This window comes from Paenibacillus sp. FSL H3-0302 (assembly GCF_037982245.1).
Taxonomy (GTDB): Bacteria; Bacillota; Bacilli; order Paenibacillales; family Paenibacillaceae; genus Paenibacillus_AQ; species Paenibacillus_AQ odorifer.
Genome location: NZ_CP150284.1, coordinates 6,515,276 through 6,572,946 on the forward strand (window position 1 = coordinate 6,515,276; position 57,671 = coordinate 6,572,946).

At 45.5% G+C, this 57,671-nt stretch carries 44 protein-coding genes and 3 pseudogenes (2 of these 47 running past the window's edge); 12 read left to right on the forward strand and 35 right to left on the reverse strand.

Features of this window, described 5'->3' with window-relative positions:
- Nucleotides 1-172 carry the end of a phospholipase D family protein gene (locus tag MHH50_RS29015; protein WP_081386183.1) on the forward strand. 1,364 nt of this gene lie to the left of the window's left edge, so 172 of the gene's 1,536 nt are visible here — the last part of the coding sequence; its start codon lies beyond the left edge, outside the window; it ends in the stop codon at nucleotides 170-172.
- 51 nt (nucleotides 173-223) lie between these two features.
- Here MHH50_RS29015 and cls read toward each other — a convergent pair whose 3' ends face one another.
- Nucleotides 224-1,732, reverse strand: a complete 1,509-nt coding sequence (gene cls / locus MHH50_RS29020; protein ID WP_076123942.1) for a cardiolipin synthase — start codon at nucleotides 1,730-1,732, stop codon at nucleotides 224-226.
- Between the two features lie 226 nt (nucleotides 1,733-1,958).
- On the opposite strand from cls, the gene MHH50_RS29025 reads away from it, so the two are divergent.
- The 3 genes from MHH50_RS29025 to MHH50_RS29035 all read left to right on the forward strand — a co-directional run bounded on the left by MHH50_RS29025 (nucleotide 1,959) and on the right by MHH50_RS29035 (nucleotide 6,506).
- A complete protein-coding gene (locus tag MHH50_RS29025; protein WP_340033769.1) occupies nucleotides 1,959-2,876 on the forward strand; it encodes a TetR/AcrR family transcriptional regulator in 918 nt (305 codons plus the stop codon).
- A 115-nt stretch (nucleotides 2,877-2,991) separates the two neighbouring features.
- A complete protein-coding gene (locus tag MHH50_RS29030; RefSeq protein ID WP_076123946.1) occupies nucleotides 2,992-6,165 on the forward strand; it encodes an efflux RND transporter permease subunit in 3,174 nt (1,057 codons plus the stop codon).
- 209 nt (nucleotides 6,166-6,374) lie between these two features.
- Complete coding sequence (locus tag MHH50_RS29035; protein ID WP_340033770.1) at nucleotides 6,375-6,506, forward strand: hypothetical protein; 132 nt, start codon at nucleotides 6,375-6,377, stop codon at nucleotides 6,504-6,506.
- Between the two features lie 498 nt (nucleotides 6,507-7,004).
- Here MHH50_RS29035 and MHH50_RS29040 read toward each other — a convergent pair whose 3' ends face one another.
- Nucleotides 7,005-7,697, reverse strand: coding sequence for a molecular chaperone TorD family protein (locus tag MHH50_RS29040; RefSeq protein ID WP_076123947.1), 693 nt, complete (start codon nucleotides 7,695-7,697; stop codon nucleotides 7,005-7,007).
- Nucleotides 7,698-8,113: 416 nt separating this feature from the next.
- Between MHH50_RS29040 and moaA the strand changes: the two genes are divergently transcribed.
- Nucleotides 8,114-9,115, forward strand: coding sequence for a GTP 3',8-cyclase MoaA (moaA, locus tag MHH50_RS29045; RefSeq protein ID WP_076123949.1), 1,002 nt, complete (start codon nucleotides 8,114-8,116; stop codon nucleotides 9,113-9,115).
- Between the two features lie 263 nt (nucleotides 9,116-9,378).
- On the opposite strand, the gene MHH50_RS29050 is transcribed toward moaA, so the two are convergent.
- Genes MHH50_RS29050 through MHH50_RS29060 form a run of 3 tightly spaced genes read right to left on the reverse strand, consistent with a single transcriptional unit; the run spans nucleotide 9,379 to nucleotide 12,891 of the window.
- On the reverse strand, nucleotides 9,379-10,431 hold the full coding sequence (locus MHH50_RS29050) for a HAMP domain-containing sensor histidine kinase (RefSeq protein ID WP_076192343.1): 1,053 nt from the start codon (nucleotides 10,429-10,431) through the stop codon (nucleotides 9,379-9,381).
- Complete coding sequence (locus tag MHH50_RS29055; protein WP_076123953.1) at nucleotides 10,428-11,105, reverse strand: response regulator transcription factor; 678 nt, start codon at nucleotides 11,103-11,105, stop codon at nucleotides 10,428-10,430. Before MHH50_RS29055 ends, MHH50_RS29050 begins: the two co-directional genes overlap by 4 nt.
- Nucleotides 11,035-12,891, reverse strand: coding sequence for an ABC transporter ATP-binding protein (locus MHH50_RS29060; protein ID WP_076192341.1), 1,857 nt, complete (start codon nucleotides 12,889-12,891; stop codon nucleotides 11,035-11,037). Before MHH50_RS29060 ends, MHH50_RS29055 begins: the two co-directional genes overlap by 71 nt.
- 362 nt (nucleotides 12,892-13,253) lie before the next feature.
- Between MHH50_RS29060 and MHH50_RS29065 the strand changes: the two genes are divergently transcribed.
- Nucleotides 13,254-14,489: an MFS transporter gene (locus tag MHH50_RS29065; RefSeq protein WP_305953522.1), complete on the forward strand. Its 1,236-nt coding sequence runs from the start codon at nucleotides 13,254-13,256 to the stop codon at nucleotides 14,487-14,489.
- A gap of 85 nt (nucleotides 14,490-14,574) precedes the next feature.
- On the opposite strand, the gene MHH50_RS29070 is transcribed toward MHH50_RS29065, so the two are convergent.
- Nucleotides 14,575-16,281 (reverse strand): glutamine--tRNA ligase/YqeY domain fusion protein, encoded by a 1,707-nt coding sequence (locus tag MHH50_RS29070; RefSeq protein ID WP_076276935.1) that lies wholly within the window; start codon nucleotides 16,279-16,281, stop codon nucleotides 14,575-14,577.
- Nucleotides 16,282-16,511: 230 nt separating this feature from the next.
- Between MHH50_RS29070 and MHH50_RS29075 the strand changes: the two genes are divergently transcribed.
- Nucleotides 16,512-17,060, forward strand: coding sequence for a GNAT family protein (locus MHH50_RS29075; protein ID WP_036681941.1), 549 nt, complete (start codon nucleotides 16,512-16,514; stop codon nucleotides 17,058-17,060).
- Between the two features lie 94 nt (nucleotides 17,061-17,154).
- On the opposite strand, the gene MHH50_RS29080 is transcribed toward MHH50_RS29075, so the two are convergent.
- The 20 genes and pseudogenes from MHH50_RS29080 to MHH50_RS29175 form a co-directional block, all read right to left on the reverse strand.
- Nucleotides 17,155-17,799 (reverse strand): MOSC domain-containing protein, encoded by a 645-nt coding sequence (locus tag MHH50_RS29080; RefSeq protein ID WP_340033771.1) that lies wholly within the window; start codon nucleotides 17,797-17,799, stop codon nucleotides 17,155-17,157.
- Nucleotides 17,780-18,310: a GNAT family N-acetyltransferase gene (locus MHH50_RS29085; protein WP_076123959.1), complete on the reverse strand. Its 531-nt coding sequence runs from the start codon at nucleotides 18,308-18,310 to the stop codon at nucleotides 17,780-17,782. Before MHH50_RS29085 ends, MHH50_RS29080 begins: the two co-directional genes overlap by 20 nt.
- A gap of 68 nt (nucleotides 18,311-18,378) precedes the next feature.
- Nucleotides 18,379-19,599 (reverse strand): MFS transporter, encoded by a 1,221-nt coding sequence (locus tag MHH50_RS29090; protein ID WP_076123961.1) that lies wholly within the window; start codon nucleotides 19,597-19,599, stop codon nucleotides 18,379-18,381.
- A 459-nt stretch (nucleotides 19,600-20,058) separates the two neighbouring features.
- A complete protein-coding gene (locus MHH50_RS29095; protein ID WP_036681949.1) occupies nucleotides 20,059-20,886 on the reverse strand; it encodes a formate/nitrite transporter family protein in 828 nt (275 codons plus the stop codon).
- A 2,281-nt stretch (nucleotides 20,887-23,167) separates the two neighbouring features.
- Complete coding sequence (locus MHH50_RS29100) at nucleotides 23,168-24,532, reverse strand: FAD-dependent oxidoreductase (protein ID WP_076123965.1); 1,365 nt, start codon at nucleotides 24,530-24,532, stop codon at nucleotides 23,168-23,170.
- A gap of 334 nt (nucleotides 24,533-24,866) precedes the next feature.
- Nucleotides 24,867-26,498, reverse strand: a pseudogene (locus tag MHH50_RS29105) (formate--tetrahydrofolate ligase).
- A 248-nt stretch (nucleotides 26,499-26,746) separates the two neighbouring features.
- Nucleotides 26,747-27,224, reverse strand: a pseudogene (locus MHH50_RS29110) (glutathione peroxidase).
- A 141-nt stretch (nucleotides 27,225-27,365) separates the two neighbouring features.
- A pseudogene (locus MHH50_RS29115) lies at nucleotides 27,366-27,953 on the reverse strand (M15 family metallopeptidase); the annotation flags it as partial.
- A gap of 89 nt (nucleotides 27,954-28,042) precedes the next feature.
- Nucleotides 28,043-28,231, reverse strand: coding sequence for a hypothetical protein (locus tag MHH50_RS29120; protein ID WP_340033772.1), 189 nt, complete (start codon nucleotides 28,229-28,231; stop codon nucleotides 28,043-28,045).
- 200 nt (nucleotides 28,232-28,431) lie between these two features.
- Nucleotides 28,432-28,857: a hypothetical protein gene (locus tag MHH50_RS29125; protein ID WP_340033773.1), complete on the reverse strand. Its 426-nt coding sequence runs from the start codon at nucleotides 28,855-28,857 to the stop codon at nucleotides 28,432-28,434.
- Complete coding sequence (locus MHH50_RS29130) at nucleotides 28,817-30,232, reverse strand: DEAD/DEAH box helicase (RefSeq protein ID WP_340034650.1); 1,416 nt, start codon at nucleotides 30,230-30,232, stop codon at nucleotides 28,817-28,819. Before MHH50_RS29130 ends, MHH50_RS29125 begins: the two co-directional genes overlap by 41 nt.
- Nucleotides 30,233-30,622: 390 nt before the next feature.
- Nucleotides 30,623-32,290: an AarF/UbiB family protein gene (locus tag MHH50_RS29135; RefSeq protein WP_076123972.1), complete on the reverse strand. Its 1,668-nt coding sequence runs from the start codon at nucleotides 32,288-32,290 to the stop codon at nucleotides 30,623-30,625.
- The gene (locus MHH50_RS29140) at nucleotides 32,291-32,638 is read right to left on the reverse strand and encodes a phasin family protein (protein ID WP_036681962.1); all 348 of its coding nucleotides are present in this window, start codon (nucleotides 32,636-32,638) and stop codon (nucleotides 32,291-32,293) included.
- Nucleotides 32,639-32,736: 98 nt separating this feature from the next.
- Nucleotides 32,737-33,375: a ThuA domain-containing protein gene (locus MHH50_RS29145; protein ID WP_076123974.1), complete on the reverse strand. Its 639-nt coding sequence runs from the start codon at nucleotides 33,373-33,375 to the stop codon at nucleotides 32,737-32,739.
- Between the two features lie 205 nt (nucleotides 33,376-33,580).
- Nucleotides 33,581-34,393: a uroporphyrinogen-III synthase gene (locus MHH50_RS29150; protein WP_076182020.1), complete on the reverse strand. Its 813-nt coding sequence runs from the start codon at nucleotides 34,391-34,393 to the stop codon at nucleotides 33,581-33,583.
- Nucleotides 34,394-34,496: 103 nt separating this feature from the next.
- On the reverse strand, nucleotides 34,497-36,482 hold the full coding sequence (locus MHH50_RS29155; RefSeq protein WP_218640930.1) for a methyl-accepting chemotaxis protein: 1,986 nt from the start codon (nucleotides 36,480-36,482) through the stop codon (nucleotides 34,497-34,499).
- A gap of 247 nt (nucleotides 36,483-36,729) precedes the next feature.
- Nucleotides 36,730-37,125, reverse strand: a complete 396-nt coding sequence (locus MHH50_RS29160) for a transcriptional repressor (RefSeq protein ID WP_076123979.1) — start codon at nucleotides 37,123-37,125, stop codon at nucleotides 36,730-36,732.
- Nucleotides 37,126-37,216: 91 nt separating this feature from the next.
- Nucleotides 37,217-38,314, reverse strand: coding sequence for a Ger(x)C family spore germination protein (locus MHH50_RS29165; RefSeq protein ID WP_076191747.1), 1,098 nt, complete (start codon nucleotides 38,312-38,314; stop codon nucleotides 37,217-37,219).
- Entirely contained in the window at nucleotides 38,311-39,411 is a 1,101-nt protein-coding gene (locus tag MHH50_RS29170; RefSeq protein WP_076123983.1) for a GerAB/ArcD/ProY family transporter, read from the reverse strand. Before MHH50_RS29170 ends, MHH50_RS29165 begins: the two co-directional genes overlap by 4 nt.
- Nucleotides 39,411-40,769, reverse strand: a complete 1,359-nt coding sequence (locus MHH50_RS29175) for a spore germination protein (RefSeq protein WP_076123985.1) — start codon at nucleotides 40,767-40,769, stop codon at nucleotides 39,411-39,413. Before MHH50_RS29175 ends, MHH50_RS29170 begins: the two co-directional genes overlap by 1 nt.
- Nucleotides 40,770-40,928: 159 nt before the next feature.
- Between MHH50_RS29175 and MHH50_RS29180 the strand changes: the two genes are divergently transcribed.
- The 3 genes from MHH50_RS29180 (at nucleotide 40,929) to MHH50_RS29190 (ending at nucleotide 44,648) form a co-directional block, all read left to right on the forward strand.
- A complete protein-coding gene (locus MHH50_RS29180) occupies nucleotides 40,929-42,476 on the forward strand; it encodes an FAD-dependent oxidoreductase (RefSeq protein WP_340033774.1) in 1,548 nt (515 codons plus the stop codon).
- A gap of 148 nt (nucleotides 42,477-42,624) precedes the next feature.
- Nucleotides 42,625-43,344, forward strand: a complete 720-nt coding sequence (locus MHH50_RS29185; RefSeq protein WP_036681981.1) for a 3-ketoacyl-ACP reductase — start codon at nucleotides 42,625-42,627, stop codon at nucleotides 43,342-43,344.
- A gap of 992 nt (nucleotides 43,345-44,336) precedes the next feature.
- Nucleotides 44,337-44,648, forward strand: a complete 312-nt coding sequence (locus tag MHH50_RS29190; RefSeq protein ID WP_076179209.1) for an antibiotic biosynthesis monooxygenase — start codon at nucleotides 44,337-44,339, stop codon at nucleotides 44,646-44,648.
- Between the two features lie 481 nt (nucleotides 44,649-45,129).
- On the opposite strand, the gene MHH50_RS29195 is transcribed toward MHH50_RS29190, so the two are convergent.
- The 7 genes from MHH50_RS29195 to MHH50_RS29225 all read right to left on the reverse strand — a co-directional run bounded on the left by MHH50_RS29195 (nucleotide 45,130) and on the right by MHH50_RS29225 (nucleotide 54,880).
- Complete coding sequence (locus MHH50_RS29195; protein ID WP_340033775.1) at nucleotides 45,130-47,355, reverse strand: MMPL family transporter; 2,226 nt, start codon at nucleotides 47,353-47,355, stop codon at nucleotides 45,130-45,132.
- A gap of 212 nt (nucleotides 47,356-47,567) precedes the next feature.
- On the reverse strand, nucleotides 47,568-49,463 hold the full coding sequence (locus MHH50_RS29200; protein WP_076123991.1) for an ABC transporter ATP-binding protein: 1,896 nt from the start codon (nucleotides 49,461-49,463) through the stop codon (nucleotides 47,568-47,570).
- Nucleotides 49,460-51,220, reverse strand: coding sequence for an ABC transporter ATP-binding protein (locus MHH50_RS29205; protein WP_076132622.1), 1,761 nt, complete (start codon nucleotides 51,218-51,220; stop codon nucleotides 49,460-49,462). The genes MHH50_RS29200 and MHH50_RS29205 overlap by 4 nt, the downstream gene beginning before the upstream one ends.
- On the reverse strand, nucleotides 51,213-51,734 hold the full coding sequence (locus tag MHH50_RS29210) for a MarR family transcriptional regulator (protein ID WP_081383179.1): 522 nt from the start codon (nucleotides 51,732-51,734) through the stop codon (nucleotides 51,213-51,215). Before MHH50_RS29210 ends, MHH50_RS29205 begins: the two co-directional genes overlap by 8 nt.
- Nucleotides 51,735-52,004: 270 nt before the next feature.
- Nucleotides 52,005-53,402: a DNA-binding protein gene (locus tag MHH50_RS29215; RefSeq protein ID WP_076105042.1), complete on the reverse strand. Its 1,398-nt coding sequence runs from the start codon at nucleotides 53,400-53,402 to the stop codon at nucleotides 52,005-52,007.
- Nucleotides 53,403-53,566: 164 nt separating this feature from the next.
- Nucleotides 53,567-53,836 carry an aspartyl-phosphate phosphatase Spo0E family protein gene (locus MHH50_RS29220; RefSeq protein ID WP_076099698.1) on the reverse strand — a complete coding sequence of 90 codons (270 nt, stop codon included), beginning with the start codon at nucleotides 53,834-53,836 and terminating at the stop codon, nucleotides 53,567-53,569.
- A 114-nt stretch (nucleotides 53,837-53,950) separates the two neighbouring features.
- On the reverse strand, nucleotides 53,951-54,880 hold the full coding sequence (locus tag MHH50_RS29225; RefSeq protein WP_076278300.1) for a LysR family transcriptional regulator: 930 nt from the start codon (nucleotides 54,878-54,880) through the stop codon (nucleotides 53,951-53,953).
- A gap of 111 nt (nucleotides 54,881-54,991) precedes the next feature.
- Between MHH50_RS29225 and MHH50_RS29230 the strand changes: the two genes are divergently transcribed.
- Both MHH50_RS29230 and MHH50_RS29235 read left to right on the forward strand, forming a co-directional pair.
- A complete protein-coding gene (locus tag MHH50_RS29230; protein WP_076123997.1) occupies nucleotides 54,992-55,366 on the forward strand; it encodes a CidA/LrgA family holin-like protein in 375 nt (124 codons plus the stop codon).
- On the forward strand, nucleotides 55,360-56,043 hold the full coding sequence (locus MHH50_RS29235) for a CidB/LrgB family autolysis modulator (protein ID WP_076123999.1): 684 nt from the start codon (nucleotides 55,360-55,362) through the stop codon (nucleotides 56,041-56,043). The genes MHH50_RS29230 and MHH50_RS29235 overlap by 7 nt, the downstream gene beginning before the upstream one ends.
- Before the next feature lie 76 nt (nucleotides 56,044-56,119).
- On the opposite strand, the gene MHH50_RS29240 is transcribed toward MHH50_RS29235, so the two are convergent.
- Together MHH50_RS29240 and MHH50_RS29245 are read right to left on the reverse strand one after the other, a co-directional pair.
- Nucleotides 56,120-57,088, reverse strand: a complete 969-nt coding sequence (locus tag MHH50_RS29240; RefSeq protein WP_076219739.1) for a Gfo/Idh/MocA family oxidoreductase — start codon at nucleotides 57,086-57,088, stop codon at nucleotides 56,120-56,122.
- A gap of 53 nt (nucleotides 57,089-57,141) precedes the next feature.
- A protein-coding gene (locus tag MHH50_RS29245; RefSeq protein ID WP_076182003.1) for a helicase C-terminal domain-containing protein crosses the window boundary here: on the reverse strand, nucleotides 57,142-57,671 show its end. It continues 1,783 nt past the right edge of the window; the window shows 530 of its 2,313 coding nt (coding positions 1,784-2,313); its start codon lies off the right edge, out of view — the gene reads right to left on this strand; its stop codon occupies nucleotides 57,142-57,144.

Genomic DNA, 57,671 nt, shown 5'->3' on the forward strand with positions numbered 1-57,671 from the left:
TGTAAAACAAGATCAGCCTCTTTATACCGAGATGGAAACCTACTTCAATCGACTGTGGAATAACGAGGACCATGAGTATACTCTGCCTCTTGAAGCTTATCAGGGCGAAGTAACTTGGTTCAAGTACATTCTGTTCCGGTTGCAGACCACCTTGGGTTTAACCACTTTTTAAAGCAAAAACCACCGCAGATGAGGGATCACACCCTCTGCGGTGGTTTTTGGGTTATAGTAACGGTGACATAAGCCGAGCAGCAGATTCCAGTATACGGATCACCATACGCTTATTCATAAATTCCTCATGCTCAATTAAGCTGGTAGATAATAAATCCCGTTCAAAATCAGCAACAATACGAGCAACGCTCTCCGTCTGAATCAGTAGTGCATTCACTTCAAAGTTAAGGTGGAAGCTGCGCATATCCATATTGGCCGTGCCAATGGTCGCTATTTCACCATCAACGATAAGCAGTTTCGAGTGGATAAATCCCTTTTCATATTCATAAATCTTCACGCCAGCTTCCAGCAACGCCGGAAAATAAGAGTGTGAAGCCAGAAACGGAATCCATTTATCCGGCTTAGCCGGGAATAACAATCGCACATCTAAACCAGAAACAGCAGCTACACGCAGTGCAGTTAAGATGTCCTCATCAGGAATAAAATATGGACTGGCAATCCACACCGATTTCTCGGCAGAAGTGATCATGGAGAAGAAAATGTTTTTGAGCGCACGACGTTCGTTATCCGGCCCACTAGCAATAATCTGTACGGCACCATCACCTGTCATAAAGCGAAGCTGCGGAGTGAGATAGTCTTGCTCCAGTATTTTTTCACCCGTAGTGTGCATCCAATCTTGCAGAAAAATAATTTGCATCGTCCGTACCGCTTCGCCTCTAACCAACATATGTGTGTCACGCCAAAACCCATAAGTCTTACTGCGGCTTAAATATTCATCGCCTACATTGAGACCCCCCATGAATCCGACATCACCGTCGATCACAACAATCTTACGGTGATTCCGGTAATTCACACGACTGGAAAAAAAGGATGTTGAATTTCCGTACGAAGCCACCTGAACCCCGGCATCACTCATTTCCTTCAAAAAAGCTTTGGAAAGCTGAAAACTGCCAACGGCATCATACATAAATCTGACTGCAACACCGGCGCGAGCTTTATCGATCAGAATTTGTTTAATGCGTGTTCCAATGTGGTCCGCCCGGAAGATGTAATACTCCATATGAATGTGATGTTTAGCTTGACGGAGCTCCAACAATAACGTACCAAACGTCTCTTCACCATTAGTGAGGATACGTGTTTCTGATGCAAAGGAAATAGGAGTACGTGCTAAAGTTTTGGATAACAGCAGCAGTTTTTGGCGCGAGGGATCAAAGACTGACCAATCTTGGTGCGTACGTAAAGCGTCATTCTCAATTCTTTCGTAGGCCATAAGGTCTCTTTGTGCCTTTTTATCATATTTACGGCGTTTGAACACATTTTGCCCAAATAGAAAATAGAAGACCAGTCCCAGCACCGGGATCAACGCAAGCAATAAGATCCATGACATTGTTGTAGAAGGATTACGGTTCTCCATAAAAATAGCCAAGCTAATCGAAATGACTGTCAGAGTGGAGAAGATACTAATAATCGTTCCCGCAGTACTCCCAAAAATGCCGAAACCAAAATAATAAAATGCTATGAATGCCCCAATGATAATTATAGATTGAAGTCCTCTTCTCATACTCTACCTACCTTCTTATTCATACAAGCAACACGAAATTGACACATTTTATATATTACATGAAGAACACATTTCTTCCTAGCAAATTACTGTTTAAAGTCTATTTACGACAAAACTGTAACCCTTCTGTTCCGATATTTGTAATGCCTGGTTGTATAGAATATAATTATTCTGACCAACTAGTCAATTATAGAACCGGGTAGTCAGAAAGGAGGTTAATCCTTTAATGAATGATAAAACTGTTGATAAGCAGGAGCAGATTATTAAGATTGCTATGCAGTTATTCGCTGTAAAAGGCTCCTCGTCCACATCCATGCAAGAGATAGCTGAATTATGCGGGATTTCGAAGGGCAGTTTATATCTGGTATTTAAATCAAAAGAAGAGCTGGAGCGCAGTATCTTCCTTTATTGTTATCGGATGATTCGGGATCCCTTGTTACGTGAAGAACAGGAAACCCGACGAACACCACGTGAGAAGCTTAGGAATCAGATAGAAATTCTGCTAAGTCATGTGTACGAATTACGCGAGTTCTTGCAGCGTCAAATTCAGGAGGTTGCGGGCAAAGGATTTGATACTGAAGTCCCAGACTGGCTGCGTAGAAACAACGCTTCCTTCTTAAGATGGTTCCAGGTAAAAATGGAGTTGCTCTACGGAAAAGACGTCGTTCCCTATACCGGAGATTTATGTATGATCGGACATGGTCTCATCAAATCTCATATTGCGGTTATTTTTCGTAAGGATACGCAGGTACCTATTGCCGATATGGCAGATCATCTAATGAATTTAATGGATATGATCGTGTCTGGCTTGCTTACTAGTAAACAGGCTCCGCTAATCAACTCTGCTACTTTAGCAAACTGGATGGCGGAGAATGAGGAGAACAAACGAAAAAATCCATTACAGCTCATTAAAGAAATGAAGACTGCGATCAGTAAACTAGATAGTATAACATCCGAAGAAGCAGCCGATCTGCTGGAATCGCTCAACATTCTGGAAGGTGAAGTGCTTATCCCTCACCCGCGAAAAGCAATCATTCAGGGGATGCTGTCCAACCTCCAATCCTGCTCTGAGCTCACAGCAGAATTGGAAGAGCTGAGGAAGCTAATTGCCTCAATTCCGCACAATTCATGTGTATTTCGTTAATTGACTCTAAGAAGAGTTCGGTAGAGAGAAAGTCATGGATAGTGAGTATTATGATTTTTTATAATGGCGCCCTATTTCGTAAAGAAGAGGGCCGAGAGGAGCAGAAACGAAACTTATGAAAAGCTTAATTAATTTCTCGCTCAGGAACAAATTTGCCATTTGGCTTCTGACGATAATTATTGTGTTTGCCGGTTTATATAGCGGACTGACGATGAAGCAAGAAACCTTGCCTAATATTAGTATACCCTATCTTAGCGTAACAACCATTTATCCGGGGGCCGCACCAGAAGGCGTCGTTAATGATGTCAGCAAACCGTTGGAGCAAAAGCTCCGCAATGTGGATGGTGTAAAGACGATCACCTCCACTTCTCTGGAGAATGCCTCCAGCATCCAAATTGAATTCGATTATGGAACAAATCTGGATAATGCTACAGCAGCAGTGCGCGAATCACTAAATGAAGTCTCATTACCTGACAATGTACAGAAGCCTTCCATTTCCCGCTTTAGTCTTAGCTCAATGCCTGTTGTCTCCCTCAGTCTTTCTAACGGGGATACCCAGGATCTTGAGGAACTGACCCGTATTGCTGAGAACGATATTCGCCCGGCCCTAGAGGATGTTGAGGGTGTCGCTTCTATTCAAATCTCTGGTCAATACGTCAAAGAAGTATCACTTAAATTCAATCAAGATAAGCTCAGCCAATATGGACTGACCGAAGATACCGTTAAAGGTATCATTCAAGGCTCTTCCCTCCGTGTTCCACTAGGATTGTTCGAAATGGACAAAGCTCAAAAGGCAGTTGTCGTGGACGGCAACATCACTACCGTTGAGGATCTTAAAAATGTAACCATTCCGGTAATGCCAACTGGCGCTAACGCTGCTGGTGCTGGAGCTACTGGAGCTGCCGGCATTGATGCTGGTGCTGCTAACGGAGCTGCTGGCGCAGGCGCTGGAAATATAGCTCCTGGTGGAGCTGCAAGTATGGGACTTCCAACCGTGAAGCTCGGAGAGCTGGCCACGATTGAGGTTGTGGGCAATTCCGAATCCATCTCACGTACAAATGGTAAAGAATCGATCGGTATTCAGATTGTCAAAGCCAATGATGCCAACACTGTTGATGTTGTAAATGGCGTTAAAGACAAAACTGAAGAATTAAAAGCACAATATAAAGGCATTGACCTTACTGTTCTACTTGACCAAGGGAAGCCCATTGAGGACTCCGTAAATACGATGTTGTCCAAAGCGGTATTTGGTGCCTTATTCGCAGTAATTATCATTTTGGTGTTCCTGAGGAATATTCGTTCGACGATTATTTCCATCATCTCTATTCCATTATCCCTGCTAATCGCAGTGCTGTGTCTGCGGCAGATGGACATTACGCTTAATATGATGACACTGGGAGCGATGACGGTCGCGATCGGGCGGGTAGTCGATGACTCGATTGTAGTCATAGAGAACATATATCGACGACTCTCCTTATCTGGTGAGAAGCTGAAGGGCAGAGAATTAATCAGTGCGGCCACACGTGAAATGTTCGTGCCTATCATGTCCTCTACAATTGTAACCATCGCGGTGTTCTTACCACTTGCTTTGGTTAGTGGTATGGTTGGTGAGCTGTTCTTGCCTTTCGCTCTAACCATGGTCTTCGCCCTGCTCGCTTCATTAGTAGTTGCGATTACCCTAGTTCCTGCAATGGCTCACTCGTTGTTCCGTAATGGATTGAAAGGTAAAAAAACTCACAGCGAGAAACCAGACAAACTTTCTGCTGGTTATCAAAAGATTCTGAACTGGTGCCTTTCTCATAAGCTCGTTACGTTTGGAGTTGCCGTTCTTCTCCTTGCAGGCAGCTTGTTCTTAATCAAACCTATTGGTGTAAGCTTTATGCCATCCCAAGAGGATAAAACCGTAATGCTTACTTATTCACCAAAGGCTGGACAACGGATTGAGGAAGTTCAAGAGCAAGGTCTGAAAGCTGAAAAATACATTTTAGCGCAGAAGCATATAGACAAAATGCAATATTCCATTGGCGGCGGAAGCCCGATGGGTATGGGTGGATCCAGCAATTCAGGACTATTTTTCATCGTTTATGATAGTGACACTCCTGATTTTGAAGCTGTTAAAGAGAAGCTTATTGAAGGTTTGACCGCAGAAGTGCCAGATGGTGTATGGGGTGACATGTCCGCTCTGATGAGTGGAGGCATGGGTGGAAGCACTCTGACCGTGAATGTATTCGGAGATGAACTGGATCAGCTGAAGCCGGTCGCGGATGAGATTGCCTCAATCGTACAGGCTGACACCACTAATTTCAAAGACGCAGAAACAAGTCTCAAGGAAGCTTATGATCAATATACGATTGTAGCGGATCAACAGAAGCTTAGCTCCCTTGGACTTACAGCCGGACAAATTGCGATGAAGCTGAGTCCAGCAGGCACACGTCCAGTGCTCACAGAAGTAGAATTGGACGGCAAGAACTACAAAGTCTATATCGAAACAGATAAAGAAACGTACAAGAGTATTAAAGAAATGGAAGAGGCTACTTTGACTTCCCCACTAGGCATCTCCGTGCCAATCGGGCAAGTCGCTAAAATTGAAAATGGCTCCTCCCCTGACTCGATTACTCGTATGGACGGTAAAATGAAGGTAGATGTTACTGCCGAAATTATTTCGAGTGACGTGAATAGCGCTTCGAACAGCGTGAAAGAAAAAATAGACGCTATGGAATTGCCTGATGGTGTAACTGTTACCTTCGGCGGTGTAACCGAGCAGATCAATGATACGTTTGGTCAATTAGGAATTGCTATGGCGGCGGCTATTGCCATCGTATACTTCGTGCTTGTGGTTACATTTGGCGGTGGATTAGCACCATTCGCTATCCTGTTCTCACTTCCTTTCACAGTGATCGGGGTACTCGTTGCCCTTCTGATCGCTGGAGAAACCTTAAACGTGTCCTCGCTCATGGGTGCGCTGATGTTGATTGGTATCGTAGTAACGAATGCGATTGTCCTTATCGACCGCGTTATTCATAAGGAAAAAGAAGGACTCACTACGCGTCAAGCCTTGCTTGAAGCAGGTGGCACACGTTTACGTCCAATCCTGATGACTGCACTTGCAACGATTGGTGCATTGCTGCCATTGGTTACTGGACTTGAAAACAGTGCTGGAATTATCTCTAAGGGGCTCGGTGTGACCGTAATCGGTGGTTTGGTCAGTTCCACGCTGCTGACACTTGTAGTAGTGCCAGTCGTGTATGAATTCCTGATGAAATTCCGCAGCAAAAAGGTAATTGATTAGAACTATGATGTGAGCAAGTAAATAGGCTCAAACGAGAGGCTGTCTCCAAAGTAGTGAATTCTACTTATGAGGCAGCTTCTTTTTTTTTAGTAAAAGGCTGCACAGCGGATTCTTGCCTTAGCCAATAGACTGTGTGCTGTGCCAATTGTTCAACGCCATTAGGTTGGGTGGTGAGTAGGGAGAGTTGAGCGGTGAAAAATACGTGATGAGTGATAGCTGATGTACTGTGGGTGGTGGAGGGCGATGTACTGTGGGTGCTGTATGATATGCGAAATGCAGTGGGCTATGAACGGTGGACGAAGTACCGTGAACGTTTGCGATGTGCGGTATACAGCGGGTGATCTGCGTGGGTCGTTTGGACGGCGTACATTTGTGTTTACTGCGTTCTGTGTTTGGGCGATGTGCGGAGTGGATATCAAACTAATTAGGGAAAAAATCCCTAAAAAAAGCCAATATGCGCTCTAAATGAACGAAATTAGGGATTTCCTCCCTGATAATAAGGGGGATTTCTTTAATTACCACCGAAACAGCTATACTTTAGGGAGGTTTTCCCTAATTTTTAGTCTGATGACGAGAAACTCTAATATTTCAAGGATAAATTCCCCAATTAGTCTATCGGTGCTTCAGTTGGGCAACAAGACTGCGCTTCGATTGGTACTTCAATTAATGCTTCATTTGGTGCTTCAGCCTCTACTTCTATCGGAGTTTAATTAGATCATCACTAGGATGCTTCCCACGGTACTTCTATTTGTGCTTCTACAGAGCTTCTATTAAAGCTTCATATCTACTTGACCAGCACGCAAAAGCCCGACCTATCAATTAGGCCGGGCTTTCTAATATTAAATGCTTGTAGCTGCACTGCTCTCCAATGAAGCTCTCCAGGAACGAAGCATTTGCAGATCAAGTGGCAGAAATTCCTCAAGCATATGTGAGAGGCCTAGATATAGCGGACTATCCGTTGCTGCATTCAGTTTCTGACAGAACTGCGGTGTCCATTGCAGTAGATGCTTTTCCAAAAAGGACTCCTGAATATCAAGCAGCTCCATAGCACTTCTTATTGAAAAGCTATTGTAAAGCATACGCTCATGCATGACTGCCATAAATTCGAGCTCAATAGCAATATGATCATCGGCTTCACCATTACACTTATTGAATACAATTCCAGCGGAGGTGTATACATCCGCAAGCACGTTACAGAAATCCTCCGAGCGTCCTAAAATCGCTGCTTCGCGCAATTTAAAAGAACTAACGGACTGTTCTTGCATAAGCCGTTTATATTCTTTGCTCTCTTTCTCGCATATCATTGGCAGCTTGTTCGGTTCCTGACTCAAATAGCGCTTCAGCTCCCGACCGCCTTCCGTCATCTCAGCCGCTACACTCATCTGGCGATTGCGGCTCCATTGAGCCACTAGAGAGAGTGATGGTTTTCTACCCAAAAAATCCACTAAAAGCTGATATATTAATCCCCGACTTTCCAACCAACGGCTAAAAGCCTCCGGAACGGTGAGCGATGGAACAGTATGTGTACTCATTTTGCAAATCCTCCTCAATGGTTTCCCGGTCACTCTCCGTCACATTACCGACGTGCGGTTTCCGGTATCCTATCTGTTTTCGCAAAAGTGAACGTTAAAACTAATCCGCACCTAGATTATATCGGATATTAAAAGCGCTTTCCGTGAGCATTCTATGTCTAAAAACTTTATTTGTCGTACTTTTGTCACACTTTCCGTTGTTCAATATGCGTTATCTTCTTATCTAGTTTGTCCAGTTTTATGTAATGAAACCCTGTCGTCCAGAACTTTGCTCATTGACGTGAATCCAAGCGATCTTTAAAATTCTAAACAAGTATAAACAACTTTGCGTTCTGTCCTATTAGGGACGTTATGCGTGTATACGAGAAAGTATAAGAGCAATTTATCAGCCAGATTTAAAGGAAGGGAGCAACGCCATGGAGCCGCTGACGGACCCTTTTGGACGTTTACACGATTACATCCGCATTTCGGTTACCGACCGCTGCAACCTGCGTTGCATCTATTGTATGCCAGCGGAAGGGATGCAATTCCAACCGCAGGACGAGATTCTGAGTTACGAGGAAATTACCGCAGTCGTTAAGTCGCTATCCCCTCTTGGATTATGTAAAGTACGACTAACTGGTGGAGAACCTCTTGTCCGCAAAGATCTGGAAAAGCTTGTTGCTATGATATCTGCGATCCCAGGGATAGAAGATATTTCGCTGACTACAAATGGTTTAATGCTTCCAGCCAAAGCAGCACAGCTAAAAGAAGCCGGTCTGTCACGGGTAAACATCAGCCTAGACTCCTTACGGCAGGATCGATTTTCTATGATTACTCGTGGCGGCGAAGTCGCCAAGGTATTAAAGGGGATCGAGGCCGCACAAGCCGCCGGACTTCAACCGATAAAGCTTAACGTTGTATTGATGAAAGGAATTAATGACGACGAAATCAAAGACTTCATCTCCCTTACGCTGGAGAGTCCTCTAAATGTACGCTTTATAGAATACATGCCGATTGGCAGTGCTACTGATGCTTGGCGCCAAACTTATCTGCCTCTGGAAAGGGTTGTAGAAGCTTGTACTGAGGCTGGTTGGGAAACGGAAGCGGCAGAAATGCCCTCCGGGAATGGCCCTTCCCAGAATCGGCGGGTTGTCGGAGCCCCTGGTACATTCGGCCTGATTCATCCGGTGAGCGAGCACTTCTGCGATAATTGCAACCGCCTGAGACTTACCGCAGATGGGCACATCAAAGCTTGCCTGTATTGGGCAGATGAATACAATGTCCGCCCTTTGATAAGCGATCCTGTTGCTGTGCAGGCCTTATTCCGGAAAGCGCTGGGCAACAAACCCCATAATCATGAAATGGCCTTAGCTCTGGAGAAAAAAGCACAGAGCCACACGCCGACAGCTCGGCGCATGTCTCAAATTGGTGGATAAACGTCCATCCCGGTATTATAGTTCCTCTTTTAATTGCATAAATACAAAAAACGCCGCTTTCCCACTGAACGATCTGGGAAAGCGGCGTTGTGCTTAAAGCTTAGCGATGAGCTATTCAATCACTATTAGAGAGATAGAGCTTCGAGCAGCTTAGAAATAGTCGCCGCCGCCTCGGCTCTTGTAGCCTTTTTCTCAGGACGGAAGGTATTGTCTTCGAATCCACCCAGAATACCGGCTTCAGCTGTTTTTCACATACAGCAAGTTTATTTCATTCGTACTGGCAAGCTCACCTTGAACGCTGTCCCATCCCCCGGGCGACTATTTGCAGTTACCTTACCTTCATGCAGCTCAACGATTTTTTTAACCAATGACAGACCTAGTCCACTACCGCCACCACTTGCGGTTCTAGCTTTATCTGCCTTATAGAAACGCTCGAAGATCCGAGGCAGATCTTCCTCCGAGATGCCAATCCCACTATCTTGAATCTCCACCTCTACCTGCTCATCCACCATGCGAAGGCTAATATGGATGCAACCGTTCTGCGGAGTAAACTTGATACTGTTATGCAGCAGATTAGTCCAAACCTGACTCATTAAATCTTTTACAGCAGATACATTCACTTCTTCCAGTTCAGCCTCTACCTCTATTTTTTTCTCCAACCACTGTGGTTCAGAAGCCAGAATCGTATCTCTAAGCTGCTTATCCAGGCGGTAAATCTGATTTTCAAACGGAAAATTGCCCGATTCAAGCGCGGACAGCTTCAATAAATTATCACTGAGCCCAGATACGCGGGTACTCTCAGCCACTATAATATTAAGGTAGTGCCTCCTGCTCTTCACACTCAGAGTTTCATCCTGCAGCGCAAGAGCAAACCCCCGAATAGAGGTTAGCGGAGATTGAATTTCATGCGATACATTAGAGATAAAATCCTGACGCATGGTCTCCATCTGGCTCAGTTCGCTGGCCATTACGTTGATACTCTCTACAATCTCACCGAAATCACCGTAGTCCTTTGTATTATCAAGTACCACATTGAAATCACCCTTAGCAATCCGCCCTAAACCTTCGATAATTGATTTATAAAAAACACGTTCCCAGCCCCGGAATAACTTGGAGGTTACCAATGCCATCAAAAACAAAATCACAATTCCGACCATCACGCCGATTAACTGGGTCAAATACTCCGAAGAGGGGCGTCCAACCCTGCCATATATCCAGTTCATCAAGAAATAAGCTGCACTCCAGCTAATCCCAACACCACCGAAGTAAATAAAAGTCATCCCAATCCGCTTAAGAAGCTCCTTAAACCGGTTCATGCCTCTGCCTCCAGCCGATAGCCTAATCCGCGGATGGTACGAATAACAAACCCGTATTTATCAGGAGCGAACCGTTCGCGCAAACGGTTGATATGCACATCGAGCGTCCGCTCATTCCCTTCAAAATCATAACCCCATATCTCTTCGATTAGCCTGTCTCTAGTCAATGTCTGCCCCGGATAGCTGCCCAGCTTAAATAACAGCTCAAATTCCTTAAGTGGCAAAGTGACTTCTCCATACGCTGAGGATACCTCGTAGGTTTTACGATTCATTCGCAGCCGGCCAATCCCCACACTTTGTGCAGCAGAGATTTGGTAACGTTTGAGCAGCGCCTTTACTCGCGCAATAAGCACCACTGGCTCAAAGGGTTTGACGAGATAGTCATCACTTCCCAGCTCAAAGCCCTTCACAATTTGTGAGGTCTCTCCCTTAGCCGTCAGCATCAATATCGGAAAATCATAGGTTTGGCGCATCTTCCGGCACAGCTCCCAGCCATCCAAATTGGGCATCATCACATCAATAATGGCTAAGTCTATGTTATGGCTCTCCAGAATCTGAAGAGCCTCCAGTCCATCAGAAGCTCCATAGATGTCATCCATCCCCTCAGCTCTCAGAAATACTTCTACCAATTCGCGGATGTGCGGATCGTCGTCCGCTACTAGTATTTTTGTCATGTATCACTGGAGCCTCCTCTTTATTGTCTTGAATCTCAAGGTTATTCATCTGCAGCTGCTGGGTGGCAAATTCACGATATAGCTCATGGTTTTCCAGCAGTTCTTCATGTCTTCCCATCCCGGTAATCTGGCCCTTTTCCATAAAAATAATCTGCTCAGCATTTACAACAGTAGCCAAACGGTGCGCAATTACAATCGTAGTCCGGCCCTTCATCAAATTGGACAGTGCCTTCTGCACTACGGCCTCTGATTGGCTATCCAGACTGGAGGTCGCCTCATCAAGCATAAGAATCTTTGGATTCCGCAGCAGCGCTCTAGCAATAGCAATCCGTTGCCGCTGTCCACCCGAGAGCTTCACACCTCTCTCACCGACATCCGTATTATATCCTTCAGGAAGCTCATCGATAAAGCCATCTGCATAAGCCATTGCTGCTGCTGCGCGCATCTCCTCCATGCTAACGTCTCGATCCAATCCATAGGTTAAATTCTCAGCAATCGTACCTGCCAACAATGGGCTTTCCTGTGAGACGTACCCGATCAGTTTCCGCCATGAGCGTAATGAAAAGGTTGACACTGGTTTATCGCCTAGCTTAACCATACCTTTCTGAGGCTCATAGAATCGTTCGAGCAGTGAAAATAATGTAGTCTTGCCTCCCCCGCTCGGTCCAACAATAGCCGTCACCTGACCCGGAAGCATCCGGAAGCTTACATCGGTTAGCACATTCTCACCATTTTTATATCCAAAGCTTAGATCTTCTACCGAGATAGGACCCTCTGCACCGTTCGCCTCTTCCTGGCCCTCATATACCTCCTCTTCTGCTGCCAGGGTTTCAATAATGCGCTCTGATGCCCCTTTAGCTTTCTGAATCTGTGTAAAGAACGTGGTCAATTGAGTAAGCGGCATAATAATCTGAATAAGATACAGGATAAAGGCTACCAGCTCTCCAGCTGTCAAAGCACCGGAAGATACCTGCATTCCGCCATAACCGATAATGACCACAAGTAACATCATAAAGACAAAAGAGACAAGTGGACTGATCATAGCGCTGATTTTGCCTTCACGAATGCCAAAGGAGAGCAGGTTCATAATTCCGGTTTTGCCTGCTTCGTACTCTTTTTTCTCTGCACCCGAGGATTTCACCAGACGGATCTCTGACAATACACCACTAAGTGTGGCGGTAAAAGAAGCTGTTTCGTCCTGCATGCCTTTGGAGATTTTGTACATCTGCCGTCCAAGCGGCACCAAAATCAACGCAGATAGTGGAAGAACGGTGAACAGAACAAGCGTCATCTTCCAGTTCAAAAATAAAAGCACAGCAATGGAGCCCACAATGGAAATCACTCCGGTAAATAAGCTGGCCAGATGTTCAGAGATCAGCGTTTTGATGATCCCTGTATCATTCGTCATCCGGCTGACGCTTTCTCCTGTCCGATTATCATTGTAATAAGCTACTGGCAACACTAAAAATTTACGCCATAACCGGTCACGAAGACCTGCAACCATCTTCTGGCCTACATAATTCAGCAGATAGATAGAGATTCCCCCGGCGATCGTCTGCGCGATAAAAGCACCCGCTATGCCTGCAATTTGCAGCTTGCTGACAGAAGCCAAAGAAAAGCCATCCACCAGATTTTTGGTGAACATAGGGATCACCAGACTAACCAATGTCGAGATCATGCTTAGTGCAATGGCTATTGCCAATAAGCCGTATGAAGGCTTGGTTTCTTTTAATAATGTGAGGAATGGCTTCAGCGCCGTTTTCCCCTTAGCTTCGGATTTTTTCATGCAAAAACTCCCCTTTTCTTGGTGAATCTGCGAGAAGAATGTATCTTCTCTGTTTCGCCTAACCCCATCCTAGCCCTGAATTGTAAACTGAAGTTAAACCCATTGATTCTCTTTTATACAAACATAGATAGGATAATCCTCAGGCATATTCCTAATAAGGAGGAGCGAACTCTTAACATTTCTACCACCTGCAAACTTGTTATATGCGTTTTTTGTCACTTAGCGGATCAAATTTAAATAAACGTTAAAAAAATGTAAAAAAGTAAAAAAGGAAGTTTGTATCCCTTTTCAACACGTGTTACAGTGATAGAAGGGCCTAATATTGGTCAGTATATCCATGCAAGACATCTAGTGGGAAAGGAGTGACGCATTTGCGGAAAGGCGTTAACTATCCATCTTCTTTCACGTCTTTAAAATGGTTCAATTTTTTTGTATACGGAACCATGGTCCTCTTCTCCAGCTTCTTTCAACTATACCTGCTGGATGTAGGGATGAACAAATTAGAGATCGGTGCCGTATTTTCTATGGGTGCGCTAGTATCCATCTTTGCAAATCCATTCTGGGCAATCTGGACTGACCGATACCAGAATATCCGGAGAATCGTTTTGCTTATGTTAATCGGAACGTTAGTGTTATCCCAGCTTATGTTTCGGGCAAATACATATGAGATGATCTACATCTCCATTCTTTTGTTCTATTTCTTCCAAGGACCGTTATTTGCTCAGAGCAATACGATGATTCTCAGCTATATTGACGGAACTAACTATCGCTTCCGTTCTTTTCGGCTTTGGGGTTCATTGGGGTGGGCACTAATTGCAATTGCCGCCGGATTGGTCCTTGATTGGGCTGGTGTATCTATCTTGTCCTATCTGTTTGCAGGCTTACTATGTGCATCAATGTTATCCATTCTTGCATTACCGAAACTTAACCATACCATTGGCATGGCTCCTATGCCGTATAGAGGCTTCAGCAAACTAATTTATAATCCCTTTTTCTTGTGTTTCATATTGTTTGGTATCCTAGTTTCCATACCGAACACCATGAACACTACATTCATGTCTTTGTATATTACGGACCTAGGCGGCTCCAAGGGAATGATTGGTCTCGCAGTATTCCTCTCCTCTATTTTGGAAGTGGGTGTATTTGTTCTCTGCGACCGATTCCTTAAACGTAAAATATCTGTTCTGCTCGGCTGGCTTGCGCTGGTTAGCGCTTTATTCGTACTACGATGGTGGTTCATGGCGGACGCGACTACAGCCCTCCAAGTAGTGCTCATTCAAATTTTACACTGCATAACATTTGGTGGTTTCTTCTATGTAGGCACTCAACTGACCATGCTTCTTATTCCAAGACCTTACCGTGCTTCAGGACAAGCGCTCTACACACTGACTTGGAGCGGTATAGCCGGTATTGTTGGAGGAGTTCTCGGCGGGTGGATGTATCAAAATCTAGGGGCACAGAGCATGTATCAAGCGGGTGTCTTCTTGACACTGTTTGGAACGCTAGGCTTTACTTTCATGTGGCTCTTTGTAAACCGTGGAGGCTACCGGCCCCCTACAGAGGATGAGGAAGAACTCTCTCACATCGAAATATTATAAGCGAAAATATAAAAAACAGGCTCAAACGTACCTAAACGGGACGTTTGAGCCTGTTTTATTATAAAGAACCTGAACGAATCAAGTGTTAGCCTTGTTTTGGAGGCTGAAATGAACTCTTCAGTGAAACGATAAGATTGAATACGAGATGCCCAGGCGCCGAATATTTGCTATCTACATTAAAATAGCCATGACGGAAGAACTGGAATTTATCCTGAGCCACACTGTCCTTAAGCTCGGGTTCCACAAAACCTTGTAAGATTTCAATGGATTTAGGATTAAGCTGATCCAAGAAGCTAGGCTCCGCTTTCTCTACCGTGGAATCCAGACCTTCAACTTCTGCAGCTTCATCTACTTCTTCAGCAGAAATCAGTGGCTCGTATAAACGGAATTCTGCAGGCACAGCTTGACTAGCTTCTACCCAGTGCAGAGTACCTTTTACCTTACGGCCTGTAAATCCACTGCCACTCTTTGTTTCCGGATCATACGTACAATGCAGTTCAACAACCTCGCCATTCTCATCTTTAATGACTTCATTACATTTGATGAAATAAGCATGCTTCAGGCGTACTTCATTGCCGGGGAACAAGCGGAAATATTTATTGGGTGGATTCTCCATAAAGTCGTCGCGCTCAACATAAATCTCACGAGAGAACGGAATTTGGCGTACACCCATTTCTTCATTCTCTGTATTATTCTCCGCTTCAAGCCATTCTGTTTGGCCTTCCGGATAATTGGTGATAACAACCTTAAGCGGACGAAGTATAGCCATGGTGCGAGGCACAGTTAACTTAAGGTCTTCCCGGATAAAGTGCTCCAGCATTTGCAGGTCCACTAGACCCTGACTCTTGGAGATCCCTGCTTCGTACACGAATTTACGAATCGCTTCCGGCGTATATCCTCTGCGGCGCAGGCCGGAGATCGTTGGCATCCGCGGATCGTCCCAGCCATCCACATGTTTTTCGTCTACCAGCAGCTTCAGCTTACGTTTACTAGTCATGGTTTGAGCGAGATTCAGACGGCCGAATTCATATTGATGCGGAACAGAAGGCATCTCACATTCCGCTACGACCCAATCATAAAATGGGCGTTGATCTTCAAACTCAAGCGAACAAAGGGAGTGAGTTACACCTTCAATGGCGTCCTCAAGTGGATGAGCGAACGTGTACATCGGGTAGATGCACCATTTATCCCCTGTATTATGGTGATGCGCATGAGTAATCCGATAGATGACAGGATCACGCAGATTAATATTTGGTGAAGCCATATCGATCTTGGCACGAAGAACCTTCTCACCATCTTTGAATTCCCCTGCCCGCATACGGCGGAACAGATCCAAATTCTCTTCGATGCTGCGCTCACGATGTGGGCTGTTCTGTCCTGGCTCCGTCAGCGTTCCCCGCAATTGGCGAATTTCATCCGCGCTGAGGTCATCTACATAAGCTTTACCTTTAGTAATTAATAATTCGGCACGTTTGTACATTTCCTCAAAATAATCCGATGCAAAACGCAGCTCTTCCCATTCATAGCCCAGCCACTTTACATCTTCCTGAATGGAGTTCACATATTCCGTATCTTCTTTGGCAGGATTCGTGTCGTCAAATCTTAGGTTAGTCTTGCCACCGAACTCGTCCGCCAGTGTAAAGTTAATCCAAATCGCCTTGGCATGTCCGATATGTAAGTAACCGTTCGGCTCCGGCGGAAAGCGTGTGACAACTTCTTTTACTTTACCCGTACGGAGGTCTTCGGTAATAACATTTTTAATAAAATTGGAGGGGGTAGTACGGTTCTCCACAGCTATCAACCTTTCGTTCTGTAGTGTTACACTACTTCTTGTATAAACATGTTTCCTACTAATATACCCGTTAACTGTAGATTGTTCAATAAAAGGGGGCACATGGCCTGGATCAATTTTTAGCATCTTTAGACCTTTTGACTTCTCTGCGGGCGATAGAGTAGCATGATAATCATAAGAAAAAATCCATAATCATACATAAGGCCTTGTGCCGAAAAGGAGGCAACCGCTTGTTTAATTATGTCATCGACGAAGAGCTTATCTTAAAGCCACTCATGCCTGAGCATGCTAGGCACATATTCGCGTTAGTGGAGCGCTCGCGGGAACGACTTAGGCAATGGCTTCCTTGGGTTGATGCCGTTACGGAACAGGATCACACCCTTAATTTCATTAAAAATGCTATAAAACAAGGCACCGACAATGGCGCCTTCACTGCTGGACTTTGGGTCCGCGGCGAGCTCGCTGGCGTCATTGGGTATCACCAGATTGACTGGCATAACCGTTCCGTAGGGATTGGTTATTGGCTTGGTGATGGATATGAAGGCAAAGGTTATATGACCAGTGCCTGCCGAGTTCTAGTAGACTACGCCCTGCTTGAAATGGAGCTGCAGCGGGTAGAAATTCGCTGCGCAACCGCCAACGTAACTAGCCGGGCAATTCCTGAACGGCTTGGTTTTGTGCTCGAAGGTGTGATCAGACAGGCAGAAAAGCTGCCCGATGGCTACGTGAATCACGCCGTATATGGTTTATTACGTAGTGAGTGGCAGCTGCTCGGCTAAGTTACTTAAGCAAAGCAAAGTTAAACAAACACGTAAGCAGAAATAAACCTGGCTGGCATACGCCCCCAGGTTTATTTTATTGTGCAGACCAAGATTAGATCTCTGGCATACCCAGCTGTTTTCGAAACTTGTTCCGTACTACGGCTGAGAGAGCTTCCAGCTCCACAAGCTCTGCCAGAGCAGCTTCCTCTTGCAGCCCAACCTGCATTAAATGCAGTACATGCGCCATGGAAGCAATGCTGTCTCCGTTTTCTTTTTTGACAATTGCATCGCCGGTTGAAATCATTCCTTCACGAAGTACACGTAAGTAAAATCCGCTATACCTTGTATCCAGAACTTGAGCCGGTAGATCTGCGGGTCCATGCTTTTGTGAGATTTTGAAGCAAGGGTATCGTGGTTGGCTAACCTGAAGCAAAGTGGTGCCTATTTCATATACATCGCCAATACACACCTCTGTCTCCAGTAGACCCGTTGTGGTGATATTTTCTCCAAAAGCCGAGTACTCCAGTTTCTTTCCCAGCTGCTGTTCCCAATAAGGATAGTGCTCAATGGGATAGGCACATACCGCCTTGTCAGGACCTCCATGATGTTTAAGATCTGCTTGGCCATCTCCAACAAATCCATTGGTATGTAGCTGAACTGATCCATCTACAGGCGTTTTATAAATTCCGGTCTCCAAAGGTTTTCCCCGATAATCCACCGTCACCGGCCGACCGACATTAAGCGAGACGATCTCCATATCCATTTCCTCCTGTCAGCATGCAGCTCATAAATATCTCATCCACATAACGACCGCCAAGATAAAACTCCTCCCGCAGACGCCCCTCTTCCACAAAACCGCATTCCCGGTAAAAAGAAATCGCTGATTCATTGCAGGATAATACACGCAGGCGAAGCTTACGAATAGCATGCGCCGCAGCGTGTTCCTTAATGGCTTCCATGAGCTGCCGGCCGATGCCTAAACGTTGATAGTTCGGATGAACAGCAATATTAACCTCGCACACATGCCGGTTGCTCTCCATTCTACTAGGGCAGCCAAACCCGACATATCCACATAGCTTGTCATCTTGCAGCGCTACGAGCTGAGAGCCCGGGGGAGCATTCAGCAAGAAATCCTCTTGTGAGCGCCACAACATAGGTCCCGGGCTAGTGTCCTCTGTCCAAATCAGATGGTCCAGATCAATCAGTTCTCGCACGTCTTTAATCTCTGAGGGTCTAATAGTTAACCTTGCCTTGTTGATTTGTTTCATAAGATGTACACCCCTTGCCTTGCACCTCTATAGAATTCACAGCAGATGTTGGAATCCACTGTGTATAGTTATCCTACGGACCGCTCTAACGAATGGCCTTTACGATTGACTAAAGCATGGATGACGAAAAAACCTACAGACAGCAGCGCCATCGCACAGGCCAGCCAGGCTGTTGGTGCCAAACCACCGCTATCATACAGTCTGCCCATGAAGTAAGGGCCAATGACTCTCCCGACTGCACCAATCCCTCCGCTTAGTCCCAAATAAAACGGTGCGCTGCGCCCCGCATGATCCGAGATAAAGGATGGCATCGCTGGAGAAATCAGCATTTCTCCCAGTGTAGCAAGCACCATTCCAAGCACTAAGCCAGGATAATTAGGCATCCACAAAAGAAACGCATAGCCACCCAAATAAAACAGGGCACTTGCAGTCATTTGCGCCGTTGAGGTAGACGCGAACCAGCGCTTAATCATTGTTACCAATGGCTGAGCTGCAAAAATCAAAATACCGTTCAGTGTCCAGAGAAAACCATAAGTTTTCTTAGGCCAGCCCTCTGAAATAATGAACGGAGATACCCCTGTATTCCAGATAGAGTTACCGAGAAGCAGGAACAAAGAACCGATCCCCATATAAAGATAAATACGAGTATGCCCCATTAGCTTCCACGTGGATTGTTTCTCTGGTTCATTCTTCTGATGCCCCATTACCTCATGCGCAGGTTCTCCACCGATTTTCTTCAGATATATAAAAAAGAAACCCGCAAATACCGCCGAGGTTACACCATTCATTACAAAGCTTAGCATATAGGAAATATCGGCCAAAAAACCACTTAATGCCGTCCCCAGTGCTACACCAATATTATTGGCGACATAAATAACATTAAACAGCTCACCACGCTGCTTCGTGAAACGAAAGCCGATAAATGCCTGAATGGCAGGTAATGATAAGGAATTAAATAATCCTACCAGTCCCATTGCTACCATAAATAACGTCCAGTTGTTACTAGCTGCCGGCAAGGTGAACAGTGCCAAAGCATTCATGGCGAGCGCTCCGACAATCAGCCGGTTCACGCCTACCTTATGATAGAGTGAGCCCCCGAGTAGTTGACCCACGATCCCACCAACCGATTGAATAAGAATCACCAGTCCAGCATCTGACATGCTGCGTCCAAGCTCATCAAATACATACATCGTAACGAGCGGCCACATCAGCGCACTACCTGTTGCGTTAATTAGGCTGGCAATTAGAAATATTTTCACTTCTTTTGGATATGCCTGTAAAAACTTCATAAGTAGTGTACATCCCCTGTTATATATGTGTCATTAATTCATCCAGTATCATCCCAAAACAGGGCTATGAGCAAGCATACACATTGACGTTTTATCGTGATAAAGTACGCATGAAATCTAAAGGATAAAACGCACATATCGCATGAAATATCCCGTCTCCCTTGGGGTTCACGTCCGCAGTCCTCCCTAGTTCTAATATCTATTCTTATTTTAAAGCCGTGGCTGTCGTCCGTAAAGCAAACAAACAAGAAGAAACTGATTCGCTTTTAGAAAGACGGGGTAATAGAGCCTAGAAACACTCCCCCTTCAAAATTCGCCGTGATCCGATTTCGTTCCCCCGAGCGCGGATATATCACGGCGGATTTTTTTGTGTCTACATAACAAAAAGCACCCCTAAAACATTAACGCCACCAATAAGGCAGACCTTGAATGTTCTATGGAGTGCTCTATAAGACGAGCTTAAGCGTGTTTTTTGACACTGCTGCCGGACATGCTATCTACGGATTGAATAGCCGTAGGTGCTTTACGCAAGTATGCCATCCAATAGGCAGCTGCGACAAATATTGCCCCACCCGTTAGATTTCCGAGCCAGACGGGAACAAAGTTAGTGAAGTATTGCCCCCATGAATAGTAACCTTCAAAAATAGCTGCTGGAATTAGGAACATGTTAGCTACAACGTGCTGGAATCCGATCGCAACAAAGGCCATCGTCGGGAACCAAATACCAAGGATTTTGCCGCTGAAGTTATCTGCTCCATAGGAGAGCCATACGGCCAGCGCAACGAGCCAGTTACAGCCGATACCCGAAACAAATGCCGGAAAGAATTCTGCATCGATTTTATGACCAGCCATATCCACCAATTTTTCTAAATACACACCCTCTGAAGTTAAACCCACCACATGACCGAAGAAATAAGCTACAAATAATGCCCCTGCCAGATTACTAATCGTAATGAGCAAAAGATTCTTCACAACTTCCCAGAAAGAAATCTTCTTAGCCATAAAAGCGAGCGGCACGGCCATCATATTCCCTGTCAGCAGTTCTCCACCTGCAAGGAGTACCATGATCAGCCCAACGGGGAAGACTGCGGCTCCGATAAAGTTAGCAATGGAACCCCATTCCTGTGGTGCGCCAGCAATGACGCGAATATCTAATAAAAACCCGAGCGCAATAAACGCTCCTCCCAAAAAGCCCAGAATAAGTACGGTACTTAGCGGATTATGAGCTTTTTTTATGCCGTTCTCTACAGTTACTTCGGCAATTTGCTGCGGTTTGCTATAAGCCATGGTTCCTATCCCCTTCATCTATTTACTTCAAATTTGTTCCTTTATGACCATTGTAGCGTGTCGTAAAACACATTAACGTGATAATTATCACTTTGAGAAAACTAAGTGAAAGTTTTCACTGACATGTCAAATTTACTGCGACCTGTGCACAAATAGAAGTTTGTGTATGACCGGCTAAGCCAGCATATCTTGTTTCGTTGGATTACATTTGAGCGTACGCAGCAGCTATCGGACACCGTTGTCCTTATATGCAGCAAGATCTCACTGTAGCTATACCTCACTGTAGTCATACCTCACTATCGTCATACTTCACTATCGGCATTCTATCGGACTCGGATGACTCTAATCGTAGCTTTTGAGCATATTTGGCCCACACCCGGACATCGGACTCAGATAACCTTATTCGTAACTTTCGAGCACATTTGACTCGCTATCGGACCCCATAGTCACTATTGGCACCAAAAACACACTAGTTTTACCTCCTTCTATGTAATAGCTGCACTGGAGTCCGAAATCACGCTCAAAAGGCGATTATTTGCTAATTAGCGGCTTCTGAGTCCGAAAAATTCTGAGGAGGGCGGTGACTCGGCACGATCGGACTCAGTTGACCTTATACGTAGCTTTTGAGCACATTTGGCTCGCTATAGGACCCCATAGTCGCTATTGGCACGAAAAACACACTAGTTGTACCTCATTCTATGTAATAGCTGCATTGGAGTCCGAAACCACGCTCAAACGGCGATTATTTGCTAATTAGCGGCTTCTGAGTCCGAAAGCTTCTACGGAGGGCGATGACTCAGCACTATCGGACTCAGTTAACCCTAATCGTAACTTTCGAGCATATTTGGCTCGCTATCGGACCCTATAGTCGCTATTGGCACCAAAAACACACTAGTTGTACCTCGTTCTATGTAATAGCTGCACTGGAGTCCGAAATCACACTCAAAAGGCGATTATTTGCTAATTAGCGGCTCCTGAGTCCGAAAGCTTCTGCGGAGGGCGGTGACTCCGCATGATCGGACTCAGATGACCTTATACAGAGCTTTTGTGCAAATTTGGCTCGCTATCGGACCCTATAGTCGCTATTGGCACCAAAAACACACTAGTTGTCCCCCATTCTATGCAATAGCTGCACTGGAGTCCGAAATCACGCTCAAAAGGTGATTAATTGCTAAATAATGGCTTCTGAGTCCGAAAAATTCTGCGGAGGGCGGTGACTCAGCACGATCGGACTCAGTCGCTATTGGCACGAAACACACACTAGTTGTAACTCATTCTATGTAATAGCTGCATTGGAGTCCGAAACCACGCTCAAAACGACGATTATTTGCTAAATAATGGCTTCTGAGGGCGGTGACTCAGCACGATCGGACTCAGTTGACCCTAATCGTAACTTTCGAGCACATTTGGCTTGCTATCGGACCCCATAGTCGCTATTGGCACGAAACACACACTAGTTGTAACTCATTCTATGTAATAGCTGCATTGGAGTCCGAAACCACGCTCAAAACGACGATTATTTGCTAAATAATGGCTTCTGAGTCCGAAAAATTCTGCGGAGGGCGGTGACTCAGCACGATCGGACTCAGATGACCCTAATCGTAACTTTCGAGCACATTTGGCTTGCTATCGGACCCCATAGTCGCTATTGGCACGAAACACACACTAGTTGTAACTCATTCTATGTAATAGCTGCATTGGAGTCCGAAACCACGCTCAAACGGCGATTAATTGCTAATTAGCGCCTTCTGAGTCCGAAAGCTTCTGCGGAGGGCGATAACTCAGCACGATCGGACTCAGTTGACCCTAATCGCAACTTTCGAGCACATTTGACTCGCTATCGGACCCCATAGTCGCTATTGGCACGAAAAACACACTAGTTGTCCCCCATTCTATGCAATAGCTGCACTGGAGTCCGAAATCACGCTCAAAAGGTGATTAATTGCTAAATAGCGCCTTCTGAGTCCGAAAGCTTCTGCGGAGGGCGGTGACTCAGCACGATCGGACTCAGATGACCTTATACAGAGCTCCTGAGTCCGAAAGCTTCTGCAGAAGGTGATGACTCAGCACGATCGGACTCAGTTGACCCTAGTCGTAACTTTCGAGCACATTTAGCTTGCTGCATCACCGAAGCCATTGGATTGCACCTACCCATGCAGCTAATCATTCTGCACCTAACAAAAAAAAGCAGTGATCCTCCCGTAACAGGAGGATCACTGCTTCTCTAGCTTTACAAGGCTGTCTAATTCTTCGATAAATCACTCAGGAACAACGTCCCTTTTTAAACCGTTACAGCCTCTTTGCTTGGTACTGTTGTCGGCAGCGCTTGAAGACCTACTGTATTCAGGAAGTTCCAAGGTTTGTTGTAATGCGGTTGGAAGAAGAAATCGATAAAGGCAAGTTGGTCGATTGTCATTTGATTTTGAATACATACAGACACTGTGTTGATCGATTGCGTCAGATCCATCTTGGACATAATTTGAGCCCCGAGAATACGGCGTGTGGCACGATCAAACACTACTTTTAACTGAACCTGCTCAAAGGTGGGCATAAATTCTGGACGGTAGTTATCAATAATCATGGCGGTTTCTACGTCCATTCCTTCAGCCTTAGCTCCTTCTTCAGTAAGCCCTGTTGCAGCGATATTGTCTTCATAAATCTTAATGCCCGAAGTTCCTTGTGTACCCATATAAGGAATGGTCTCTGTTACCAAGTTGCGCGCAACTAAGGTTCCCATCCGTACGGCATTGGTTGCCAGTGGGATATAGGCGTGTTTGCCTGTAGGGTTGTAATGAATCGCACAGCTGTCGCCAGCGGCATATACATCCGGGCAGCTAGTCTGCATATAGTTATTGACTACAATGGCACCATTGGGCAGCATATCGACTTGACCTTTTAAGAGTTCAGTATTAGGACGGAAACCAATGCAGAGAATGACCAGATCTGTCTCATGCTCACCTTTGCTTGTAATAACCTTTGTTACCTTACCGTCTTTGCCTGCAAAAGAGCTAACCTTCTCATTCAGTGCCAATTTAATCCCATGATCCTGAAAAGATTGTTCGATCGGTGCAGTAAATTCCTGGTCCAGATATTTACTCAGAATGCGATCTTCACCATCAATTAGTGTAACTTGCTTGCCATTCATTTGAAAAGCTTCCACCAGTTCTACGCCGATATATCCAGCGCCGACGACGGTGATTTTATTTGCTTGTTTAGCTTTTTCTATAATAGTGTTGGAATGATCATAGTTCTTGGAAAGTAAAATCCCCTCGAGTTCAAATCCTTCAAGCTTCGGCACAATCGGCCATGAACCTGTAGTCATAATCAGCTTATCGTAGGTATCAGCGAACTCGTGGCCTGTCTCCAGATTGCGTACACGCAATGTTTTGGACTTCGTATCCACTGCAGTTACTTCATGACGCATATTGGTCTTTACGCCAAGCTCTGCAAGCTTTTCTGGTGAAGAATAGAATAGCCCCTCTGGGTCTTTAACCACTCCACCTACATACAAGGCAATCCCACAGGATAAGAAGGAAATATTATCATTACGCTCATATACAGTAATCTCGGCATCCGGGTAAAGTTGAGCAGTATTCACAATTGCGGCGGTTCCGGCATGGGTACATCCAATGACAGCTACTTTCATTATTTCTTCCTCCTTCAAATGGACAATCGGGTTATATATTTGACTTGCATGACCGATCAATGATGGAATCTGATCAACAATGGGTTAGTTGTGATTTATTTCACTTTATAAACTGATTATATTGTGATATTTATCACATTACAAGTCTTTTTTACCTATATCCTCATATTGTTCACAATTTTAAGTTTTTTCCGCCACTGCTGCCGAATGCGACTCCGTTAGCTTTGCCACGTGGGAGGTACATTATGATCCGCATTTGCAGGAATCCAAAGGAAGCATAAAAAAAGGCCTCCCCTCTAATACCAACAAGGAGAAGCCTTTGATTAAAACACTTTTACACCAAACCGTGAATCTCTCCGTCCTCATCCATCCATAGTCCCTCAGCGGCTGGCTTAGCTGGCAGACCTGGCATCGTAACGATGTTGCCTGTAATAACTACCGCAAAACCTGCACCAAGCGAAAGGGTAATATCTCGGACACCAATCGTAAAGCCTTCCGGTGCTCCGAGGAGTCTAGGCTGGTCGGAGAAGGAATAAGGCGTCTTCGCCAAACATACTTGAAGATCATTTAGCCCAAGCCGCTCGATAACCGCCAGACTCCGCTTAGCCGCCGGAGAAAAGTTCACTTCTGCCCCGCGGTAGATCTCACGGACAATTTTGTTGATTTTGGATGAAATGTCGAGATCCTTCTCATACAGAGGAGCAAACTGGCTCGGGCCACTATTGTCCAAGAGCTTGTTCAGTTCAGAAGCCAATTCCTGTCCACCTGCACTACCTTCCGCCCATACTTTTGAGATCGCGGCTGGCACGTTTAAATTGCGGCAGGCCTCCAATACATCATTAATCTCGCCCTCACTGTCCCCTTCAAAATGATTTATGGCAACTAAAACAGGGACTCCAAATTTACCGAGATTCTCTACATGACGTTCTAAGTTCACCAATCCCGCGCGAAGCGCCGTCCGATTCTCGGTTAGAAGCTCACCTTTAGGCACACCACCGTTATATTTTAAGGACTTAACAGTTACGACAAGAACAGCAGCAGAAGGGGTTAACCCGGCCTGTTGGCATTTGATATCCATGAATTTCTCTGCACCAAGATCCGCTCCGAAGCCTGCTTCGGTGACCACCACATCTCCCAGCTTAAGGGCATAACGAGTGCCAATAACACTGCTGCAGCCATGAGCGATATTCGCAAACGGCCCCCGTGTACAATAACAGGCGTACCTTCCAGAGTCTGTACCAAGTTTGGCTTAACTGCTTCCTTAAGCAGCGCTGTCATCGCTTCAACGGCCCCGATTTGCTCGGCTGTTACCATTGTCCCTCTTGGTCATATCCAATCAGAATACGGTTTAAACGCTTCTTGAGATCAATAAGGTTATCGCATAAGCATAACACAGCCATAATCTCAGAAGCCGTTGTAATCTGAAAGCCACTTTCCCGTACCGCTCCATTTCCGTCCCCGAGCCCAGTCACAATACTGCGTAGGCTGCGGTCGTTCATATCCATGACACGTTTCCAAACGATACGCTGCGGATCCAGTCCCAGCTCATTGCCTTGGAAGATATGATTGTCAATCATTGCGGACAATAAATTATGCGCAGAAGTTACCGCATGAATGTCACCATAAAGTGCAAATTAATCTCATCAGCCGGAACAATCTGCGACTTCCCGCCGCCTGTTGCACCGCCCTTCATCCCTAAGCAAGGCCCAAGCGAGGGCTCACGTAAAGCAGCCACAGTCTTCACACCTGCTGCATTCATTGCCTGCGCCAACCCGATGGTTGTTAAGGTCTTACCCTCTCCAGCAGGGGTCGGATTCACCGCAGTGACCAGAACCAGCTTGCCATCTGGCTTGTTTTTCATATCCTCCCATAAGGAAGGTGAGAGTTTGCTTTTATATTTGCCGTATAGTTCCAGATGCTGCTCGTCGATTCCTGCTTGTGCTGCTACCTCTGTAATTAACTTCATGCTTGTATAAAACCCTCCTGCCGTTATTATCCTGCTGTACTCCGCTTTTTTATGCATGTTCGCACAGTTGCTATATTCTCTTCAAAGGATACATCGTCTTTTTAAAGCGTCAAGTATAATTTATCACAATAAAAATTCAAGGCAATCTCCATTAATCCTTTAAAAAAAGAAAATCCCCGCGAGCATCGGTCGAAACCGAGTCGAGGGGATACTTGGAAGATCACTCTGCAACTGACCCCATTATGGATCTACAGTAGTGACTCAATATGTTGTTTCATCGTTTCCGGCGATTCTTTGGGCTCCACACGAGCCACTACATTGCCGCTGCGATCAATTAGAAATTTCGTGAAATTCCAGCTAATGTCGCTGCTGTCCCCAGCACCAGGCTGCTGCTCCTTCAAATAATTGAAAAGCGGGCTGGCATCCGGTCCATTAACATCAACTTTGGCGAATACCGGAAAGGTAACTCCATAATTAATCTGACAGAATTCCTCAGCCTCTTCACTCGTACCTGGCTCCTGGCCCGCAAACTGGTTGCAGGGGAATCCTAATACTACAAGTCCTTGATCGCTATACTGTTCGTATAGTTTCTGAAGATCTCCATACTGTGGCGTAAGTCCGCACTTACTAGCCGTATTAGCAATCAGCAGCACCTTACCTTCATACTCCGCAAACGGCACTTCTTTACCCGAAGGTGTAACGCTTAGCAAAATTGTAGATCGACATCTTTATTCCCCTTCTTTCCTTTTACTTAGACTACACTACGTATCTTACCCGAACTGTAAGGGAATGCAACTTCTGAACTCTTTTTATAGCCATAGAAAAAGCAGCCCTACAAATTTCATAGGACTGCTCTCTGCGTCTGTGTTATTTCGATACCGGAATTGCGTCATAATATTCTTCCAACGTAATATCCTTCTCATTGATATAGGCAGCAATGTCCTTACCTACATAACGGATATGCCAAGGCTCGTACTTATATCCGGTAATGTCTTGCTTACCTTCAGGATATCTGATGATAAAACCATATTCCCCTACATGCTTGGCCAACCACTCGGCTTCCTTCGTTCCACCAAAACAGCTCTCAGCGGCACACTTGCCATCACTTCCCGAGACATCAATAGCCAGCCCGGTCTGATGCTCGCTATAGCCAGGGACTGCACTGTAAGTACGGGCTTTTTCTTCCCCATCTCTCTCCACATAACGGTTATACAAAGTCGTCTGGGTTGCCTGTGAGCGGTAGGCAGAAACGCCTGCTAAATAAATTCCGTCTTCCTCTGCACCTGCGAACATCTTCTCCAAGGCTTTAGCGGCTTCGCTGCGCATCATACGCTTTTCGATTTTCTCTTTGAAGGTAAACCGGACATCAGGATAGACAAGATCCGTTGGTTTATAATTATCAGGCAAACCATACTGCTTATTTACCATCACTGTAATACTATCAGGCTCTGCAGATATAGGATCTGGAACACTACCTGCATTATCACCGCCTGATTCAGGCGGACTAGAGGGTTCTGATGGATCTGGTGTATCCGATGGATCAGCTACTGCCGGGTCTGTAATCCCCCTCCATCACTTTCCCCCGTCTCCCCAGGCTCACCTTGAAGATTATCCCCCACATTTATATTTGAACCGTTACTCTCCGAAGCAGAAGGAGACGTGTACTTTCCTATTCCCCAACCGACAGCAATAACGACAATTAACAAGATTATAATTTTAAATTTTTTTGACATCTGTAAGTTCTTCCTCCTCGAAGCCCAACATTCTATTTATCTATTAGACAGGCTTTCCTTCATAAATGTTTCACTAAGAACCTATTTTTAATATAAAAATCAATATGTTCCACGCTATAAAATAAAGGTTACCATAGGTCATTAGCTTCAGCGCTAACTACCCTATGGTAACAAGTTTCATCTATAAAACTCTACTAACTTTATCTGGAAGTGCCGCGACCGCCGCTTTTAAAGCCACCGGATCCATTGCTACGGCCACCGCGTGAAGATCCGCCGCCGCTGTTGCGGCCGCCTTTGCCAGCAGCGCCACCCTTGGCACCGGCGTATCCACCTTTGCTGCCTTTACCACCTTTGCCGCCTCTAGACGGGCCTGCACCGTAGCCGCTGCCTAAGCCGCCACGTGGAGTGCCTCCAGTGTAGGCACCGCCGTCCGCACCTCTAGCTACGTTCTCACTGTAGCCAGTGCTTGGTCCGCCCTTCCGGTTCGCACCGCGCGAACCAGCGCTAGGCGTTGCCGCGTTACCGCTGGCAGACGCTTCGCCTCGGGAGGCGAAGGCGCCATAGCCGCCGCCTACTCGCACTACGCTAAGCAGCCTTGCCGCCGCCCTTAGGAGCAGCAGCGTCATAGCCGCTGCCGCCACGCTTGCCCGCCGCCGCATCGGAACGACCGCGGCGACCTTCTGCAGGCGCGCCCCAGCCGCCTGCTTCTTTACCGCGGCCACGGCCACCTTGCCGCGCTCCGCCTTCGCCGCGCGGAGCTCCGCCGCGGCCAGAGCCGCCGGTCTTCGGCCCGCGGCCCGTGCGCGCTGCTTCAGCACCGCCGCTTTGGCGACCGCCGTGGCGTCCGCCGCCTTGCACAGGGATGAATTCGCCAACGCCGAATTCATCCTTCTCGTAACGGCGGCGATCCAGCCGCTGCGAGATGCCATGCTCGATCAAATCCAGACCCTCTTGATCACGTGGAGATACGAAAGTTATTGCAAGCCCTTTGCCTCCAGCACGGCCAGTCCGGCCGATCCGGTGAATATAGCTATCCACATCAAGCGGCATATCATAGTTAAAGATGTGAGTAATACCTTCAACATCCAGACCTCGAGCTGCTACGTCTGTCGCTACAAGCAGCTGCAGCTTCGCATCACGGAATCTTTTCATCACGCCTTCACGTTTACCTTGGGACAAATCACCGTGCAGCTCGTCACATTCATAACCGGCTGCTTGCAGCGCTTCGTTCAAATTGGATACCCGCCGTTTCGTCCGGCAGAAAATAATAGCCAAGTAAGGACGATCCCGTTCAATGAGGGATTTGAGCGCTTCTTCTTTATTACGGTCCGAGCATTCCACTACTTGCTGTTTTATATTATCCAGCGGAATCGGAGAACCACTCTTAATGATGATATCCAGTGGCTCTTTCATGTAATTAGCAGCGAGACGTTTAATCGGATCAGGCATTGTCGCGGAGAACAACATAGTCTGACGACGATAAGGGACAGCCGTAATGATGGTCTCAACATCCTCCAAGAAGCCCATGTGCAGCATTTGATCGGCTTCGTCCAGAACGAGCATTTTTACGCCGCTAAGATCCAGCGTCTCCCGGCGCATATGATCCAAAAGTCTGCCCGGTGTACCGATGATAAGATGTCTGCCGCCTTCCAGCTTGCGCAGTTGCTTCTCTACATCCTGACCCCCGTAAACCGCCAATATTTTGATATCCGTGTGACGCGCCAGCTTGCGTGCCTCTTCTGTAATCTGCAAAGCCAGCTCACGTGTTGGAGCCATAATCAGCGCCTGAGGGTAAGCCCGCTCCGTATGGATCTTGTCCATAATTGGCAGCAAAAAGGCCAAAGTCTTCCCTGTACCTGTCTTCGCTCTAGCTATTACGTCCAAGCCCTGCACCAATGGCGGAATGGCTTCCTGTTGCACTGGCGTAGGCTTAACAATGCCTTGACTTTGAAGCAATGTACACAGTAATTCTGAAACTCCTAAATCTTTAAATCCCGGCAAATTCTCCACCTCACTATTTTCTCGGTTTAATTTGATTACATCTCTTTCTTAACTTCCGTCTTCAAAAGCCCTGTATGAGGCAGCCTGCATAGGCTGTCCTGTTCTGGGGCATATGCTTCACATTCAGCTATATTCAAACAAAAGCGGAAGAACACCGTCACCGGCATCCTTCCGTCCCATGTATCCCTTGACCCGTTAAAAGAGTGCGGTCAAAGTTCGGTTTCTGGGCAGCAGCGATCCACCGGACGTTAAGACGGCACTCCATTTGCGTTCCATTCCACTTTATACAATAGAAGTAAAGTTAAGCTTAGAAAGTTATCTTTTATATTGTACTTGATAGAAAGGCATTTGTGTGAAACTGCTGAAGAATAATTATTCAAATCCCTTAAGCTAGAACCTTCCCGATTTAAAAATCGCATAGATCAGCCACAAGAACATCAGAAGAGCCACTACGCTGCCAACCTCCACTGTAGGGAAATTCCATAACACTGAAGGCTGTCCACGCATCGCAGTACCAATAATGAGTCCTGTCATGATGATGCTAAACGCGAGCATCACAATACTGAATGCTAAACGGTTACCTACCCGGTCCAGCTTACGCTCCAGATTCTGCATCTCAGGTGCCACAATCTCCACCTTTATCTTTCCCTTACTGATCAGCGCGGATAACTGCTTAGCCTGCCCAGGAAGCTCCAGCAGACTCTCTGTTAAGTCGGCTACGCCTCCCAGGAACTTACGCTGCAATCGACTGCCGCTAAAGCGCTGCTTCACAAGTTCCCGCCCAAAGGGTTCCGCCATCTCCAAAATACTGATGGTTGGATCTAAGTTGCTGATGACTCCCTCCAGCGTGAGCATTGTCTTCCCTAACATCGTCAAATCCGGCGGCAGCACTAGACGGTGTTTTCGCGCTATGCCGAACAGATCATTCAGGGCTTTGCCTATACTCATTTTGCTAAATGGAACATCATAATATTCATCCCGCAGCCGATCCATATCATCATGCAGCGCACTTCGATCAGCATCCTCGGGAATGACTCCAAGACGCAAAATTGCCCGGACCATTGCATCCGTATTTTTGCGCATCAGAGCGATAATAAGTGCAGACAGCTGCTCCTTCATCTCCTCATTCAGCCGACCCATCATGCCAAAATCAATCAAAGCCAGCTTTCCATCACCCATCCGTATAACATTGCCCGGATGAGGATCAGCATGGAAAAAACCATGAATGAAGATTTGTCTAAGCATCATTTCCACAAGTTGCTGAGCAATGGCTTTAAGCTTAACGCCTTTACTCAGCAACTCATCGCGACGACTCAGCGTTGTCCCTACCACATATTCCATCGTCAGCACTCGTGTTGACGTATAGTCCCAATAGATATCCGGGATGTACACTCCCTCATAATCCATCTGCTGATCGATTTTCTCTGCATTACGCCCCTCTTGGCTGTAATCCAGCTCGCCAAGCAGCGATTTCGAGAACTCCTCTACCATACGGCACAGCTGATATTGCCTCGCCCAAGCGAGCCGCTTTTCAGCAAGCGTGCTTAAATCTTTGAGGATTTCCAAATCCCTGCTCATCGTTCGCAGAATACCCGGACGTTGAACTTTAACAGCTACGACTTGTCCACTGTGAAGCACAGCCCTATGCACCTGACCGATGGATGCCGCAGCAAGTGGCGTATCCTCAAAAGAATTAAAGATTTCATCCATATGCTGATCCAGTTCCTGCTCAATGATCGCGCGCACGCGGTCGACAGGAAAAGGAGGCACATTATCCTGTAGTTTTACCAATTCCTGAATAATAGAATCAGGCAGCAGATCTGAACGGGTACTGGCGAGTTGTCCCAGCTTAATAAAGGTTGGACCCAAATCCTCCAGCACCAGCCGAATCCGCTCCCCGAGCGTAAGGCTTGTGTGTGCTTCCTGCGTTACAAGACGACGTGGAAGGGATAGTAAGTGATAGAGCCCCAGCTCTTCCACCATATAGCCAAAACCATGGCGCATAAGCGCCATGGCAATTGCCCGGTAACGTCCGGCATGTCTAATGCGTACTGCCATTTAGTCCGAACGCGTTTCCGCCGATGTTCCCTCTAGATGGGAAATTCCCTCTAGCTCGGCCAACCGGCGCTCCAATACTGCAATTCGCCCTTCCAGCTCGGCAATATCGTTTTGTACAGGCACATTCATTTCCTTCAGCACGCGTTGTACTTGCTCTTGTACAGCAGATTTGAACATGCCTCGTTCTTCCTCACCACGTTCAATTAGCCGATCGACGAGAGCCCTAGATTCCGAAGGAGCAAGCTCCCCGCGTTTCACTAGTTCTTCAACAACCTTCTCTACTTTTTCCTTACTGACAATGGTGAGGCCCACTCCTAAAGAGATCGCTTTTTTAAACAAATCACTCATGGCACTTTCCTCCCAAAGATTCCGTTTCATTACATAACGGAGTTTATGATTAAAGTATACCCCACTGTGTACGTATTTCAAAAAAAACACAACATTGCTTAGTTTGTGACCGGAATACGGGCAGCCCAAGTAGCCGCCTGTAGAATTAGTTTACGTAGTGCCGGATGACGGAAGGAGGGTTCATGATGACCAGGCATAAGGAATACTACTCGTCCTAAACCATAGCTATGGCACCATGCAGCTGGAATCCATTGCCCCTCAGATTCATATTGAAGTAGAATAGTCCGTTCTGTGAACGGGTCAAATTCAAAATGATAGGGCTCCTCATCCAATTGGAAATCTTCCACACCTTCGGTAATGTCATGCTCTAGCACTTTGAAGTTCAGGGGTTCGTAAGCTGTGTGTCCGTTAAATCGACCCCCGATTAGCTGTGCAAGCTCGTTACGTTTCGTCAGCGAAGCTCCCGTATGAAGAACAATGAGTCCGCCTCCTCCACTTACGTAGCTGAGCAAACCAGCCGTTTGTTGAGGGGAGACTGTTTCGTTCCACAATTCATTGTAAGCAATACATAGGTCATAACTTGCTAAATGCTCAATGCGCATTAATTTTTTATTTTCTGAACATTGCACGGTTAATAAATCATTTAAGATCTCACTAATTTGTTGGTCCACTCCTTGAAGTGGATGAAACCGGGGATGGGTGTAATCACCAAGTAATAGACATTTTCTCTTGTCCATGGGATCCTCCTCCTTATTCGTTGTTATTATTCGTCACATGTTGCCTATATTCTAAGGAAAACTGCCGCGAATGTCCATGCAGATGGCAGGTATATTGCTCTTTGGGCTTATTTTTCCGGGTAAAAAAGCATCCCCGGCCATGATAACAGGCGGGAATGCTTCTGTGCGATAACGTCATTCGTGTAAAGCTGACGCAACTTGTGACTTAGCGATTCGCCGCCACATATTTGCCTAGCTCTACAATCATGCTTCCCATCCGTTCATGCTCAGGCATAATGATACGCTGTACGCCCTCTTCTTTAAGCGCCTCAGAGGTAATCCGTCCTACAGAAACAGCAAGCACTTTATCCTCGAAAGACTTCAGCATTTCTTCCAGCTTTCCCTGTTCCCGGGCAAATTGACAGAGGAAACGAAACTGTGGTGCACTCGTAAAAGCCACGGCATCAATTTTGCCTGATATGATTTCTAGAAGCAATCTTTCCAGTTCGCCCGGCTCAGGTGGGGTATGGCGATACGGCAGCACTTGGCGGGTAGTAGCCCCAGCCTCCTGCAGCCATGCAAGCATATGAGGAGCTGGATCGCCGTGCAGCTGAAGAACGACTTCTTTCCCCTGCAAATTCAGGGATTGAAGCCCACGAATCAATCCGATTGTACTTCCGTCGTCGTCACGAACCTCCGGCGTAAGTCCTCTTTTTTTCAAAGCATTCACTGTCTTATAACCCCGTGCGGCAATAATAGAACCAGAAAGTACTTCTAAGAAACGTTCTTCGATCCCCATTCGCTCAGCCATATCGAAGAGAGCATCAAGTCCCATCCCTGTAGTCAGGATCGCCAAGTAGGGAGGCTGATTGATCCATGCATTCAAACCTTCCTGCAAGGCCTCGTCATCAAGAAATACAGTCCCTTGAGCAGGCCGGCATACTGCCGTCCCCCCCATATTCTGAACCAGCTTGGCCATTTCTTCCGATTTGCGCGGACCCGCCAAGGCGACAGTGATCCCTTTTAATTGCTCTGCCATTTCCTATTATCTCTCCTCTCTCCATTGCCTAACCCAACATTATTGTTTATCAGTATACTTGCAAAGGAGTTCAAAAGGGAAGATAAAAAGCACGGTTCTCCTTTCAGAAATCATTCTTATTACCAGAAGCGTTTATCTTAAAGCGGCTCGCCAGCTTCTGCAGTTCTTCTGCAAGACGGCTAAGGTCGGTAGACGAGGATGCCATCTCCTCTACAGAAGCAAGCTGCTCTTGTGCGGCAGTTGCGATAGTCTCCGTATTCACAGCCGCCTCTTCCGATATGCCGCGAATTTCCCCAATAGCCTTCTCCATATCATTAGATTCCACCAATAAAGTCTGCACAACCCCACCCATGGCTTCAATCTTCTCCGCGGCACTCTTTACTGCTCTTCGGATACGGGAGAAAGAACGTCCGGAAGTATCCACAGCCTCAATACCTTCGGATACGCGCTGTCTGGTGTCTTCCATCGTATGAGTTACCAGCAGCATTTCACTATTAATAGCGGTAATCTGTTCGGCAATCAAATGTGCGGATCTCTCTGATTCCTCTGCCAGCTTACGCACCTCGGCAGCAACCACCGCAAATCCACGCCCTTGTTCCCCGGCTCTGGCTGCCTCAATGGAAGCATTGAGAGCCAGCAGGTTGGTCTGGCGGGCAATCCCGGTGATGACACCAACAATGCCCTCAATTTGACTGGTTCTTTCATTCAGCTTGTCAATTACACTGCCCAGCTCTCCGACCGTTTCATGGATACCATTGATTTTGTCCACCACGCTGATAACCGAATCATTGCCTTCCGATGCTGAGAGTGAAGTCTTGTCCATCATTGTGGATACTTGCTCCATATATGTGGAAATCTGCTCGACCTCACTAGCTGTAGCGGCAGTGCTCTCCATTCCTTTTCGTACACTAACCACCTGTCGCTCCGTCCCTGCCGCTACGTCCTGAATCGCTATGGTCACCTGCTCAATCGTTTGGGCAGTCTGATCCGCACTAGCCGTCAGTTCTTCCGCTGAGGAGGAGACATTGCTTGTCATCTCCTGCACGCCAATGATCATCTCGCGCAAGCTGATCACCATTAATTGAAAATTCTCTGCCAGCAGCCCTATTTCATCTTTACGGAAAACACCCATGTCTTCCGACAGATCACCTTTGGCTATCACCGCAGTTGCTTTCCGCAGCCGGAAAAGCGGTCTCAAAATCGATTGAATATTAAAATAGATCACAACCAGCGCAAGCAGAACGGAAACTACAATAACAAGCAGAGCTGTATCGCGGATTCCACTAGTTGCTGAGTTAACCTCATCAATGCTGATCGTACCTCCGATTCTCCAACCCGTCAGTTCATTGACCATAAAGGTCATCTTTTTGGACGTATCCTTGAAGACATAATCGAAGACCCCTTGTTCTTTCTCGAACATTTTCTTAACAAAATCATCAGACGATTCCTGCCCGATAGCTTCTGTAGGATGAACTAGAAACTTCTTGCTGTTATCAACGATGAGGATATAACCTTCCTTGCCTACCTTAATTGAGGTCAGCTCCCCTAAAGTAGACAGGTTAAGATTCATTGTGATCACCCCATCACCGCCCTTAAGAACCGTTGATATCGCAATCGCGGTTTCCTTATTTACGGTTTGAAAAGCCGGAGAAATCACTGCCCCTTTTCCTTGCTTCAGAGAATTAATATAGGCGCTTTCCTGCCTTGGATCATAACCCTCTGGCAGCTTAGCATCTAAAGCATGAATAGCCTTGCCGTTGCTTGTACCCACATAAATGTCCAGTACATCCGGATGCAGCGCCACATATTCCTTCAGTCTGGCTTTTACAGCAGAGGAAGTCCCCCCAGATCCCTCACTGTTGATCCCCTCAGATGAAAACTCCGCGGCAAAATAGGAAATCGCATCTATTTTGGATTGAATATTAGAGTTAATGATTTCATTTACGGCCAACACACTTTCGGTAGCATTGTTCACCAGTTGATCTTCCACTTCCTGGCTGGCAGCTTGATAGGTTCGCCAGCCTATTATAATACTGGGCAGCAGCAGTATTATTAGGTATGTAAGAATTAACTTGGTACGGATAGTCATACCCGCATTTTTTTTCATAGACGTCATCATCTCTCTCTCATCTGAGTCTTAGGCAAGGATACATTTACCAGACTTAATATATAATTTAAAATCTGTTTTAGGAACCGATTTTCCTCCTATCTTTCTTTGTTTTTCTCATTTTTTTTGAGAATTGTCATATAAATGCAACAAAAAAGGCCGCCTCAATGAAAGCGGTCTCTCCGGATATACATATTATTACCGCAGCACAGGCTCCGGCACCTCTATCCTAATTATTCTTTTTGTTCTTACAGTTTGGGCAGACGCCCCCGAATACTACATGAGCATGACCAATGGTATAACCGGTATCCTTGGCCACTGTATTCATCCATTCACGCGGAACTTGATTCATAACCTCATCCACTGCTCCACAAACTTCACAAATGATATGCTGGTGATCATCCATACGTGCGTCATATCTGCTGGCAGCTTCACCAAGCTTAAGCTCACGAATCATTTGTTTATCTGAAAGATAACGCAGAGAGTTATATACCGTACCGTATGCTAAGCTATGTCCCTGCTCTACTAGCCGATTCATTACTTCCGCAGCAGTAGGATGGTCATGTGAATTAAGGACGATATCGTAAACGGCTTGACGTTGGGAGGTCAAATTTAGACTTTTCATTCCTATCATCCTCTAACTTATTTTTAGATCAAGTATAAATCTTGTGAATAGGAACGTCAATCCCATTTTTATCCACATGTTACTTTACAAGCTACCTAATCATTCCTGAATATTTAATGTTTACATCAGCCTTCACTTGGAAATCAAGTTTAGAATAGAGCTCCTTCCACACTTTCATTTCCGTATCGTTATTAAAATGCCTTGCTCCATAATGCAGCCCCCAACCCAAGGGATCTAGGCCACTGGCTTGTATTTTGGTCAGCAATGCTAAGATATCCGCTTCCAATTCCTTTTCCCCGGCTTCCTGGATCTTCTTCAACATGTGATGTGTCACCAGATCTGGGCTACTACTCTCTTCGAGAATACCTTTTATCTTAATATGATAACGAATAGTAGCTTTCCCATGCTCTGGTGTTACGATTTTATAGTGCGAGGATGACCTCTCTGTGTAATATTGAAACATAATTCCCTCGGAATGGGCGGGTAAGTTAGTCCGCAGATTCGGGCGTGACAGCAGATTATATAGCCGGGTCTCATTTGGCGTAAGAACCATTTTGATTTTCTCATTATTCAGCAGAGCAATTTTATCAATTAAAAACTCCTTATCCCCTTTGGCCTCAATAATCGGCAGGATTGGATCAATCCCCTCCTCAAAGATATTTCTCATCAGCTGAAAGGAATACACACTAGAAATAAATGGAGACTCTGTGCCTTGTCCACTCATAGCCAGAATAAGAGAATTCGATGGGATCCGCTCCGATTCGGGTCTTACCTTCAGCACTTGAAGTGCTTCCGGACGCCCTATTGCAAAATTGACAATAAGCTGGATATCTCTACGTCGAACAGCCCAATCCATAACATGGAGAATATCTTCACGGGCAACCCCTTCCCCCAAAACAATTGATTTACAATGGGAGTAATCAAGCTCCTTTTCCACTCTGGATTTCATTCTACGGAGGGCTTCCGAAATGCTTGGAGACTCCTCAGTCAAGATTTGCATCTTCTCATCAATCTTAGTAACATCCCCCTGAGGGATGGCAAGCTTCAAACTAATCTTAAAATTCCCTGCTTCTGTACCTTGGTCAACGCCGATCGCTAACACGAAAATCCGCAAATCAATCTCCTTGAAGTCACAACCGGGAAGAAGAAGGAGCAAGGTAATTCCAATTCCAGCAAGTACTCTTCTCATAGCTTCCCCCTCCTAGCTTTGCGATAACAATAAAACAACAGAGCGATGATGAACATCTCACCAAACCAGCGAATTTGCAGAAACCAGGCACCAAACATATTAAGTTGATACTGATCCTGCCCCATTAAGGACAGAACCATCGCGCTAAACAAGCCTAGGATCCCCCACTCTTTCCAGCGCTCTGCTTTTGGGGACTGTTTTTTTGCAGATGAAAGAGCACCTTTAAAAAGCTCTAAACCTCCATGCCAATGAACGATTACACTCACCAGAGATAAACTTAAATAGGCAAAATAAAAAATAAACAGCATCCGTTCAATAATAAAGGATTCCATCCGAATACTGTCGGCCGTCGAGAACCATGTATACACATGTCTATCAATAGCAACGGTTCCGAAATAGCCGATGGGAACTAAAAAAGTCAAGAGTAATACGAAAAGACCCTCCACCCCTAAAATCCAGACATGCTTCAGCTTCAGCCCATGAAATACCCGATTAAATATGGCCAGGTTTAAGTAACCGCTAAACGAAAAGGTAGCCGCCGCAAGGCTCATTAGGTCCGGCTTATGCCAGAAGTATGTAGTGACCTGCAGAACAGAATCCCAATTAAAGTCCGGATTGGTCAATGCTTTTACGAGGCCATAAATAATTAAAGGTAAGGATACGCTGAGAATGATTTCAAGCCCATACAAGAGTGATAGAGAATCGAAGCGACAGCAGATGCAGACCAAGACTAAAAAACTGATCACAACCGTATAAGGACTCGAATCCGGACTGATAAACCGCAGCGTAATATCTACAAAAGAAAGCAATGTAACTCCCCCGGCCACACACCATAAGCCAGCAAAAAGGACCAGTAAGATTCTGGATAACTTCTTAGGAAGCAAAGAGTCAAATATTTCCGGAAACCCCTTGCCGGGGAATTTAGCAATCAGTACAGTAAATATATAGACAAACAAAGTGCCCAAAATCGTTCCGATTAGTATGGACATCAAAGCGCCACCAAAACGTCTGTCTATTAGTTCCCTTGGAACAAAATTAATGATGTTGATCAGGCTGTTCATCAGAAAAAGACAGTAGAAATAACGGCTTTTGGCCATCAATGCTCTCCACCCTTCTTCTTGCCGAGATTATCGAGAAAAAACAATCTGAAATAAGGTTGTCCGAAGGTACGCTGTTTGCATAAATACATTGCGAATCCCACGACACAGACTACTACCCCAACCAATCCTAAAAAAGCTGCAGCAATTAGAAAAATATACTTCAGCACTCGTATGGACAAGCTCATCATATTCAGCGGAATTAGAAAATTAGATATCGCAACAGCAGAAACCAATATGATCATGATATTTCCTACAAGTCCTGCTGCCGTCGCTGCCTGCCCCAAGATAAGCCCCCCTACCGTCGTGGCCGTTGGACCAATTGCCTTGGGGAGCCGTAAGCTCGCCTCAGTCAGAAACTCCATCATCATGAGCATTAAAAGCACTTCCACAAAAGAAGGATAAGGCACAGTCGCACGACTGCCCGCAATAAGCAAGGCAATCTGCACACGAATAATCTCTGGGTTATACGAGGTGAGTGTTACATAGAGCGCAGGCAGCCACAACGTCATGCACACACCGATAATCCGAAGCAGCTTTAGGAATCGCCCCACGATAGGAAATTGTATTTTATCATCCATGGATGTAAAGAAATCATTAAAAATAGAAGGCAGCACTATCGCATAACCGGTTGTATCCAGCACTATCGCTACTTTTCCTTCAGACAAATTAAACACCACTCTATCCGGTCTTTCGGTGATGATGGACTTAGGGAGTATTCTTAATTTGTCACTGCTTATAAACTTCTCAAGCTCTCCTGTAGCCTGCAAAATATCAACCTTTAGCGTTCCCATCTTCTCCCTTAATTCTTTTAAAACGTTATGGTCAACACGACTGTCATCGTATAAAATAGCTATCTTTGTTTTAGAGACATCGCCGATGACCATGGTCTCCATTTTGAGATTAGTCGATTGATAACGCCGCCGAATCATGTTCAAATTAATCGCTATATCCTCTGTCAGTGCATCTGACGGCCCCTGTGAAATACTTTCGGCAGACGTTTCACTAACACCGCTGCTCTCCGTACTCATAGCATCGAAGAAATATATCACATCTTTTATACCCAGAAGCACATAACCACTGAGCAAAAGGTCGATCGCCTTCTCTCTCGTAGTCGCCTCTTCAGTGCCCGGATAAGTCATAATGTAATCCTGATAAGCGCTAATACTCTCCATTTCATAAAACGGCGCAATCACGTGGCGGCTGAGTGTCTGCGCATCTGTAACACTTTTGATATATAGCAGGTTGATTTGCCCAAAAGGGGCAACGCTTGTTTTATCGATTAAATCCGCGAACCCGTTCAGCTGATCTTTGATCCATTCCAGAGAAATATTGTCCTTATCCTGTTGAACTGACATGGAACATCATCCCTCCTATTTATCCTTTACGTCCCAGTTTCCACCTTATTTTGGCACTGTTTCTCTGAATTCATGCACAGCACGATGGAATGGGAAGTTTCTTTTCACAGGACTGTGGTAATAAATGAGATGAAGATTGTAAAGATGGAGGGATAATAGATGGACCCAAACCGTAAAATAACGCAAAGTCTTCCACAATTTCCGGAATCATTATGGAGAGATACCACGGATTTACCGGCTTTTCCAAAGCTGGCTGAAGATATTTCTACAGATGTGGCAGTGGTAGGCGGTGGAATTACAGGCATTACAACAGCCTATCTCCTCAGCAACGCAGGCTACAAAGTCACACTCTTAGAAGCCGGAGAAATTCTGAGTGGCACTACGGGTTTTACCAGTGCAAAAATCTCAGCACAGCACGGGTTAATCTATCATCATTTGATAAAGCATTTTGGGCAGGAGCAAGCCCGGCTCTATTATCGCTCGAACAGCGAGGCTATGAATTGGATCCAGAATACGGCTGAGGAACTTGAAGTATCCTGCGGCATGAAACATGAGGCGGCTTTTCTGTACGCGGATGCTGAAGATCATAAAACGCTTAAACAACTGGAGGAAGAGTATAAAGCCTATGAACAATTGGGTCTGCCCGGAGAATGGCTAGATAACATCTCTATCCCTCTGATGGCCAGTGGTGCCATTAAATTACCAGGACAAGCCCGCTTTCACCCGCTGCAATATCTGAAGGGGCTACTGAAGGTCATTCAGGATAAAGGTGGCGTAATCTATGAGCATACGATGATGGCGGATAAGGTGGAGAAGAACGATAAGCTTACGCTTTTTACTGAAAAGGACGAGCATCGGATCACCTGCCGCTACGCCGTTTCAGCTTCTCATTTCCCATTCTACGATGGAGGAGCACTATATTTCTCGCGGCTGCATGCTGAACGTTCCTACTGTCTGGCGATCCAGCCTGAAACGGATTTTGAGGGTGGAATGTATCTAAGTGCAAGCGAACCCACCCGTTCTCTTCGTGCAGTAGAGTGGGAAGGCAGGAATCTGGTCATTGTCGGGGGAGACAACCATAAGACAGGCCAGGGCATCTGTACGATAGGACATTATGAGAATTTGGAGCTATTCGCAGGAAATCTGCTCGGCATCAAAACAATCCCTTACCGCTGGGCAGCACAGGATTTAATCACCCTAGACAGAGTGCCCTACATCGGCAAGATTTCGGACAACGAAGAGATTTATATCGCCACAGGTTTTGGAAAATGGGGCATGACAAGCGGTACGCTGGCCGCACAGATTATCTCGGATCAGATTCAGCGCAAAGATAATCCGTATACCAAATTGTACGATCCGTCCCGCTTCAAAGCTGGCACCAGTCTAAAAAACTTCATCTTGCAAAATGCCAATGTGGCAAAAGAGCTCCTGGCGGGCAAAGTGGAAATCGTCCATAAAAAGACAACTGATTTGGAAGCTGACGAAGGAGCCGTTGTGTTCCATGATGGCAAACGTGTGGGAGCTTATAAGGATACAGAAGGTAAACTTCATCTGGTGGATAGAACCTGTACCCATATGGGCTGTGAATGCGAATGGAACAACGGGGATCGTTCTTGGGATTGCCCTTGCCATGGTTCCCGCTTCTCCTACGATGGCGAGGTTTTAGAGGGCCCAGCTTCGGTACCGCTGACGAAACTCCATGAATAATACCTTTCATGAAAAGGCAGTTCGGCTTCATGAAAATTTGCAGACCATTTTCTAAGGGGCGATTGTAATTGCCCTACAGCATTCAGGTATAATAAGACTTGAATGAAGCAGCTGCTTCAAAAAAGTTTGAAGGAGAGTGACGATAGAGATGGATTTGAGAGGAAAGAGTGTTGTAATTACTGGTGCAGGCAAAGGGATCGGAAAAGCCTTGGCTATGGCACTGGCTAAGGAAGGTGCTAATTTAGGCCTGATCTCCAGAACTTCAGGTGATCTCGAAGCGTTAAAATCAGCCTTAACGGAAGTATATGACGTTAAAGTCAGCATTGCCGTGGCCGATATCGCCGTACGCGAAGAAGCTGAACGTGCTGTTGCTTCCCTGCAAAATGAGCTTGGAGCATTTGATGCATTAATCAACAATGCCGGGATCGCAAAATTCGGCACTTTAGTAGAAATGGATCCTGCAGACTGGGAGCGCCACATCCAAGTTAATCTTTACGGTACTTATTACGTAACTCGTGCTGCACTGCCTGCGATGATTGAGAAAAATGGCGGAAATATCATCAATATTTCATCCACAGCCGGAGAACGTGGCTTCGCGACAGGCTCTGCTTATTGCGCGTCCAAGTTCGCTCTCATGGGCATGACCGAAGCCCTCGCACAAGAAGTGCGCAAACACAATATTCGCGTCGTAGCCTTGACTCCAAGCACCGTCAACACTGGCCTAGCTTCCAATGCTGGACTTAAAATCGGTGACGAAGACCGCATGATGCAACCTGAAGATGTTGCTGAATTGGCACTGACAGCTTTGAAGCTGCCGGATCGCGTCTTCCTAAAAACAGCAGGACTATGGACCACCAATCCGCAATAAAATCGCGCTGGACGCGGGGGGAGCCGGGTGATCTGGGGGATTGCATTTTGTGCAATAGAATCGCTCTAGACGAGGGTGAGGCCTTGGGTGATTGCACGTGGTGCGGGATAACGCTTCAGGATTGCTCTACTGCGTTTTCTAATTGCACTTTGTGCAATTGAATCCCTCTAGTTAAGGGCGAAACCTTGGGTGATTGCACGTTGTGCAATCAGTTTAGTGGCTCCCCTCCTTTTTAGGCGATTTGGGCTTGATTCTATTGTACAGAATGCAACAGACTGCCTTATTCAGATAACATTCAGGCTATTCTGTTGCACATTCTGCAATGTAACTTCATTTGGGGGCTTAATTAGGGAACTGGGACTGAAATTAGGTGCTAGCTGTAATGGTGGTTTTGAGTAAAAACTTTGGAGTTGGGTTGGCACTTTGGCTTAGAGTAACATTACGGTTGAGGTGGCACTTTACTTGCGGTAGTTACTTTAACGTGCAGTAGTTACTTTAACTTGCTAAAGCCACTTTACTTGCGGTAGTTACTTTAACGTGCAGCAGTTACTTCAACTTGCAATAGCCACTTTACTTGCAGTAGACACTTTGATTTTTCGCAGGTACCTGAGTTTGCACAATACTTAACGTTTAAATAGATAATAGTTGCACTTTGTACATCTATTCAGCGCAATTAGAGGAGAAATCATACTTTAATTGCACTCTATACAGTTAAAAGAAGGCTAATCTCGGCGATTCACCAGATTCGCATAATTTAGTTGCAGAGAATACACTTATTCGATCGTTTCTGGTGTGACGGATAATTTAAGTGTACAAAGTGCAATTAAACGCCCGCACTCTTGTGTCTTGTGGGATGGTCTTTTATTTTGTAAGTTGAAAATCACGATGTTACCTTGAGATATTGGCTAATTTTCGAGGTTCCCATGTCATATTATTTCGATTCACAATGTCCTGAAAAATATACTAACTTTCTGATCGGAGGTTTATCTATCATGCTGGTAGTAACTAATACTATTAAAGTAAAAGAAGGCCATGGCGAAGCTATTGCTCAACGTTTCGGAGGAAATAATGGTGTGCAGGATATGCCAGGGTTTGTACGTATGGAGGTTTGGCGTGGAAATGCCAAAGAAGGTGTCGAGGAATTAAAAATCTGCACCGTATGGGAGAATGAGGATGCATTCAAAGGCTGGACCTCCAGCGAGTCCTTCCGTCAGTCGCACCGTGGTGCTGGTGGTAATGACGCAATCCTGGGTGCTTCCATCGATAAATATGAACTAATGATCAGCCGCACGCCCAGTAACTAAGGATTTGGACCACCCAAACAGAGCAGTAGCTAGATTGAACCAGCAGTGTGTACGGAATGGTAGCCCGATAAGTACAGTTAACTAATTGACTATTACTGCTAGGTAACCGGTGATACGAGCTAATTAACTATTATTGATGCAGCCACCTAATTGTCTTTTACCACTGGGTTAACCAATGGAGCCACCTAATTGTCTTTTACCACTGGGTTAACCAATGCAGCACGCTAATTGTCTTCTACCACTGGGCTAAGAGAATCAGCCGCTAATTAACACAGTTATCGCTTCTAGATACTAATTAGCACAGTGAATACTTAGAATAACTATCGTCAAGCAGACTGATTGATTAGCCTAATAGATACAATTAAGTTAGTTGGTACAAGCAGCGCTATTATCCAGCGATGTCCTGTGCCCAAGCCTAAAACAAACAGGGATGTCCGGAGCCAATATGGCTCTGAGACATCCCTGTTTGTTTATAAACTCATTATTTACTTACATCTGGCTGAGGGGTCTCCACCTCTTGATGTTTACCCGGCCAGAACGACCAACGGCCAAAGAGCGTTGTAATAGCTGGTACAAGGAACGGACGAACCACGAAGGTATCCAGCAGAACACCAAGAGCGGTGATGATACCGAACTGCACAAGCACCTGAATCGGCAAGCTTGCCAATACAGCAAATGTACCTGCCAGAATGAGGCCGGCAGAGGTAATTACCGAGCTGGTCTCATTCACACCTTCCGCGATAGCCTGCTTAAGCGGCATGGTTTTACGCTTTTTCCAGATATTCGAGATCATGAAGATGTTGTAGTCTTCTCCAAGTGCCACCAAGAAAACAAAGGAATACAGTGGGATCGCTCCCTGAATGGCATCTGCTCCCATCACATAGTGAATGATAATCCAGCCTAAGCCAAGCGCTGAGAAAAAGGAGAGAATAACGGTGCCGACCAGATAGATGGTGGCCACTATTGAACGCAGATATATCAACAACAGTACGGTGATCATTCCGATGACCACGGGGATAATCAGATCGGTGTCCCGATCTCCAATCTCTTTAGTGTCATGCTGTGTCGCCGTCTGCCCGCTTACCCACACGTGATCCGCAGGGTTCGCAACGTCTACATCGATTAATGCCTGCTCTGCGGTAGCAAGAAGGGTAGGAATATGACCCATCGCTTCTAGTGAGTAAGGATTGCTTTTAAATTCAATATCAAAACCAACAATATCTTTGTTTACTGCCCCCTGCTGCGGATCGGAAACCGTGTCCACATAGGTGAGTCCGCCAAGAATTACCTTTAAATCCTCTCCGCTTGCTTTTCCTTGGGTATCAATAATCAGCTTCGCTGGAGCCAATTCTCCGGGAGAGAACTGTTTGCCAATAAGGTCGAAACCTTCGCGGGACTCCATATTTTTAGGAAAAGAGGATAGGATATCATACGTAAATTTGATGCCACTGGAGAATGAAGCCAGAATCCCCAGTCCGATAACGGTCACACCTACGATAGCCCAAGGCCGGGTTACTACCAAGCCGCCAATTCCTTTTTTACGGGAAACCTTGAGTTCAGGAACAGGTTTGCCTTTAGCCTTAGCCCGTTCTACCTCCATTTGCGGTGTGCGCGGAATGAATGGGAAGAAAGAGGTCCGTCCGAAGATTGCCAGCAGTGCTGGTACGAGAGTTAGACTGGCAATTCCCATGATGAAGATAGACACGCTAAATGGAACGGCAAATCGATGATAAGCTCCATACTTAGCCAGCAATAACGCAAACAGCGCGAGCACGACGGTGAAGCCACTCATAGCAATGGCGCCTGAAGATTCGGTAATGGAGCGAAGAAGCGCACGACTCTTACTCTCTTCTACCTTCAATAACTGCCGGAACCGTGAGATCAGGAACAGACAATAGTCCGTACCAGCTCCGAATAGCAAAACAGTCATAATCGAGACAGCCTGTGAATCTACTGTGATCCAGCCTTCTTGTGCCATTTTTCCAAGAATCGGACTAGTTACACCATAAGCGAATCCAACCGCAATAAGTGGAATAAACGCCAAGATCGGTGAACGATAAATCACCAATAAGAACACCAGCACAAGCATAACCGTAGCAATTAACAAGGAAACGTCTGCGTTCTGAAACAGGCCTGAAGCATCTATAGAGATGCCCACTGGACCCGTAACACGTAAACTCAGGTCTTTTCCATCTACCTTAGCCGCGGAGGGGTCTCCACCCGTCTCTGTGTTTATGATCTTCTTCATTTCTGTCACAGCTTCACCGAGCTGATCACTATCTGCCGTTTTATCAAAAAGCACCGGGGTTACCAGCGTGCTAAAATCCTCAGATAACGAGGCTTGTAATGCCTGTGGCGGCAGTTGTCCTAATGGGGGAACAAAATTCTGATGGGGCAATGGTTGCTGCTCCAACTTCTTGTACACAGCAGTGATATGTACTAAATCATCTTGTGAAAGCCCACCTTCTCTATGCCATACGAGCAGCGCCGGCACTCCACTTCCACTAGGGAATTCTTGCTCTGCAATAGCTGCTGCCTGTACCGATTGTGAATCATCTGGGAGGTTAGGCGCATTATTAGCAACCTGAGAATTCACTGCAGGCCATAACAGGGTAAGTGCACCTACAAGCACTATCCATACGAGAAGAGTAATCCACTTCGTCTTTTTTCCTGCCACCCATTTTCCGTAGCCTGACATTCCCTTCATCCTCTCCTTTACCTTGCAGCCTTAAAAATGAGCCGCGGGTCATTTTTTATTCTATCATATATATGCTTTAATTTTTAATCAAACTTTTTTTATTTTTCAGAAAAATTAAAACACATCATCACATATAAAATACCCCTCTCTTCACATAAAAAATCAGCAACATGTGAAAAGAGGGGTTTATGGGTTATCTATACTTTTTTCTTCACTTCAATTTAGCCTACGTCCAAATCTCCTTCAGAGAACTGACTGTTATAGAGATCCGCATAGAATCCGCCTTGGGCCAGCAGTTCTTCGTGGTTGCCTTTCTCGATTACACTACCTTGATTCATGACAAGGATGAGATCCGCATCACGAATCGTCGAGAGACGATGGGCAATAACGAAGCTGGTTCTGTTTTGCATCAGCGCATTCATCGCTTTTTGAATCAACAATTCAGTCCGTGTATCGACACTGCTCGTGGCTTCATCAAGAATAAGGATCGATGGATCGGCCAGAATAGCGCGAGCAATAGTAATCAACTGCTTCTGTCCTTGTGAAATATTAGAAGCTTCTTCATTTAACACCGTATTGTAGCCAAGCGGAAGTGTGCGGATAAAGTGATCGGCATGCGCAGCTTTGGCAGCCCGCACCACATCAGCTTCAGATGCACCTTCACGACCGTAAGCAATGTTGTCACGAATCGTACCGTTAAAGAGCCAGGTATCCTGAAGCACCATACCAAACTTGCTACGTAGGTCACTCCGTTTCATGTCGGTAATGTTGACGCCATCAATGATAATTTCCCCGTCGTTAAGCTCGTAGAAGCGCATCAGCAGGTTAATCAAAGTGGTTTTACCAGCACCAGTAGGACCGACAATCGCTATAGTCTGACCTGGACTAACCTCAATATTCATGTCCTCAATCAGAATAGCATCCTCTTTATAGCCGAATTTCACATGACGGAACTCAACGGAACCTTCCGGAGCACCTTCATCAAGCTTCACAAGTGTAGTATTAACTTCCTTAACTTCCTCTTCTTCATCCAGAAGTTCAAATACACGTTCTGCGGAAGCAATGGTGGATTGAATAATGTTAGCAATATTAGCCGTTTGTGCAATCGGCTGGGTGAACTGACGTGAATATTGAATGAAGGCTTGAATATCCCCGACATCAATCATTTTTTTAGTAACAAAAATACCACCCACAACACAGATAAGCACATAACCCAAGTTACCGATAAACATCATAAGCGGCATAATCATACCTGACATAAATTGAGACCGCCAGCCAGAATCATAAAGCTTATCATTTATTTCATCAAAATCTTTAAGCGACTGCGGTTCGCGGCCGAAAGCTTTAATAATCCGGTGCCCCGTATACATTTCCTCTACATGACCATTCAACTGGCCAAGCGATTTCTGCTGTCTCACAAAATAAGTCTGCGAACGTTTAGAGATCGCCATAATCACAATAAAGCTGAGTGGCAACGTAGTAATCGTGATTAACGTCAGCCATGGGCTGATGGTAAGCATCATCACAATAACACCAATAATAGTGACGATTGAGGTAATCAGCTGCGTTAAACTTTGCTGCAACGTGGTACTGATGTTATCTACGTCATTCGTAGCACGGCTAAGAATTTCCCCGTGTGTACGGGAGTCAAAATATTTTAAAGGTAAACGCTCCAGCTTACTGTTGATCTGCTCACGCATGTCATAAACTACCTTCTGCGCTACACCCGCCATTACATATTGCTGAATGTAACTAAACAAAGCACTAAGCAGATACAATCCCGCGAGCAGGATCAGAATATCATTAATATATCCAAAATCAATGGAGGCACCCTCTACACCCATCAGTTTGCCGTAAGCACCTTCGAACAGTTTGGTTGTAGCTTTACCCATAACTTTTGGACTGAAGATACTGAACACCGTACTGGCAATCGCCATAATTAGTACAATAATCAATTGAACCATACGCGGGCGCAAGTATTTGATTAGGCGACGAAGTGTACCTTTAAAATCTTTAGCTTTTTCTGCCGGCATCCTCATTCCAGGACCACCCGGTCCACCCGGTCCTTTATGGCCGCGGGGAGCTGCAGGTTTATGTTCTCTGTTTTGTTCGCTCATGCTATTTCCTCCTCTGACAGCTGCGAGGATACGATCTCGCGGTACACATCACTGCTCTCGAGCAGTTCACGGTGAGTGCCCATTCCAGCAATTTCACCCTCATCAATTACAATAATCCGGTCCGCATCCATAACGGTGCTAACCCGTTGAGCTACGATCAATACGGTGGATTCCGTAGTTTCAGCTTTGAGAGCCGCGCGAAGTTTGGCATCTGTCTTGAAATCAAGAGCTGAGAAGCTATCGTCAAACAGATAAACCTCAGGTTTTCTCACAAGCGCCCGAGCAATGGACAACCGCTGTTTCTGACCACCTGAGACGTTATTCCCGCCCTGAGCAATTTCTGAGTCAAACCCATCCTTCATCGCGGATACGAAATCGTAGGCTTGAGCCACCTTAGATGCATGAATGATTTCTTCATCCGTAGCATCCTCTTTACCGTAGCGGATGTTCTCATTAATCGTACCCGAGAACAATACTGCTTTTTGTGGGATGTAACCGATTTTGCTCCGCAGCTCTTCCTGTGTCATCTCACGTACATCCACTCCGTCTACGCGTACAGCACCTTCATTAACATCATAGAATCTTGGAATCAGGCTAAGCAGTGTAGATTTACCCGATCCGGTACCCCCGATAATCGCGGTAACTTCACCCGGACGAGCACTAAAGCTAATTTTCGAAAGTGCAGGCTGTTCTGCCCCTGGATAGGAAAAAGATACATTCTCAAACTCAACAAAACCACGCAAAGAATCGCGTCCGTCTTTTTTAGTAGCTTGAGCTGTTGTATGCAGTTCACTCTCAGTAGGATCTGTAAATTCAGGCTGCATATCCAGTACCTCATTGATACGCACGGCTGAAGCTGAAGCACGCGGAATTAACACGAACATCATCGATACCATAATCAGAGAGAACATAATTTGCATTGCATATTGGATAAATGCCATCAGGGACCCAACTTGCAAGTCGCCATCACCAATTCGGATTCCACCAAAATAAAGAATAGCAATCATAGAAAAGTTCATTACAATCATCATCAGCGGCATCAGGCCGGCCATAATTTTATTGACCTTGATAGCTGTATCCGTAAGATCACGGTTAGCTTCGGTGAAACGTCTATTCTCATGATCAATCCGGTTAAAAGAACGAATAACACGAATACCTGTCAGATGCTCACGCAGCACCAGGTTTAATTTATCAAGCTTAATCTGAATGGCTTTAAACAGTGGCAGACCCTTCATCCCAATAAAGAAGATCGCCCCTACAAGTACAGGAATAACGACTACAAAAATCAATGATAATTTAGCATCTTCAGATACTGCCATGATGATACCACCAATCATCATCATCGGTGCTCCGATCATCATGCGCAACATCATAGTAAGTACCGTTTGAACTTGTGTAATATCATTTGTTGTACGTGTAATCAAGGAAGCTGTACCCAGCTTATCGAATTCATGCAGCGTAAAATTTTCTACATGGTTAAATACTCGTGCACGGGTGAGTTTACCAAACCCGGCTGCTACTTTTGCCGATAAGTAACTGGCAATTACCGAACATAAAGCACCGCCACCTGCAACCAGGAGCATGAAACTACCTATTTTCCAAATATAAGCGCGATCTCCTTGAACAATCCCTTTGTCGACGATGTCGGACATCAGAGTAGGAAGGTATAAATCGCCCATGGACTGCAAAAATACAAGGATTAATACAGCACCAATAGCTACCCTAAAAGGCTTCAGTTGTTTAAATAATTTAATCAAGCTTCTCATCTCCGTTCATTTGTAGCCTATCCCAATCAGGTGGTGGATTATCCTCAACGTATTCATGTACCTTAAGCAATAGCTCTGTGAGCTGTTTAGTGTCTTTTTCGCCTAAGTGTTGCACAAGCTTATCAAGCATCACATCACGATAATGTTCTGCTTTTCGTGTGAGTTCTTTTCCACTTTCCGTTAATTTCACGCGTACAACTCTTCGGTCCGAAGGATCCGCGCGTCTTTCCACCATCTGTTTCGCTTCAAGACTGTTAATCAGCTGCGTGATGGTAGGAGGAGTGAATCCAAGTAGTCGGCTGATTTCAGACACCTTGAGACCCTCTTCATCAGAATGATTCCATTTTTCAATGCATATCATTAAAGTCATCTCACTTGGCTTGTGGCCCTCAACGCCCTTTTGCCATTGAGCTTTGTGCAGGCGTTTCATCGCCGCAAAAAGCCCGTGTGCGACTGAATTTTCAGTATTTTCTGTATTTCCTCCGTTTATCCCAATTTCCTTCACCTCTATTTTAGTTAGGTCAACTAATTATTAAACACTATATTATTTAGGCTACCTAATTATATTTTCGCCAGATTGCTTTGTCAAATTATGAATACGCTATCAATTATTACGAAAAAGAAAACTCCCCAGCACGAGTGCAAGGGAGTAGTTATGCGTATATGTATCTGTATATAGAATATTGCCAAGGATAACCTTTAGAATCCTGCTCCGTGCTCATAAGTTGTGATTGGTCCGTTACTTCCGGAACCAACTGGGCCGATAATGATGAAGCTAAACAATGCTAAAATGCCTGCCATCATCAATAGTGATTTTTTCATCTTTTCTCACCTCCCTTATCAGCTTTCTGTATTTCTCCTGTTGATTCAGAGTTGCATAGTCCCTATTGGTCTCAAACAAGGTCACGCACTTAATGAAGTCTATTCCATTATTAGTCTTAATAGATAACTCTAAAGACTGTATGATATAGTCTACACCCGTAATATATTGTCCATTGTTTATTAGATACATGGCTATTTGATAGTACAACCGATATAATCGGTCAATATTAATGGGATCTTCAAACTGTTCAAATCGTAACATTTCCCGTGCAAAACGTTTAAGCACATCGTCTACAGAAAATCTGTAATGATTAGCCGATTCCATAATAATAATGAGTCCTGGCAATATTTCTCCGGGGTGCTCAGCCAAAAAAGCTACATAGTCCGGTACAACCTTTACGTTTCCCTCCAACATTTCCAGTGTGAAACTGTTCCCAACTGCAAATAATCGGAATTGTTCTACAGCTTGCTGGCCTACTTCATCCAACATCTCAAACCAGCCTAAGTCTGCATAACCAGCGGTATATTTCTTCGCCGCTTCATATTGACCTTGCTTCGTCAACGAAATTGCTTTAAGCAAATATCCGTGTCCATAATAAACAACGAGCGGACGTTCCGTACAGAGTTCTTCTCTTCGTTTGTCTCCGCTCCTCCGCAGTTCTTGGCGGTAAACTGCATTGGCTAAAGCTCTCAACTCATCAGCATAGATCTCCATTTCTTCCCATCTGCGAAGGGCGAAACATAGCTGTGTCAGCATCAATAAACCATCTAATTGCAAATTTTCCGGAAGGCGCCCCCTAAAAGGACTAAAGCTAATGACTGCGCGTAGCTTCTCCTCCATATCAAGTGTTTGCAAAAATTTAAAATTACGATAATGACTGATCGCGAGACGTTCACTATAACTATCCGACTCGTTCTCTACTACAATCTTGTAAAAAAACATGGATTCCTGAACTTTGCCTTTATTGAATAATTTATCAGCAACAGAATAAATGATATCCAGCGGCTTGGTAGACTCTAATAATCTGCTTATAGTTTCATCAATGCAATTCTGTTTGCCCAATTCAGCACAACGAATCAAAAAAGGCTCCACTCTACGGCGTGAGACCTTCTCATCATTGAAGCATTCATCAACATATAGAGGATATAACCAGCCTTCTGGAAAACCAAAGGCTTTTATAATTGCATCTACTTGTCCCAAGGACATAGGCTTCGGCGGATTTCCATGCAGAATTGCACTGAGGCTGCCTCGATTCAGGCCACAAATTTTTGAAAATGAGGCGAGATTATGGCCGGAGCGGGACAAATTTTTCTCAATTTCTGAGCGTATAGTTGTTAACTTTCCCTCCACTCGGCACCCCCAAAGTTTGACTTGAAAAGATTCTATTAATTGACATTATAGGTGAAAGTTATGGATTGTACAACAAATAGATTGTACGACAAATAGAGGAGCCTAATACGCTCCTCTAGATCAGTAACATCTTCATAGTATTATAATTCTATGTTGTTGGTAGTTTAGCTAACAGTGATGGCGGTTTTGGAACTTCTACTATAGGATGTAATGCCGGCTTTCCGGTTGCGCAAATTTTCCATCATCTTATTTTGTGCCAGCAAAATATAGCTGTCTAATCGCTCACTGAGCTCTAGAACAGCACGGTCACTAAGACTCCGTTGCTCTGCAACCTCCAGCAATTCACATCTAAGACTCTCTATAGTTACAAGTAGCTCATCTTCTTTATAATCTTTTCTATGATTATTCTTGGAGGAATTTGGATTTTGTGTCACATCTCTCTCCTTCTCTCTATCAACATCTTCTCCTATCATAAGTCATGATACCAAAAAACATATTTTCAAAAAAAAGAAAAATTGTAGAGCTTCTAACAAAAACGGAATTACTACTTATTCAGAGTCCTCCGCAAGTTCGTCAGGGAGCTCATTTGGATACTGTTCTCGCAAAAGTCCCTTTGCAAAAGCAATCCATTCGCGTGCCGCAAAAGATAAATAACGGTCTCTACGCCACGCCATAGCAAGCTGCCACGGAATTACCGGATCCGTCAAAGGCACAACGACCAATCGTGAACGATCCATATCCCGGCAAATGGTTTCTGGCAGCAATGCGATTCCCATTCCGGCAGCCACCATACGGCTAATTAAGTCCCATTGGGAGCTCTCATAGATAACCTTAGGCTGAAATCCCGCCTTCACACATTCCGTAATAATCCGATCATGCAGCGTAAAATCCTCCCGGAACAGCACAAACTCCTCTTCGGCTAGTTCACTTAACGGAACAAGGTCTGCCTCGGCCAATCTATGTCCAACAGGTAAAATAAGATTCAGCTTCTCTTCAACAAAGGTGAAGCAATGAAGTTTGGCTGTATTTACAGGCAGCACAACCATTCCGATATCCAACAAGCCCGTTTCTACATCTTCCTCCACTTTTTTCGCGCCATCCTCATGCAGACGAATAGTAACCTGCGGATAACGTTTATGAAATTGACCAATCACCGAAGGAAAAAAGCTCGCTCCTACCATTGGAGGCAGACCGATGCGGATGTGGCCCTGCTCCAAATTTCGTAAGCTATCCAGCTCAGAAGACAAGCTGGCGAACGACTCCACGATATTTTGCGCTTTGGTGAACAGAATTTCCCCCGCATCTGTAAGCCGGACACTTTTCCCTTCACGGTAAAACAAATCAGCCTCCAGCTCGATCTCCATATTCCGGATCATTTTACTGATCGTAGGTTGTGAAATATATAAGGATTCGGCAGCCCGAGTAAAGCTTTTCATTCGTGCTGCTTGGACGAAATATTCTAATTGTCGGATATCCATTTTCCAACCTCCGATCCATAGACAAAAGGAATGTCATTTATTCAATCTATTCATTTTACCTATGAAAACAATTGATGTAAACTTTCATTATCATGAAAGGAGCGAAGCCTTATGAAAAAGATTGTTATAGGCTTGCTGCAGGTAGCGGGACTCACCCTATTCTCATTACTAATCAATGCTGTAACCCCATTTTTGCATATCCCTATTCCCGGAAGCATACTCGGAATGATTATATTGTTTCTTCTGCTTGAGTTTGGTGTCATTCATCTGAATTGGGTTGAAGTTGGTGCTTCTTGGCTACTGGCTGAGCTCTTGCTGTTCTTTATTCCATCTGCTATCGGCGTAATGAAATACGCCAATATTCTGGAAACTGATGGTTTACGAATCCTCGCGGTGGTCATTTTGGGTACGATTGTTGTAATGGCCAGTTCCGGATTACTTACCAGTAGAATTTACAAAGCAAAGGAGCGGAAAGGATCATGTTAAACGCTCTATTATTCTTCGGTCTTACGGTTGCTGTATATCTACTGGCGAAACGCATTTATGCTTCTAGTGGCAAAGTGTACACCTCTCCATTGATCATTACACCCGTGCTTATGATTATCTTCTTACTCATCACAGGCATTACTTATGATTCTTACAATGCGGGAGGCAAATGGCTGACGGATTTGCTGCAACCGGCAACTATGGCCTTTGCAATCCCTCTGCATAAAAACTTCAAGGTGCTCAAAAAGCACGCCGCCGAAATTGCGGCAGGCGTGCTGTCAGGGACGATAACAGCGGTGATCTCTTCCATTCTGCTCGCCAAATGGCTGCATGTCAGCGGCGATCTGGCAGCCAGTCTGGTTCCACGTTCGGTGACTACACCGATCGCTATGAGCATCTCGCAAAGTATCGGCGGTGTACCGAGTATTACTGCAGTCTTCGTCATCATTACCGGGATACTCGGTACAATGATGGGCCCTACAGTACTCCGCATCTTCCGCATTGACAATGAAATCGCGCGTGGTGTATCGCTGGGAACCGCTGCGCATGGTACAGGAACATCCAAGGCCTTCGAGCTTAGTTCACTGACCGGAACCATCTCCAGTATTGCGATGATTCTGTCCGCGCTGTTATCCATAGGTGTGGCGCCAGCTTTACTCGCAATATTCCTCCACTAGGCTAACCCAGCTTGAGCCAAGGACATGTCTCTTTAGCACATCTAAGGCGGCATGTCCTTTTTTTAAGAATCCGAACTTAGAATTTAACCGGAAGTCCACTTTGTGCGGACTCGTAAGCCGCACAAGTTACTTTAAGCGTCTTGAATCCATCCTCATAGTCACTGAGAATACGCGAACGATCTCCTGTCCGTACAGCATACAGAAAAGCTTCACTTTCCACTAAATATGGATTTCCTGTGTTTTCAAATTCGGTGCTATTGCCACTTCGCACTTCCAAGAGACGATCCGGGTTCCAGTCCAGCAATCCCCGATCATTATAGAAACTAAGACCTACACTTCCTACCGGATCAGGCAGCACACATGTATTTGAAATATTAGCTATGATTCCATTCTCAAGCTTCAGAGATACGGTACCTACATCGGCTACACTCACACCTTCATGCTGCTCATGCATAATTCGATTTCCGAACATGCCGTATACTTCTTTTACCTCTCCTGCCAGATAACGCACCAAATCGACGATATGAGTGGTTTGCTCGGTGAACTGTCCTCCGGATTGCTCCTGATCACGCCACCAAGCTACGCCCGGCATGCCGCCCATCCACTGGCCCATGACCATACCGATCTTGTCACCACGTAGTGTTTCCTTGAGCCTATTAACATTCTCTTGATAGCGGAAATGGTAGCCTACCGAGGTCAATAAATTATGTTCTTTAATATCTTGCAGCAAGCTGGCAGGAATTTCAGTAGTCATACTAAGCGGCTTCTCTATAAAAAAAGGAATATCCCTCTTGATTAATGAACGTTCAATCGCACCATGAGATTGTGGAGGCACACAGATATAAACAGCATCAAGCTTCTCCGCATCCAACATCTCTGTAATATCACCATATCCAGCAGCTCCATATGGACGTGCCATATCTTCGCCTTTGGCTTTACTGCTTCCACAGACTGCCTGCAACTGGACATCAGCCATCCCCGCCAGCAAATCAGCATGTACCTTAGAGAACCAACCTGTACCCACAATACCCACTTTTATTGTCATATTATTTCCTCCTGCCGATTGATTATGAATACCCTTTCGTAGATTATAACCTCTTATGAGCGTATAAGATAATCTCTCCATTCTTCGGGAAGCAAATGCATATATGGACTCTGCAAAAAACGGTCATCCGCCAACACGATAATGCCCGTATCCGTCTCGCTGCGAATCAACCTGCCTCCGGCTTGGAGTACCTTACACATTCCCGGATAGACATAGGCATAATCAAAGCCATTTTTTCCTCTGGCATTAAAATATTGACGCAGCAGATTGCGTTCAAGACCAAGCTGTGGCAGGCCAACGCCAACAACCATAACCCCATTGAGGCGATCCCCTGGCAGATCCACACCTTCTGAAAAAATCCCTCCAAGTACAGCAAATCCCAATAACGTCTCGTCATTATCTGGACTAAATGCGGCTAAAAAACTTTCTCTAGCTTGCTCGCTCATGCCAGTATCCTGCATCAATGTCCGGATTTCAGGGTAATACTCCGTAAAGGCCTGATATACGTTTTGCAAATAGAGGTACGAAGGAAAAAACACCAGATAGTTGCCCTTTTTAGAGACCATTTGGCTCAGTGCTTTAG

Coding starts and splice junctions, on each gene's coding strand:
- cls (WP_076123942.1), bottom strand. CDS start 1,732: ATGAGAAGAGGACTTCAATCTATAATTATCATTGGGGCATTCATAGCA.
- MHH50_RS29025 (WP_340033769.1), top strand. CDS start 1,959: ATGAATGATAAAACTGTTGATAAGCAGGAGCAGATTATTAAGATTGCT.
- MHH50_RS29030 (WP_076123946.1), top strand. CDS start 2,992: ATGAAAAGCTTAATTAATTTCTCGCTCAGGAACAAATTTGCCATTTGG.
- MHH50_RS29040 (WP_076123947.1), bottom strand. CDS start 7,697: ATGAGTACACATACTGTTCCATCGCTCACCGTTCCGGAGGCTTTTAGC.
- moaA (WP_076123949.1), top strand. CDS start 8,114: ATGGAGCCGCTGACGGACCCTTTTGGACGTTTACACGATTACATCCGC.
- MHH50_RS29050 (WP_076192343.1), bottom strand. CDS start 10,431: ATGAACCGGTTTAAGGAGCTTCTTAAGCGGATTGGGATGACTTTTATT.
- MHH50_RS29055 (WP_076123953.1), bottom strand. CDS start 11,105: ATGACAAAAATACTAGTAGCGGACGACGATCCGCACATCCGCGAATTG.
- MHH50_RS29060 (WP_076192341.1), bottom strand. CDS start 12,891: ATGAAAAAATCCGAAGCTAAGGGGAAAACGGCGCTGAAGCCATTCCTC.
- MHH50_RS29080 (WP_340033771.1), bottom strand. CDS start 17,799: ATGGAGATCGTCTCGCTTAATGTCGGTCGGCCGGTGACGGTGGATTAT.
- MHH50_RS29085 (WP_076123959.1), bottom strand. CDS start 18,310: ATGAAACAAATCAACAAGGCAAGGTTAACTATTAGACCCTCAGAGATT.
- MHH50_RS29090 (WP_076123961.1), bottom strand. CDS start 19,599: ATGAAGTTTTTACAGGCATATCCAAAAGAAGTGAAAATATTTCTAATT.
- MHH50_RS29095 (WP_036681949.1), bottom strand. CDS start 20,886: ATGGCTTATAGCAAACCGCAGCAAATTGCCGAAGTAACTGTAGAGAAC.
- MHH50_RS29100 (WP_076123965.1), bottom strand. CDS start 24,532: ATGAAAGTAGCTGTCATTGGATGTACCCATGCCGGAACCGCCGCAATT.
- MHH50_RS29120 (WP_340033772.1), bottom strand. CDS start 28,231: ATGTCAAAAAAATTTAAAATTATAATCTTGTTAATTGTCGTTATTGCT.
- MHH50_RS29125 (WP_340033773.1), bottom strand. CDS start 28,857: ATGACGCTGCTGCTCCTAAGGGCGGCGGCAAGGCTGCTTAGCGTAGTG.
- MHH50_RS29135 (WP_076123972.1), bottom strand. CDS start 32,290: ATGGCAGTACGCATTAGACATGCCGGACGTTACCGGGCAATTGCCATG.
- MHH50_RS29140 (WP_036681962.1), bottom strand. CDS start 32,638: ATGAGTGATTTGTTTAAAAAAGCGATCTCTTTAGGAGTGGGCCTCACC.
- MHH50_RS29145 (WP_076123974.1), bottom strand. CDS start 33,375: ATGGACAAGAGAAAATGTCTATTACTTGGTGATTACACCCATCCCCGG.
- MHH50_RS29150 (WP_076182020.1), bottom strand. CDS start 34,393: ATGGCAGAGCAATTAAAAGGGATCACTGTCGCCTTGGCGGGTCCGCGC.
- MHH50_RS29155 (WP_218640930.1), bottom strand. CDS start 36,482: ATGACTATCCGTACCAAGTTAATTCTTACATACCTAATAATACTGCTG.
- MHH50_RS29160 (WP_076123979.1), bottom strand. CDS start 37,125: ATGAAAAGTCTAAATTTGACCTCCCAACGTCAAGCCGTTTACGATATC.
- MHH50_RS29165 (WP_076191747.1), bottom strand. CDS start 38,314: ATGAGAAGAGTACTTGCTGGAATTGGAATTACCTTGCTCCTTCTTCTT.
- MHH50_RS29170 (WP_076123983.1), bottom strand. CDS start 39,411: ATGGCCAAAAGCCGTTATTTCTACTGTCTTTTTCTGATGAACAGCCTG.
- MHH50_RS29175 (WP_076123985.1), bottom strand. CDS start 40,769: ATGTCAGTTCAACAGGATAAGGACAATATTTCTCTGGAATGGATCAAA.
- MHH50_RS29180 (WP_340033774.1), top strand. CDS start 40,929: ATGGACCCAAACCGTAAAATAACGCAAAGTCTTCCACAATTTCCGGAA.
- MHH50_RS29185 (WP_036681981.1), top strand. CDS start 42,625: ATGGATTTGAGAGGAAAGAGTGTTGTAATTACTGGTGCAGGCAAAGGG.
- MHH50_RS29190 (WP_076179209.1), top strand. CDS start 44,337: ATGCTGGTAGTAACTAATACTATTAAAGTAAAAGAAGGCCATGGCGAA.
- MHH50_RS29195 (WP_340033775.1), bottom strand. CDS start 47,355: ATGAAGGGAATGTCAGGCTACGGAAAATGGGTGGCAGGAAAAAAGACG.
- MHH50_RS29200 (WP_076123991.1), bottom strand. CDS start 49,463: ATGAGCGAACAAAACAGAGAACATAAACCTGCAGCTCCCCGCGGCCAT.
- MHH50_RS29225 (WP_076278300.1), bottom strand. CDS start 54,880: ATGGATATCCGACAATTAGAATATTTCGTCCAAGCAGCACGAATGAAA.
- MHH50_RS29230 (WP_076123997.1), top strand. CDS start 54,992: ATGAAAAAGATTGTTATAGGCTTGCTGCAGGTAGCGGGACTCACCCTA.
- MHH50_RS29235 (WP_076123999.1), top strand. CDS start 55,360: ATGTTAAACGCTCTATTATTCTTCGGTCTTACGGTTGCTGTATATCTA.
- MHH50_RS29240 (WP_076219739.1), bottom strand. CDS start 57,088: ATGACAATAAAAGTGGGTATTGTGGGTACAGGTTGGTTCTCTAAGGTA.